Source organism: Pseudomonas fluorescens (genome assembly GCF_902497625.1).
Taxonomy (GTDB): Bacteria; Pseudomonadota; Gammaproteobacteria; order Pseudomonadales; family Pseudomonadaceae; genus Aquipseudomonas; species Aquipseudomonas fluorescens_BQ.
Genome location: NZ_CABVGX010000046.1, coordinates 1 through 47,125, shown reverse-complemented (window position 1 = coordinate 47,125; position 47,125 = coordinate 1). Strand labels below are relative to the sequence as shown.

Below are 47,125 nucleotides of genomic sequence, written 5' to 3'. Positions count from 1 at the left end.
CCTGTGGGGGCGGGCTTGCTCGCGAAAGCGGTGTGCCAGGCAACATCAATGGCGACTGATATGCCGCTTTCGCGAGCAAGCCCGCTCCCACATTAAAAATGTATCGGCCGTGAATCGTGGGACACAAAAAAAACCGGCCGAAGCCGGTTTTGTAATTTCTGCGCAGTCAGAACGAAGCGTTCTGCAGACCGTCCAGATAACGCTCGGCGTCCAGTGCCGCCATGCAGCCGGCGCCGGCCGAGGTGATCGCCTGGCGGTAGACGTGATCCGCTACGTCACCGGCGGCGAAGATGCCGTCGATGTTGGTGGCGGTAGCGTTGCCTTCACGGCCGCCATGCACCACCAGGTAACCGTCTTTCATGGTCAGCTGGCCTGCGAACAACGAAGTGTTCGGGGTGTGGCCGATGGCAATGAACACGCCGTCGACTTTCAGCTCGTCGAAGCTGCCATCGTTGTTCTTCAGACGGGCACCTGTAACGCCCATGTTGTCGCCCAGGACTTCGTCGAGGGTGGCGTTAAGCTTGAGGATGATCTTGCCCTCGGCAACGCGAGCGTGCAGCTTGTCGATCAGAATCTTCTCGGCACGGAACGTTTCGCGACGGTGGACCAGGGTCACGGTGCTGGCGATGTTGGCCAGGTACAGCGCCTCTTCGACAGCAGTGTTGCCGCCACCGACCACAGCCACTGGCTTGTTGCGGTAGAAGAAACCGTCGCAGGTCGCGCAGGCCGAAACGCCTTTGCCCATGAACGCCTCTTCCGACGGCAGGCCAAGATAGCGAGCGCTGGCGCCGGTGGCGATGATCAGCGCGTCGCAGGTGTAAGTCGCGCTGTCGCCGGTCAGGCTGTAAGGCTTGGAAGCGAAGTCCACCGCGTTGATGTGATCAAAGACGATCTCGGTTTCAAAACGTTCAGCGTGCTCTTTCATACGCTCCATCAATGCCGGGCCGGTCAGACCGTGGACATCGCCCGGCCAGTTGTCGACTTCGGTGGTGGTGGTCAGTTGACCGCCGGCCTGCATGCCGGTGATCAGCAGCGGCTTGAGATTGGCACGGGCCGCGTAGACAGCAGCGCTGTAACCGGCAGGGCCGGAACCGAGAATAATCACTCGCGAATGACGGACTTCAGACATGACCTGCTCCTGTTGACCGGCCCGAAACATCTGGCGCGGAACGCCGGGTTGGCCGGCGTGAATAAAAAAGGACCGTTGAAAGCACTTGGGGAAGGCTTGAACTCGACAGTCCTGTAAAAGAATGGGTGCAGCGTATCGAGGGGGCGAAGATTAAGGAAATACCGAATAACAATCCAGCTCATAGGCGGTCTCTATTCGGTTACCGCAAATATATAGACGCCTTTGTTACCGTTGATGTCGATGCTGCCGCTGTGCTTTCGCCCGTGTGGCAAAGCCGGTAAGGTCGGCGCGTTTCCCTTCGCTCGGAGCACGATATGCCTGCACCCGTACTGTCTGGCCCGCAATATTTGCGCGAAGGACTCAAGCTGGTCCTCAGTCCCAGCCTGCGTTTATTCGTCCTGCTGCCACTGGTAATCAACCTGTTGCTGTTCGTCGGATTGATTTACCTGGCTGGCCATCAGTTCAGCCTGTGGGTCGATACCCTGATGCCGTCGCTGCCTGAATGGCTAAGCTTCCTCAGCTATGTGCTGTGGCCAATATTCGTGGTGCTGGTGGTCTTCATGGTGTTTTTTACGTTCACTATGCTCGCCAACATCATCGCCGCGCCCTTCAACGGCTTCCTTGCCGAGAAAGTCGAGGTAGTGGTGCGCGGCACCGACGACTTCCCGGCCTTCAGCTGGGGCGAATTGATCGCAATGATCCCACGGACGCTGTCGAGGGAGATGCGCAAACTCGGCTACTTCCTGCCGCGCGCCATTGGCCTGTTCATTCTCTCGTTCATACCGGTGGTCAACATTATCGCCGCGCCGCTGTGGTTGCTGTTCGGTGTGTGGATGATGGCGATCCAGTACATCGACTACCCGGCGGATAACCACAAACTGGGCTGGAACGAGATGCTCGCCTGGCTGCGCGAAAAGCGCTGGCAGAGCATGAGTTTCGGCGGCAGCGTTTATCTGGTGTTGCTGATTCCGGTGGTGAATATTCTGATGATGCCGGCGGCCGTGGCGGGGGCGACGCTATTTTGGGTGCGTGAGCGCGGTGCGGAAAACCTGGTGACGCAGCGATGAGCCGTCACAAACGCGTCATATGACTGTCACAACGACGCAATGGCCTCAGCCGACACTGAGGTCATGACGACAGCTCTGCATATCACCCTGATCACCGAAACCTTTCCTCCCGAAATCAATGGAGTGGCCAACACCCTTGGTCGCTTGTGCGACGGTTTGCGCGCGCGCGGGCATCAAGTGGAGCTGGTGCGACCTCGGCAGGGCTGCGACTCGCCGTCTGGCAGCGGTGAAGATTTGCTGTTGTGCCGGGGCTGGCCACTGCCGGGCTATCCGGGCCTGCAATGGGGTCAGTCGTCGATGCACAAATTGTTGCGGCGCTGGCAGCGTCATCGGCCGGACGTGTTGTACATCGCCACCGAAGGTCCGTTGGGACTGTCCGCGTTACGCGCCGCACGGCGCCTGGGGATTTGCGTAGTCAGCGGTTTTCATACCAATTTCCAGCAGTACACCAGCCAATATGGACTGGGGATGCTCTCGCGCTTGCTGACGCATTATTTGCGCTGGTTCCACAATCGCTCGACTTTGACGCTGGTACCGAGTGTCAGCCAGCGGCTGGAACTGGAGCGGCGGCATTTCGAGCGCCTGGCATTGTTGTCTCGCGGGGTGGACAGCCAGCTTTTCAATCCGGTCAAACGCCTGCAGTCGCTACGCGAGCAATGGGGTCTGGCAGAGGACGACATTGCCGTCATCCATGTAGGACGCCTGGCGCCGGAGAAGAATCTCGCTTTGCTCAAACCTTGCTTCGAGCGCCTGCAATGCGCCTATCCACAACGCCATCTGAAGCTGATCGTGGTCGGTGACGGACCGCAGCGGGCCGCGTTGCAGCAGCAATTACCGGACGCGATTTTCTGCGGAGCTCAGCGCGGCGAAGCGTTGGCCAGCCACTATGCCTCGGGGGATGTTTTCGTGTTCCCGAGCCTGACTGAAACCTTCGGCAATGTGGTGCTCGAGGCATTGGCTTCGGGGCTGGGCGTGGTGGCTTACGATCAGGCGGCTGCGGCACAGCATATCCGCCACGGCTACAACGGCGTGCTGGCGATGCCGGGGGATGAAGAAGCGTTTTGTGAGGCGGCGGTCTGGCTGCTGGAAGAGCGTGAAACCCTGCGTTGCGTGCGCCTGAATGCGCGCCAGCACGCAAGCCGTCAGGGCTGGGCGACGATTATCGAGCAGTTCGAGGGGCAGTTGCGCGGGGCTTGTGTGGGGGAAATGGTGGTGCCTAACGCACCGACCAGTCCCTGAATATTTGGTGGCATGGATGCCGCCTTCGCGAGCAAGCCCGCCCCCACATTTAACCGAGATCTTTCAGATGAATCGGGTCGAATGTGGGAGCGGGCTTGCTCGCGAAGGCGTCAATGAAAACGCCGCTTATACCAGCGTCATCAACGCCTCACGGCTGAACGGCAGAATGTCGCCTTCACGGCCGTCACGCACTTTCTGCGCCCAATCCGGATCGACCAGCAGCGCGCGCCCTACCGCCACCAGGTCGAACTCGTCATTGTTCAGGCGCTCCAGGAGTTTTTCCAGGCTGGCCGGCTGCGCGATCTTGTCTGTGTTGACCATGAACTGCAGGAATTCGCCATCCAGACCGACGCTGCCGACGGTGATGGTTGGCTTGCCGGTCAGTTTTCGCGTCCAGCCTGCGAGGTTCAATTGCGAACCGTCGAACTCCGGTTCCCAGAAACGCCGCGTCGAACAGTGGAAAATGTCCACGCCGGCGTCGGACAACGGCTTGAGGAATTCACCCAGAGCCTCCGGCGTTTGCACCAGACGCGCGGTGTAGTCCTGTTGTTTCCACTGCGAGAAACGCAAGATGATCGGGAAATCTTCACCGACCGCCGCACGCACGGCCTGAATCAATTCAATGGCGAAGCGCGAGCGGTTCGCCAGGCTGCCACCGTACTCGTCCGTGCGCTGGTTGCTACCTTCCCAAAAAAACTGATCGACCAGGTAACCGTGGGCACCGTGGATTTCGACGCCGTCCATGCCGATACTTTGCGCATCCTTCGCGGCCTGGGCGAAGGCGGCTATGACGTCCTGAATATCCTGCCGGGTCATGCCGTGAACCACGACCTGACCGTCCTTGAGCTTTTCTGACGGACCGTAGGCCGGAACGCTGGCGTCCGGTTCCGTACCGATGCGTCGCACACTGCCGACGTGCCACAGTTGCGGAACAATCCTGCCGCCCTCGGCATGCACGGCGTCGACGACTTTTTTCCAGCCCGCCAGCGCCGCTTCACCGTAAAAGTGCGGCACGTTCGGATAACCATTTGAAGCCTTGTGGTCAACCGTGGTGCCCTCGGTGATGATCAACCCCACGCCCGCTGCAGCACGGCGACGGTAGTACTCAATCACTTTCGAATTGGGCACGCCGCCCGGCGAAAACGAACGAGTCATCGGTGCCATGACCACGCGAGTCGGCAGTTCCAGATTGCCAAGGTGAAAAGGTTTGAACAGGGCTTTTACGGGCATGGCGACGCTCCACGAAGAATGACTTTATGACGACGATAATATGGACGCAGACAAGCTTTTAACAGCACTATTGATTTAAGTGATTAAGAGCCAGAAACGAAAAGATCGCAGCCTTCGGCAGTTTCTACATGGAAGATGAACACCTGTAGGAACGGCCGAAGGCTGCGATCTTTTGATCTATCTGATTCAGCTCAGCGCTTTTTCAATCGCCTGAATGACCGAGGCGTCATCAGGCGCCGTGCGTGGCGAGAACCGCGCGAGCACGCGACCATCCTTGCCCAGCAGGAATTTTTCGAAGTTCCAGGTGATGTCGCCCGGGAATTCCGCGCCCTCGCCTGCCAACAGGCGGTACAACTGATGACGGTCGTGTCCGTTGACGTCCAGTTTGCTGGACAACGGAAAGGTCACGCCATAGTTCAGACTGCAAAAATCCTGGATCTCCTGCTCGGAGCCCGGTTCCTGCCCGGCAAACTGATTGCACGGCAGGCCCAGTACGCTGAAACCCTGGTCTTTGTATTGCTGGTAAAGATTTTCCAGCGCCGCGTACTGTGGGGTCAGGCCACATTTGGAAGCAACGTTGACCACCAGCACGACGCACCCTTTGAGAGGCGCAAGAGGCAACTCCTGACCATCCAGGGCCTTCAGTTTAAGGTCGTGAAAAGCACTCATGACGAACTCCCAATTCCCGTGTTCTTCTCGAAACTGCCACTGGGTGATTTCACCAGGGACAGCCGCGGACTAAAAAGGCGCCCCGCGGGCGCCTCTCCAGTTCTCGAAAGCTTAGCGCAGAAATCAGTGGTGATGGCCACCTTCGCCATGGACGTGACCATGGGCGACTTCTTCCTGGCTGGCGTCACGGATCTCGATGATCTTGACCTGGAAATTCAGGCGCTGACCGGCCAACGGGTGGTTGCCGTCGACGGTGACATCGTCGCCGTCCAGATCGCGGATGGTCACGATCTGCATCTGACCGTCCGGCGCGGAAGCGTGGAACTGCATGCCCACTTCCAGCTCGTCAACGCCTTCGAACATGCTGCGGCTCAAGGTGCTGACCAGTTCGGCCGCGTATTCGCCGTAAGCGTCTTCAGGTTCAACGGCTACGGTCAGCTCGTCGCCGACTGCTTTGCCTTCCAGGGCTTTTTCCAGGCCCGGAATAATGTTGCCTGCGCCTTGCAGGTAGACCAGCGGCGCGCCGCCGGCGGAGCTGTCGATGACCTCACCAGCGTCGTTGGTCAGGGTATAGTCGATGGAGACAGCCTTATTGGCGGCGATCAGCATGGGGCGAGACCTTTTGCAGAAGAATATAGAAAGACCAAGTTTAGCGAAGCAATCGTCCGAAAGCGAACACAACCCGGACAGACGGAACGCGGCGCCAGGCCCGACGGTCACAGGCTTTCATCAGGACGAGGATGGCCACTGGGTCGCCGAGCTGTCCTGCGGCCATACACAGCACCTGCGTCACCGCCCACCATGGCAATCGCGCGCCTGGGTGCTCGACCCGGCGCAACGCCTTGAAAAAATAGGTCAGCCCTTTGCGTGCGGTTGGTGCGCACAAGGCTCGGTTAGCGCTAACCTTGGCGACTGAATTGCGGTAGACGGTCAGTCATAGGCCGTCACCATTGCCATGCTCCTTTAGAGAATCCGCATGCAAACTTTTTTTATCGCGCCCACCGATTTTGGTGTGGGCCTGACCTCAATCAGCCTCGGGCTGGTGCGCACCCTCGAGCGGGCCGGTCTCAAGGTCGGCTTTTTCAAACCCATCGCGCAACCCCATCCGGGTGACACCGGGCCTGAGCGTTCCACCGAACTGGTGGCACGCACCCACGGCCTGAAACCGCCTCAGCCGCTGGGCCTGGCACATGTCGAGCGCATGCTCGGCGACGGCCAGCTTGACGAATTGCTCGAAGAGATCATCACCCTGTATCAGCAAGCCGCCATCGGCAAAGACGTGCTTATTGTTGAGGGCATGGTGCCGACTCGCAGTGCCAGCTACGCGGCGCGGGTCAATCTGCATTTGGCCAAAAGCCTCGATGCTGACGTGATCCTGGTCTCCGCGCCGGAGAACGAAGTATTGGCCGAGCTTTCCGGGCGCGTCGAGTTACAGGCACAGCTGTTCGGCGGCCCGAAAGACCCGAAAGTCCTCGGCGTGATCCTGAACAAGGTGAAGACCGAAGAGAGCATGGAAGCGTTTGCTGCGCGCCTGAAGGAGCATTCGTCCTTGCTGCGCAGCGGCGATTTCAAGCTGCTCGGCTGCATCCCGTTCCAGCCGGAGCTCAACGCGCCGCGCACCCGCGACGTTGCCGACCTGATGGGCGCGCAAATCCTCAATGCCGGCGACTACGAAACCCGCCGAATGAGCAAAATCATCATTTGCGCGCGCACCATGCGTAACACTGTGGAGTTGCTCAAGCCCGGCGTGCTGGTGGTGACGCCAGGCGATCGCGACGACATCATCCTCGCCGTCAGCCTAGCCGCCATGAACGGCGTGCCGCTGGCCGGCCTGTTGCTCACCAGCGACACCCTGCCCGATCCGCGCATCATGGACCTTTGCCGTGGCGCGCTGCAGGCAGGTCTGCCGGTGCTGTCGGTAAGCACCGGCTCGTACGACACCGCCAACCAGCTGAACGGGTTGAACAAGGAAATCCCGATCGACGATCGCGAGCGTGCGGAGATCATCACCGATTTCGTCGCCAGTCATCTCGACGCCAACTGGCTGCACCAGCGTTGTGGGACGCCACGGGAAATGCGCTTGTCTCCGGCCGTGTTCCGCTATCAACTGATTCAGCGCGCGCAAGCCGCCAACAAGCGCATCGTGTTGCCCGAAGGCAGCGAGCCGTTGACCGTGCAGGCAGCGGCGATCTGCCAGGCACGCGGCATTGCCCGCTGCGTGTTGCTGGCCAAACCGGCGGACGTCGAAGCCGTGGCACGCGCGCACGATATCGAACTGCCGCCGGGGTTGGAGATTCTTGATCCGGACCTGATCCGTGAGCGCTACGTCGAGCCGATGGTTGCTCTGCGTAAATCGAAAAGCCTCAACGCGCCGATGGCCGAACAGCAACTGGAAGACACAGTGGTGATCGGCACCATGATGCTGGCGCTGGATGAAGTCGATGGCCTGGTCTCCGGCGTTATTCATTCCACTGCGAACACCATTCGCCCGGCCCTGCAGCTGATTAAAACTGCGCCGGGCTGCACGCTGGTCTCGTCGGTGTTCTTCATGCTGTTTGCGGAAGAAGTGCTGGTTTATGGCGATTGCGTGATGAACCCGCACCCAAGCGCCAGCGAACTGGCCGAGATCGCCCTGCAGAGCGCCGACTCGGCCGCCGCATTCGGCATCACCCCGCGTGTGGCAATGATCAGCTATTCGAGCGGCGAATCAGCCAGCGGTGAAGAAGTCGAGAAGGTCCGCGAAGCAACGTTACTGGCACACGAACAGCAGCATTCGCTGCTGATTGACGGCCCGTTGCAGTACGACGCTGCAGCCAACGAAAGCGTTGCCCGACAGTTGGCGCCGAACAGCCCGGTCGCCGGGCGCGCCACGGTGTTTGTGTTCCCCGACCTCAATACCGGCAACACTACGCACAAAGCCGTGCAGCGCAGTGCCGATTGCGTCAGCCTCGGCCCGATGCTGCAGGGCCTGCGCAAACCGGTGAACGACCTGCCGCGGGGCGCGCAGGTCGATGACATCGTGTACACCATCGCGTTGACCGCGATCCAAGCTGCCAACCGACCTATGGATCTTTAAATGCTGGATTTTCTACCTGCACCCGTACGCGGCGTGATCGCCTCGCTGTTGTTGGCACTGAACACGATTTTGCTTTGCTCGATTCTGTTCTGCGTGGCGATTTTCAAGGCGCTGCCCTTCGCCATTACGCAACGTTTCACGCTTTGGCTGATGAGTCATATCCATGAAGCCTGGATCAGCAACAACAAGGCCTGGATGAATCTGGTCTGCCGCACGCGCTGGCACCTCAGCGGTCTGGACGGGCTGGACTATCGGCATTCGTACCTGATCACCAGCAACCATCAGAGCTGGGTCGACATCATGGTATTGCAGTACGTGCTCAATCGTCGTATCCAGCCGCTGAAATTCTTCCTCAAGCAAGAGCTGATCTGGGTCCCGGTCATCGGCCTGGCGTGGTGGGCGCTGGGATTTCCGTTCATGAAGCGTTATTCCAAAGCTTACCTGGAGAAGCACCCGGAGAAGAAAGGCAAAGACCTGGCAACCACGCGCAAGACCTGCGCGAAGTTCCGCAACACCTCGGTGGGGATCTTTAATTTCGTCGAAGGCACGCGTTTCACTGAAGGCAAACACGCGCAGCAGCAATCACCGTTCAAGTATCTGCTGAAACCCAAGGCCGGCGGCATTGCCTTTGTGCTGGATGCGATGGGTGAACAACTGGAATCGATCGTCAACGTGACGATTCATTATCCGGGCGGCCGTCCAGGCTATTGGGATCTGCTCTGCGGCAACGTCAAGGACGTGGTGGTGCATTTTCAAGAGCTGAAGATTCCGCCCCAGTTCATTGGCAAGAATTACGATCAGGACGGCGAGTATCGCCTGCAGTTTCAGGGGTGGATCAATCAGTTGTGGGAAGACAAGGATGCGTTGCTGGGGCAGATGCACCGTGAGTATCCTGGCAAGTAACAAGGTGTCAGTGCCGGCCCCATCGCGAGCAGGCTCGCTCCCACAGTTGATCTTCAGTGCACGCTGACCTTGTGGGAGCGAGCCTGCTCGCGAAGGCGATCTCAAGGACACAAAAAACCCGCCGATGATCACTCATAGGCGGGTTTCTCTTGCAGCTTGAAGCTAACGGCTTACCGCTGCTCCTATCCTAGATCGCGCCACGCTGACGCAGCAGATCCAGCACTTGCTTGACGCTTTCTTCCAGTGACAGCGACTGGGTGTCGATCACCAGATCGGCATTCAGCGGCACGTCGTACGGGAAGGACTCGCCCGGGATGTTATCCCCTGCGGCCGCGTACAGACCTTGCGGGTCACGTTCGGCACAGACCGCCGGCGAGGCCTGCACGTAGACCGTCAGCAAGCGTTCCTTGCCGATCAGGTCCTTGGCTTGCTCGCGCCCTTCGGCACTCGGCGCAACGAACGCTGCCAGCGTCAGCAGCCCCGCTTCGTTGAACTGACGTGCGACGTGCGCGGCACGACGCCAGTTCTCGGTGCGCCCTGCGCGATCCTGCGGCAGCCCCTTGTTGAGGTCGTGACGAAGGTTCTGGCCATCAAGCACGAATACCGCACGGCCCAGGTCGAACAGTTTGCGCTCAACGGCGTACGCCAGCGTGCTTTTACCCGCGCCCGACAAACCGCTGAACAGCACGGTAGCCGGTTGCTGGCCGAAGCGTTGTGCACGCTCTTCGGTCGCCACGTGGGCCAGTTTGCCGTGGTGCGTGCTGGTGCCATGGCTCAAAGGCTGAGCGATGATCATGCCGGCGGCGACGGTACCATTGGTCAAGCGGTCGATGACGATGAACGAACCGGTGGTGCGGTTGCTTGCGTAACCGTCCAACGCGATGGCGGCGTCGAGGCTGATCTTGACCCGACCGATCTCGTTCAGCTGCAACGAGCTGGCCGGGCCTTCTTCAAGGGTGTTCACGTCGACGCGGTTGACGATGCTGGTGATCGAACCCGGCACGTAGGACGTGGCGCGTTTGATGTCGTATTTCTTGCCCGGCAACATCGGTTCCTCGGCCATCCACACCAGCATGGCGTCGAAGGCGTCGGTCACTTGCGGCAGGTTGTCGGCATGCACCAGCAAGTCGCCGCGAGAGATGTCGATTTCGTCTTCCATGGTCAGCGTCACTGCCTGACCCGGGCCTGCGTGCTCCAGTTCACCTTCGAAGGTGACAATGGATTTCACGCGGCTGCTTTTGCCCGACGGCAGCACCACAACTTCGTCGCCCTTGTGCACCACGCCGCTGGCCAAAGTACCGGCAAAACCACGGAAGTTCAGGTTCGGACGGTTGACGTACTGCACCGGGAAACGCAAATCGGTGTAATTGCGGTCGCTGGCGATCTCGACGGTCTCGAGGATTTCCATCAGCGACTGGCCGGTGTACCACGGCGAGCGCTCGGATTTGTTCACCACGTTGTCGCCCTTCAGCGCCGACATCGGCACGAAGGCCATGGTGGTCGGCTTGAACGCGATGCCTTCGGCGAACTTCAGGTAATCGGCCTTGATCGACTCGAAAACGCTTTCGTCGAAGCCGTTGAGGTCCATCTTGTTGATGGCGACCACGATGTGTTTGATGCCGAGCAACGAGGCTATAAAGCTGTGACGACGGGTCTGGGTCTGCACGCCGTAACGGGCATCGACCAGAATGATCGCCAGGTCACAGGTAGACGCACCAGTGGCCATGTTGCGGGTGTACTGCTCATGGCCCGGGGTGTCGGCGATGATGAATTTGCGTTTGGCGGTGGAGAAATAGCGGTACGCGACATCAATGGTGATGCCCTGCTCACGCTCGGCCTGCAGGCCGTCGACCAGCAACGCCAGGTCGATGTCTTCGCCGGTGGTGCCGACTTTTTTCGAGTCGCGCGTGATGGCTTCCAGGTGATCTTCGTAGATCATCTTGGAGTCGTGCAGCAGGCGCCCGATCAGGGTGCTCTTGCCGTCGTCGACGTTGCCACAGGTCAGAAAGCGCAGCATTTCCTTGCGTTCGTGCTGGCCCAGGTAGGCGAGGATGTCCTCGCTGATCAAATCAGATACGTGACTCATTGCATTCGAGCTCCAAGCTGTAAGCTTCAAGCGGCAAGCTTGTCGGCGTACAGCTACTCAGAAATTTTGTTGATCAAGCCGCTTAGCATTCTTGAAAGCTCGCGGGTTTCTGTAATCCAATCGTCAGCCAAAGAGTCAGCGATGTAGGCAATTTCACAGCCTATGAGGATCTGAGTTCGTAACTCACCACACGAGGCTTTTGCTACCCAAAGAAAATGTGCTTTTTCCTTGGCGCCGCAACGCTCCATCCCTTCAGCAATATTGGAAGGTACCGACAGTGCGGAGCGAGTAATTTGATCCTTGAAGCCAAAGTCCCCACATCCAGCAAACTCCCGATAGATTTTCACCGCTAAACACTTGCTTCTCTGCCAGACAATCAGCTTCTCGAAATCCATTGCGAGTCATCCGATAACGGCCCGCAGCAACCGGCCACAAGCACCAAACCACAACGTTACGCATACCGCCCTTAACTTGCAGCTTGCCGCTTGTAACTCAAAGCTTAGAAATACCCCTGCCGTTTCTTTTCTTCCATCGAGCCTGCGCCATCGTGGTCGATGACCCGGCCCTGGCGTTCGGAAGTTCGCGTCAGGAGCATTTCCTGAATGATGTCGGTCAGGCTGGTGGCCTCGGACTCGACCGCACCGGTCAGCGGGTAGTCACCCAACGTACGGAAACGGACTTTCTTCTTGACGATGCGCGCCTTGTCTTCGTCGCTCAGGTGATTGAGCAGGCGTTCGTCGTCGATCATGATCCAGGTGCCGTTCATCTCGATGACGTCGCGCTCGGCGGCGAAATACAGCGGCACGATCGGGATGCCTTCGAGGTAGATGTACTGCCAGATGTCCAGTTCGGTCCAGTTCGACAACGGGAACACACGAATGGATTCGCCCTTGTTGACGTTGCCGTTGTAGACGTTCCACAGTTCCGGGCGCTGGTTTTTCGGGTCCCAGCGGTGCTTGGTGTCGCGGAAGGAATACACGCGCTCTTTGGCGCGGGATTTCTCTTCGTCGCGACGCGCGCCACCGAATGCGGCGTCAAAACCGTGCTTGTCGAGGGCTTGCTTGAGGCCTTCGGTTTTCATGATGTCGGTGTGTTTGGCACTGCCGTGGGTCAGCGGGTTGATGCCCTGCGCGACGCCATCGGGGTTCACGTGCACGATCAGATCAAGGCCAAGCTCTTGGACCATGCGATCGCGGAATGCGTACATTTCCTGGAACTTCCACCGGGTGTCGACGTGCATCACCGGGAACGGCAGCTTGCCCGGGAAGAATGCCTTGCGCGCAAGGTGCAGCATCACGGCGGAATCTTTGCCGACGGAGTACAGCATCACCGGGTTATCGAACTCGGCGGCGACCTCGCGGATGATGTGGATGCTTTCGGCCTCCAGCTGTTTCAGATGCGTCAGTTTGTCGACCATGGCTACTCACGAAAACGATCTTGTGGACGGCCAGCGGGCCGTGTTCGAGCGAGGAATCCTAGCACAGCGACCTCTTCTAATCAGGGCGCTGGCTAGATCGAAAGGGTATATGAATATACCCATGTGGGAGCGAGCCTGCTCGCGATGACGGTGTGTCAGGCACCCGCAATATTGAATGAGTTGCAGCCTTCGCGAGCAGGCTCGCTCCCACAGTTCAATTGTGGTGTTTAGAGGATATCCGCACGAATCAGATCGGATTCGGGCAATCGATGAAGATGTGCTCGAGCGCAAAACGCCGCGCAAGGTAATCACCCAGCGCCTGCACACCGTAACGCTCGGTGGCGTGGTGACCGGCGGCGATGAAGCTGATGTCGTTCTCCCGCGCACTGTGAAACGTCTGCTCGGAGGCCTCGCCGCTGAGGTACAGATCGACTCCGGCCAGCACTGCCTGATCGATGTAGCCCTGGCCGCCACCGGTGCACCAGCCCACTCGGCGGATCATGTCGCTGCCTTCTATCAGCAATGGCTCGCGGCCCATGACTTCCTGGACCCGCCGGGCGAAATCCCGCGGGGTCATCGGTTCGTTCAACGACCCGACCAGGCCGACCACTTTCAGATTGTCCGGATCGAGCGGGCCTTCGACCGTAATGTCGAGCTGACGCGCCAGCTGCACGTTGTTTCCGACTTCAGGATGCAGATCCAGCGGCAGGTGATAAGCCAGCAGGCTGATGTCATGCTTGAGCAAGGTCTTCAGCCGGCGCTGCTTCATGCCGGTGATGCACGGGTTCTCGCCTTTCCAGAAATAACCGTGATGCACCAGCACCAGATCGGCCTGCGCTTCGACCGCGGCATCGAGCAACGCCTGGCTCGCCGTCACACCGCTGACGATGCGCATCACCTGCGGCCGGCCTTCGACCTGTAGCCCGTTAGGGCAATAATCGGCAATCCTTGCACTGTTCAAGTAACGGTCGGCTTCTTCGACCAGGGTGCTCAGAGCGACGGCCATAAAAGACTCCTAAATATCCCCATCAGAGGCGCGCGCGGCCTCGTATAATGCGCGACATTATGGGCGGTCTCATTCCGCCTGCAACCTTCCAGGACGTGCTTAATGCTCAAGGCGCTGCGTTTTTCCGGCTGGCCGCTGTTGGCCGGCGTGCTTATCGCTCTGTTGATTATCCAGCGTTACCCAGAGTGGGTCGGGCTTCCAAGCCTCGACGTCAACCTTCAGCAAGCGCCGCAAACCACCACGATGCAACAGGGTCCGGTGTCCTATGCCGACGCAGTGACCACGGCCGCGCCGTCGGTGGTGAATCTGTACACCACCAAAGTCATCAACAAGCCGAATCATCCGCTTTTCGAGGACCCGCAGTTCCGTCGTTTCTTCGGCGACAACTCGCCCAAGCAGAAGCGCATGGAATCGAGCCTCGGCTCCGGCGTGATCATGAGTCCCGAAGGTTATTTATTGACCAACAACCACGTCACCAGCGGCGCAGATCAAATCGTCGTTGCGCTGAAAGACGGACGCGAAACCCTTGCCCGGGTGATCGGCAGCGACCCGGAAACCGACCTCGCCGTTCTGAAGATCGATCTGAAAAACCTGCCGTCGATCACGGTTGGCCGCTCGGACAACATCCGTATTGGCGATGTTGCCCTGGCGATCGGCAACCCGTTCGGCGTCGGCCAGACTGTGACCATGGGCATCATCAGTGCCACAGGCCGTAATCAGTTGGGCCTGAACAACTACGAAGATTTCATCCAGACCGATGCCGCGATCAACCCCGGCAACTCCGGCGGTGCGTTGGTGGATGCCAACGGCAATCTGACCGGTATCAACACGGCGATCTTCTCCAAGTCAGGCGGTTCGCAGGGCATCGGTTTTGCGATCCCGGTCAAACTGGCGATGGAAGTGATGAAGTCGATCATCGAGCACGGCCAAGTGATCCGCGGCTGGTTGGGCATTGAAGTACAGCCCTTGACTCAGGAACTGGCCGAATCGTTTGGTTTGTCGGGACGACCCGGCATTGTAGTCGCGGGGATCTTCCGTGACGGCCCGGCGCAGAAGGCCGGCCTGCAGTTGGGTGATGTGATCCTTGCGATTGATGGTGAACCGGCTGGCGATGGTCGTCGCTCGATGAACCAGGTGGCGCGGATCAAGCCAACCGACAAGGTCACCCTACAGGTCATGCGTAACGGCAAGGAAATCAAGCTGACGGCTGAAATCGGCCTGCGTCCACCACCGGCGCCCGTCAAGGAAAAACCGGAAGAGTAAGCACAGCGCACTAATACAAGACATTCTCATCGGTCATGTTATATTGTTTCAATATCACTATTGGAACAACATAACATGTCGTCTCGAAAAAGGGCTTCACTCGCGGCTCTCGCCCTTGGCCTGCTGGCAGAACCGGTCTTCGCCGACGGATCCGCCCCTCTCGAACTGGACGCTATCAGCGTCACGTCCGATTACGAATCGCCCACCGGCCCGGTCAAGGGCTACCGCGCGACACGATCGTCCAGCGCGACCAAAACCGACACCGCCATTCGCGACATCCCGCAATCGATCAGCGTGATCCCGGCCAGCGTGCTCAAGGATCTGGGCAGTACCAGCGTCGAGCGCGCCCTGGAATTTGCCGGCGGCGTGTCGAAGCAGAACAATTTCGGCGGGTTGACCCTGTACGAATACAGCGTGCGCGGCTTCACCACGTCCGAGTTCTACAAGGACGGTTTCAGCGCCAATCGCGGCTACCCGACCACGCCGGACGCCGCCAACATCGAGCGCATTGAAGTGCTCAAAGGCCCCGCTGCCAGCCTGTACGGCCGAGGCGACCCCGGCGGCACGGTAAACATCGTCAGCAAAAAACCGCAGCCTGACGCATTCACGACGCTGCAGACCAGTGCCGGCAGCTGGGACCGTTACCGCACCGCGCTGGACGTCAACACGCCGCTGGACGAGGACGGCAACGTACTGTCGCGCGTCAATCTGGCAGTCGAGGACAATCACAGCTTTCGCGATCACGTGGACAGTCAGCGGGTATTCGTCGCGCCCTCCTTCAGCTGGCAACTGAACCCGGACACTCACCTGCTGGTGGAAAGCGAGTTCGTGCGCCACAGCTCGACATTCGATCGCGGTGTCGTGGCGCCGAACAACACCTGGAGCGGGGTCTCGCGCTCGACGTTCCTCGGCGAGCCCAATGACGGCGACATCGATAACCACAACAACATGCTGCAGGCGGCGCTGGAGCATCACCTCAACGACGCCTGGAAACTGCGCCTGGCCAGCCATTACAAAGAAGGCAAACTCTGGGGATTCGCTTCCGAAGCGCGCCCGCTGAATGCCGACGGCCACACCGTCAACCGCCGTTACCGCGAGCGTGACAGCGATTGGCACGACAGCATCACTCAACTCGAATTGCGCGGCTTGTTCGAGCTTGGCAGTTGGCAGCACGAACTGTTGATCGGCACGGAATACGAGAACTATCGAAAAAATGAACGGGTCACGACCATAGCCGGCAGCACCTACCCGATCGACATTTACCGACCGGTCTACGGCCAGCCGAAACCGAACGGCGCACGATCGGGCAGCGACTATTTGGAACACGTCGAGAGCCAGGCGCTGAACCTGCAGGACCAGATTGTCTTCACCGACAAACTGCGCGGCATGGTCGGTGCGCGCTTCGAACATTTCGAGCAGAGCATCGACGACCACACCCGTGGCGCCAGCACTCGGCAAACGCACGACGCGCTCACGCAACGAGTCGGTTTGCTCTATCAACTGACGCCGCAAGTCGGTGTATTTGCCAACGCGTCCACCTCGTTCAAACCCAATAACGGCCTCGATGCTTCTGGCAAGTCTTTCAATCCGGAAGAAGGCGTGGGGTATGAAGTCGGGATCAAGAGTGAGCTGTTCGACGAGCGCTTGAGCAGCACCCTCGCCGCTTTTCATATCGAAAAGGAAAACGTGCTGGCGCTCGACCCGGGCACGGACACCAGCCGCGCGATGGGCAAGGCGCGCAGTCAGGGTTTCGACCTGCAAGTCACCGGGCAGTTGACTGACGCGGTGCGAGTGATTGGCGCCCTTGCCTACATCGACGCAGAAGTCACCGCGGGCGACAAGGCTATTCCTGCCGGCAGCCGGATTCTCGGCGTGGCAAAACGCAGCGGCAGCCTGCTCGGGGTTTACGAATTTCAGGACGGCCACTTGCGCGGCTCGGATGTCGGCGCGGCATTCACCTACGTGGGTGATCGCTCCGGCGAATCGGGCGGTGAATTCGAGCTGCCGGCCTATCACACCGTCGACCTGCTCGCACATTACAAAGCCAGCGAAAACGTCACCGTGGGTCTGAACCTGAACAATCTTTTCGACGAGAAATACTTCGAGCGCGCTTACAGCAATTACTGGGTCAACCCCGGCGAACCGCGCAATTTCACTGTCAGCCTGACACTCAATCTGTAAAAGGACGCCTCCATGCAACTACTCAAACCTTTCGCGCTGCTCGGCCTGCTGGTGGCTACCCAGGCGTCGGCCCATGGTTTATGGACCGAACAACGCCGCGGCAACGTTGAAGTGATCTACGGCCACGGCGCGGAAGACAACGCGTTCAAACCCATGAAAGTCAGCGGTGCCTGGGCGTATGACAGCGCAGGCCGAATGATTCCGGTGACCGTGCTGCGGCTGGTTGACCATGCCCGCCTGCAGCCATTGAAAGCTCCGGCGGTGATGGCTGTGGCGCTGGATAACGGCATGTGGTCGCAGACGGCCGACAAGAAGTGGATCAACCAAGGGCGCAGCAAAGTGCCGGGGGCGATTGAGTCGACTCAGACGTTCAAATACAGTCTGGCGATTTATCAACCGGGGGCGAAGTTGCCGAAACTTGCTCAGATGAAACTGCTGATTCTGCCGGAAGTTGACCCGCTGACAGTCGGGCCGGGCAAGTCTTTGCCGGTGCGGGTGCTGCTGGACGGTGAACCGATGGCTGGGGTGAAGTTGATCGGCGATTACCGCAGCGCGCCGGGTACGGTCAGCACCGAGACGGACGCTGACGGCCGGGCGCAGGTGTTGGTGCGCAATGAAGGGTTGAATGTGATTGCGGCGCAGGTGGAAGTGCCGGTGAAGGACAGTGCCGATGTGAACAGCCGCGGGCTATTCACATCGTTGACCTTTCTGGGCGAGCCGCATCACGAATAGGTCTGGACAACACTGACCCTGTGGGAGCGAGCCTGCTCGCGATGAGGCCAGCCCTGTCAATAGTGGAACGAATGGCCGGACCGCTATCGCGAGAAAACTCGCTCCCACAGTTTCAGCGGCGACTTACAGGTCGCCAAGGCCATCGATCAGCGCCTGATTTTGTTCAGGCGTGCCGATACTGATCCGCAAAAACTGTGCAATCCGCTCCTGCTTGAAGTGGCGGACGATCACACCCTGCTCACGCAATTTCGTCGCCAGGCCTGCTGCGTCATGCTGCGGATGGCGGGCGAAAATGAAGTTTGCTGCCGAAGGCAGCACCTCAAAGCCTTTGGCCTGCAACTGTGAGATCACCCATTCACGGTTTTCGATCACCAGACGACACGTCTTGTCGAAGTATTCACGATCCTCGAACGCCGCTGCAGCGCCGACGTTGGCCATGCGATCCAGGGGATACGAGTTGAAGCTGTTCTTGATCCGCTCCAGCGCCTCGATCAGATCCGGATGCCCGACCGCCAGGCCAACCCTTAGGCCAGCCAGTGAACGGGATTTGGACAGCGTCTGCGTCACGAGCAAATTCGGATAACGATCGACCAGACTGATCGCTGTCTCGCCACCAAAATCGATGTAAGCCTCGTCCACCACGACTACCGAATCCGTATTGGCCTTAAGGATTTGCTCGACCGCATCCAGTGCCAGCAGGCAACCGGTCGGCGCGTTCGGGTTGGGGAAAATAATCCCGCCGTTAGGCTTGGCATAATCCGCCGGGTTGATCTGAAACTGCTCATCGAGCGGCACCGCATCGAAATCGATGCCGTACAACCCGCAGTAAACCGGATAGAAGCTGTAACTGATGTCCGGAAACAACAGGGGTTTATCGTGCTGCAACAAGCCGTGAAAAATGTGCGCCAGGACTTCGTCCGAACCGTTGCCGAGGAACACCTGATTGCCCTGAACGCCGTAGTACCTGGCAACGGCTTGCTTGAGCACATCACTGTTCGGGTCGGGGTACAGGCGCAGGTTGTCGTTAAGCTCGGTCTGCATCGCCGCCAACGCTTTCGGAGATGGGCCATACGGGTTTTCGTTGGTATTGAGCTTTACCAGTTTCGTCAGTTTCGGCTGCTCGCCGGGCACGTAAGGCACCAGATCCTTGACGAACGGGCTCCAGAATTTACTCATGCTCAGTTCCCCTTCTGCTCGTCAACGATGCGGTATTCGGCACTGCGGGCGTGGGCGGTCAGCGACTCGCCACGGGCCAGCACGGAAGCGGTCTTGCCCAGTTCGGACGCGCCCTGCTCCGAGCAGAAAATGATCGACGAGCGCTTCTGGAAATCGTACACACCCAGTGGCGACGAGAAGCGCGCGGTGCCAGAGGTCGGCAGCACGTGGTTCGGCCCTGCGCAATAATCGCCCAGCGCTTCGGAAGTGTGACGGCCCATGAAGATCGCCCCGGCATGGCGAATCTGCGGCAACCAGGCTTGCGGATCTGCGACTGACAACTCCAGGTGCTCAGGCGCGATACGGTTGGCCACTTCGATGGCTTGTTCCATGTCGCGAACCAGGATCAATGCGCCACGGCCATTGATCGAGTTTTCGATGATTTCTGCGCGCTCCATAGTCGGCAGCAGCTTGGCGATGCTCGCCGCGACCTTATCGAGGAACTCGGCATCCGGGCTGACCAGAATCGCCTGAGCGTCTTCGTCGTGTTCGGCCTGGGAAAACAGGTCCATGGCGATCCAGTCCGGATCGGTGTGACCATCACACACCACCAGAATCTCCGACGGGCCGGCAATCATGTCGATGCCGACCTGGCCGAACACGTGGCGCTTGGCAGTGGCGACATAGATGTTCCCCGGCCCGACCACTTTGTCCACCTTCGGCACGCTTTCGGTACCGTAAGCCAGCGCGGCGACCGCTTGCGCGCCACCAATGGTGAACACGCGGTCGACACCGGCAATGCACGCGGCGGCGAGCACCAGTTCATTGAGTTCTCCGCGCGGCGTCGGAACGACCATGACCACTTCGGTCACCCCGGCAACCTTCGCCGGAATCGCGTTCATCAGTACCGAAGACGGGTACGACGCTTTACCGCCGGGCACATAGAGGCCGGCGCGATCCAGCGGCGTGACCTTCTGGCCCAGCACCGTGCCGTCGGCCTCGGTGTAGCTCCAGGAGTCCTGCTTCTGTTTTTCGTGATAGCTACGCACCCGCGCTGCGGCTTTTTCCAGGGCTTCGCGCTGCGGTACGGTGATTCGCGTAAGTGCCAGTTCCAGGCGCTCGCGCGGCAGGATCAAGTCGGCCATGGAGGCCACGTCCAGCCCGTCGAACTGCCGGGTGTAGTCCACCAGCGCCGCATCACCGCGCTCGCGCACGGCCTTGATGATGTCCAGCACTCGCTGGTTGACCGAGTCGTCAGACACGCTTTCCCAGCTCAACAGATGATCCAGATGATGGGCGAAATCCGGGTCAGCAGCGTTGAGTCGGCGAATTGCAGTCGGTGCGGTCATAGCGAGAGCCTCATAGGAATGGCAAAAACTCAGGCGCCCGAAGCTAACATTCGATCCGCTTGGGCACCTGAGAATTCTGGCTATGAGGCGGATAGACGGCGCGACTCGAAGTCGCGCAGGTGAATCAGCCGCGGTGTCGAGACTCCACTGCCTTGCGCAGGGTGTCGATCAACGCCTGGATACGGGCGTGCTGCATTTTCATCGAAGCTTTGTTGACGATCAGGCGGGAGCTGATGTCGGCGATAAAGTCCTGGGGTTCCAGGCCATTGGCACGCAAGGTATTGCCGGTGTCGACCACGTCGATGATCTTGTCGGCCAGACCGATCAACGGCGCCAGCTCCATCGATCCATACAGTTTGATGATGTCGACCTGACGGCCCTGTTCAGCGTAATAGCGCTTGGCAACGTTGACGAACTTGGTGGCCACGCGCAGCCGGCCCTTGGGCTCGACATCACCGACACGGCCAGCGGTCATCAGCTTGCACAGGGCAATACGCAGGTCCAGCGGCTCGTACAGGCCCTGGCCGCCGTATTCCATCAACACGTCCTTACCGGCGACGCCCAGGTCAGCGGCCCCATGCTCGACGTAGGTCGGCACATCGGTGGCGCGCACGATCAGCAGGCGTACGTCGTCCTGGGTCGTAGGAATGATCAGCTTGCGGCTCTTGTCCGGATTCTCGGTCGGCACGATGCCCGCTTCAGCCAGAAGCGGCAGGGTGTCGTCAAGGATGCGGCCCTTGGACAGTGCGATGGTCAACATGGGAAACGTCAGTCCTTCATCAGGCTATTGCTGTCGGGTCGCAAACGGCGCCAGACATAGATCGAGGCTGTTACAACCGCGATTTGAAACAAATTCAGCAGGGACTTACTGGTAACGCTTGATAACAGAAAACACCTTCATGTGGCGAGCGGGCTGACCGCGCAGGGCTGCACAAGCAGTCCCTTTTTTGGGGTCGCTACGCAACCCGACGCGGGCAAGCCCGCTCGCCACAATGATGGTGTTCGCAGTCCCGGGACTAGCCCGGTACGCGGCGGATCTTGGCGCCGAGCATCTGCAGTTTCTCTTCGATGCACTCGTAACCACGGTCAATGTGGTAGATGCGGTCGATCAGGGTGTCGCCTTCGGCGATCAATGCCGAGATTACCAGGCTGGCCGAAGCCCGCAGGTCGGTGGCCATGACTGGCGCGCCCTTGAGCTTCTCGGTACCGGTGACGATGGCAGTGTTGCCTTCGACCTGGATCTTGGCGCCCATGCGGTGCAGTTCGTAAACGTGCATGAAGCGGTTTTCGAAGATTGTCTCGATCACCGCACCGGTGCCTTCGGCAATGGCGTTGAGGGAGATGAACTGCGCCTGCATGTCGGTCGGGAACGCCGGGTACGGAGCCGTGCGCACGTTGACGGCTTTCGGCCGCTTGCCGTGCATGTTCAGCTCGATCCAGTCTTCACCCGAAGTGATCTCGGCGCCGGCTTCACGGAGTTTTTCCAGAACGGCTTCGAGAATCGTCGGATCGGTGTCCTTGACTTTCACACGGCCGCCGGTGACGGCAGCAGCAACCAGGTAGGTACCGGTTTCGATACGGTCAGGCATTACTTTGTAGGTGGTCGGGTGCAGACGCTCAACGCCATCAATGGTGATGGTGTCGGTGCCGGCGCCGCTGATCTTCGCGCCCATGGCGATCAGGAAGTTCGCCAAATCGATGACTTCAGGCTCGCGCGCGGCGTTAGCCAGAACGCTGCGACCTTTGGCCAGAGCGGCAGCCATCATGATGTTTTCGGTACCGGTCACACTCACGGTGTCGAAGAAGAAGTGCGCACCACGCAAGCCGCCTTCTGGCGCCTTCGCCTTGATGTAGCCGCCTTCAACGTCGATGACGGCACCCATGGCCTCAAGGCCACGGATGTGCAGGTCAACCGGACGCGAACCAATCGCGCAGCCGCCAGGCAGGGCGACTTCGGCTTCACCGAAACGGGCAACCATCGGGCCCAGTACCAGGATCGACGCACGCATGGTTTTCACCAGTTCGTACGGGGCGATCAGAGTCTTGATGGTGCGCGGGTCGATTTCGACGCTGAGCTTCTCGTCGATCACCGGCTCGATGCCCATGCGACCAAACAGCTCGATCATGGTGGTGATGTCGTGCAAGTGCGGCAGGTTGGCAACCGTCACCGGACCATCGCACAGCAAAGTAGCCGCCAGAATCGGCAGGGCAGAGTTCTTTGCCCCGGAAATGCGGATCTCGCCATCAAGACGAGCGCCACCGGTAATAATCAATTTATCCATAAGAATCTCGACGCCCTTGGGCTCAGGTGCGCTCGGCCCAGGCCGCGCTGCTGAAAAATTTCATAGTGACCGCGTGGATGCTGCCATCGGTGATCCACGGGTTCAAATGGGCATAGACCTGCTGCTGACGCTTCACCGGGCTCAACGCCGCCAGTTCATCGCTAATCACGTTCAGCTGGAAATTGCAGCCTTCGCCTTCAACTTCCACCTGCACGTGTGAAAGAGATTCGGACAGCTTTCCTTCAAGGAAGCTCTTTACTTCGGTGGCCTGCATGCTCAACCTCAATCGGCGCCCTGTGCGCGCGGGTCGGACATCATACAAAAAAGCCCCGCGCCTGCGAACCCCGCGATGCAGGACTCTGACGGGGGGCTTTTTTACCAGATGCTATTAGGGATGCGCCAACAGCTCGGTCAGCTCGCTGACCTGAGCGATTTCACGCATGTCTTCGGGCATTGCACGAATGGTCAGGGCCTTGCCGGCAGCCTGCGCATCGCGCATGAAACATAGCAACAACGACAAGCCCACGCTGCTGGATTTCAGCACCGCCGAGCAATCGACCACCAAGGCCGGCGCCTTGCTCGACTTGATCAGCGCCTGACCTTGCTTGCGCAAGCCGGGGCCGGTGCGATAGTCCAGCATGCCGCTGAGCAACAGCTCCCCGGATTCGCTCATGCGAATGGCCGACACACTCATTGCGCTTGCTTCTCGGTGGCTTCCTTGGCTTTGGCGACTTCCCCGGCCCAACCATTGATGGTCTTGTCCAGGTCGTTGCCATTGCGCTGCATCGCGTCAGCGAACTGATCGCGGAACAGCTTGCCTATGTTGATGCCATTGATGATGACGTTGCGCAGCTTCCACTCGCCGTTGATTTTTTCGAGCGTGTAGGACACAGGATAAACCGCACCGTTGGTGCCCTTGACGGTCATGCCAACGCTGGTCCGGTTGCCTGACTCATCTTTGGCCGGGTCAACGACGATCCCCTGATTGTTGTACTCAAGCAAAGCGTTGCCATAGAACTGAAACAGCCCGCGCTTGAAGTTTTCTTCAAAGGTTTTCATCTGCGCAGGCGTGGCCTTGCGCGAATATTTGACCGTCATGATGCTTTTGGAAATACCCTCGGCATCCACGACAGGACCAACGATGGTGTTCAGCGCCGTATAAAAGTCGTGCGGGTCCTGCTTGTACTTTTCTTTATTGGCGGACAAGTCAGCCAGCAACCGGTTAGTCGTGTCCTGAACCAGGTCGTGTGCCGAAGGCGCCGCCACAGCGTTAGCCATCAACGGCATTGCCGCGAGTAATACCAACAGGCCACGTCGCAGGGTAGAGATCATTCAAAAGCTCCTCATTTGGCGTCTTTGCTAACGGTATTGAGCAGAAATTTACCGATCAGGTCCTCGAGCACCAGAGACGATTGGGTGTCATGAATGGTCGAACCCTCCTTGAGCAAGGCTTCCTCACCACCCACGCTGATGCCGATGTACTTCTCGCCCAACAGGCCAGCGGTGAGAATAGATGCAGTGGAGTCATTCGGCAGGTTATCAACGCGCTTCTCCAGCTGCATGGTCACTCGACCGGTGAAACTGTCGCGGTCCAGATCGATCGCCGTGACCTTGCCGATGGTCACACCGGCCATGGTCACTTTAGCTCTGACCGTCAAACCGGCGATATTGTCGAAATAGGCATAAAGTTTATAAGTATCGGTGGTCGCGCTCGGTGACAGGCCACTTACCCGCAACGCCAGCAACAGCAAAGCCAGGATGCCAGCCAGCAAGAAAAGGCCGACACCGATTTCCAGGGTGCGGTTTTGCATCAGAAATCTCCAAACATCAAGGCGGTCAGAATAAAATCCAGGCCGAGTACAGCCAAAGAGGCGTACACCACGGTCTTGGTAGTGGCACGACTGATCCCCTCGGAGGTGGGCTCGCAGTCATAGCCTTGGAATACGGCGATCCAGGTCACGACGAAGGCGAAAACGACACTTTTGATGATGCCGTTAAGCACGTCGTCGGTGAACGTCACGCTATTCTGCATGTTGGACCAGTAAGAACCCTCATAGACTCCCAGCCAGTCAACGGCCACCCACGAACCGCCCCAGATCCCGACCACGCTGAAAATCATCGCCAGCACCGGCAGGGAAATGAAGCCGGCCCACAGGCGTGGGGCAATGATGTACTTGAGCGGGTCGACACCAATCATTTCCAGACTGGACAGTTGCTCAGTGGATTTCATGTTGCCGATTTCTGCGGTCAGGGCGGAACCCGCGCGACCGGCGAACAGCAGCGCGGTGACCACCGGGCCCAATTCACGCAGCAGGGTCAGGGCAACCATCTGCCCGACCGCCTGTTCCGAACCGTAGCTGGACAGAATGTTGAAGCCTTGCAGTGCCAGCACCATACCGATGAACACCCCGGAGACCACAATGATCACCAGGGACATCACGCCCACCGAATGCAGCTGCTTGATCAGCAGCCCGAAACCACCACCGATGCCGCCGCGACCTAACAAGGCGTGAAACAGAAAGATTGCCGAACGGCCGAATACTGCCAACACGTCGATGCCGCCGTGGCCGAAGCGACGTACGCGTTCAATCAGTGAAATCTTGCGCATCAACGCTTCCCCAGAAGATCTGCGCGGTAATCCGTCGCTGGAAAGTGGTACGCGACCGGACCATCGGGCTCGCCTGTCATGAACTGGCGAATCCTTGGTTCCTGCGAATTCATCAGTTCCTCGGGCGTGCCCTGCCCCAACACCTGACCTTCGCCCACGACATAGATGTAGTCGGCGATGCTCGCTGTTTCGGCCAGATCGTGGGAAACCACAATACTGGTGATGCCCAACGCATCGTTGAGCAGGCGGATCAGGCGCACCAGCACGCCCATGGCGATCGGGTCCTGCCCCACGAAAGGTTCGTCGTACATGAGAATCTGCGGATCGAGCGCAATCGCGCGCGCCAGCGCTACACGCCGCTTCATGCCCCCGGACAGTTCGTCAGGCATCAGATCGATTGCGCCGCGCAAGCCTACGGCCTGCAGTTTGAGCAGAACAATGTCACGAATCATTTCTTCCGGCAGTTGGGTATGCACGCGCAGCGGAAAGGCGACGTTCTCGAACACATCGAGATCGGTGAACAGCGCACCGCTCTGGAACAACACACCCATGTGCTTGCGCGCATCGAACAGATCGCTGCGAGACAGTTTGGGCAGGTTCTGGCCGTTCACCCAGACTTCGCCCTTGGTCGGCCTTAACTGGGCGCCCATCAAGCGCAGCAATGTGGTCTTGCCACATCCGGAAGGCCCCATGATGCCGGTGACCTTTCCGCGCGGTATACGGATATCGACGTTATTGAAAATGCTGCGCGCACCGCGCTTGAAGGTCAGTCCCTTCAGCTCGACCGCGTAGGCGTTATCGGCACTCATCTAAACTCCTTGCGATGCAGCCTCTCACTCGGACGCCTGACTTTCTGGCGAAAGCACATAGCTACCCGGGCGGGCCGAACTGGCGGCGAACTATATCACCGCAACGGTCAAGCCCCCAAGGCCTACGCCGGCCTTCTTCGGTCACATGACAGGCCTAAAGGTTCATACGAAAGTATTAACGGGCACAAGGAATGACAAAGCCTGACGAACTTGCGTGAGGCTTTTGCTGAATGCCGCTATAATCGCCGCCTTTTCATCAGGCTATACGATTTCAGACATGAGCCAATCCAGCGACCTGATTCAGTCAGCTCAACGCACCATCCGTCTCGAAATGGAAGCCGTCCAAGGCTTGTTACCCCAAATCGACGCAGATTTCGTACGCGCTTGCGAAATGATTCTGGCGAGTAAAGGCCGCGTGGTCGTGGTCGGTATGGGCAAGTCAGGTCACGTCGGCAACAAGATCGCTGCGACCCTGGCCAGCACCGGCACCACGGCTTTTTTCGTGCACCCCGCTGAAGCCAGCCACGGCGACATGGGCATGATCACTCGCGATGACATCATCCTGGCCCTGTCGAACTCAGGCTCCACCAATGAAATCGTCACCCTGCTGCCGTTGATCAAGCGTCTGGGCATCCAGTTGATCAGCATGACCGGCAACCCCGATTCTCCGTTATCCAGGGCTGCCGAAGTCAACCTCAACGTCCACGTCGAACACGAGGCCTGTCCGTTGAACCTGGCGCCTACGTCTTCGACGACTGCCGCGCTAGTGATGGGTGACGCTCTGGCGGTGGCATTGCTAGAAGCCCGCGGTTTTACTGCTGAAGACTTCGCTTTTTCGCATCCCGGCGGAGCGCTCGGTCGCCGCCTGTTGCTGAAAGTTGAAAACGTCATGCACGCCGGGCAGGAACTGCCGCAAGTCCAGCGCGGCACGCTGCTCAAGGACGCGCTGATGGAAATGACCCGCAAAGGTCTGGGCATGACCGTGATTCTGGAAAGCGATGGCACACTCGCCGGGATTTTCACTGACGGCGATTTGCGTCGCACCCTGGACCGCAGCATCGACATTCACAGTGTCACCATCGATCAGGTCATGACCGCGCATGGCAAGACCGCCCGTGCCGACATGCTCGCCGCCGAGGCCTTGAAGATCATGGAAGACCATAAAATCAACGCACTGGTGGTGGTTGATGGCGACGATCATCCGGTCGGCGCCTTGAACATGCACGACTTGCTGCGTGCGGGAGTAATGTAATGAGCGCAGACCTGCTGCAGCGTGGCAAACAGATCAAACTGGCGGTATTCGACGTCGACGGCGTTCTGACAGACGGTCGCTTGTACTTCCTCGAAGACGGCAGCGAATTCAAGACCTTCAACACGCTCGACGGCCAAGGCATCAAGATGTTGATGGCAGCCGGCGTGCAGACCGCTATCATCAGTGGGCGCAAGACTCCGGTGGTCGAGCGACGCGCGAAGAATCTCGGTATTCCCCATCTGTATCAGGGTCGGGAAGACAAACTGGTGGTTCTGGACGAGCTGCTCGCCGAACTCAACCTGAGCTATGAACAGGTCGCCTACCTCGGTGACGACCTGCCGGATTTGCCAGTGATCCGCCGCGTTGGCCTGGGCATGGCAGTGGCCAGCGCCGCCAGTTTTGTGCGTGACAATGCCCACGGCATTACCCAGGCCCGTGGTGGCGAAGGTGCCGCTCGCGAATTCTGCGAATTGATCCTGCGCGCCCAGGGCCGCCTCGATGCGGCCAACGCCGCATACCTGTGAGCCAACTATGCTGAGCAAGAAATTTCGCAATACCCTGATGTTCAGTTGCATTGCCGCTATTTTTGCCGCGGTCGGCTACTGGAACATCAGCCCGGAACGCTTCCTCGACAAGCCAGTGGCCAAGGTCGATGAAACCGAAATCGACTATTACGCGATCAACGCTCACAGCGTTCAGTACCTTCCGGACGGCAAGCTGCAATACGAAATGACTTCCGACAAGGTCGAGCACTTGAAAGCGACCGAAGTGACGCTGCTGACCAACCCGGACCTGAACCTGTATCGCGGAACGCAGTTCCCGTGGCACGTTCAAAGCGAGCGTGGCGAGGTCAACCCGGACGGCACCCAGGTCGAGCTGATCGACTCGGTAAGAATTACCCGGTTTGACGAAAAGGACCGCAAGACCCTGATTACTTCCACTCGCATGACCGTGTTCCCGCAGCGGCAATATGCGGAGACCGCTCAACCCGTTAGAATCGACGGCGCTGGTGGTGTCTCGACTGGTAACGGAATGAAAGCGTATTTGAAAGAAAGCAGGATACACCTGCTATCGAACGTAAGAGGACAGTATGAGGCTCGTTAAAACTCTCCCTATTTTGCTCGGTCTGAGCGCAGCACTGGGAAGCGTGAGCGCCTGGGCTCTGCCGAATGATCAAGAGCAGCCTATCCGCATCCAGGCGGACGATGCCCAACTGGACGACAAGAACGGCGTCGCCACCTATAAAGGTGACGTGATCATTACCCAGGGCTCGATGAAGGTCACCGGTAATACCGTGACCATCACCCGCACCCAGGCCGGTGATATTGACGTGGTGACTTCGGTCGGCAACCTCGCTTACTTCGAGCAATTGCAAACCGCCGGGGACACCAAGCCTGTTCAGGGATACGGGGTCACCATCCAGTATCATGCCTCGCAAGATCGCGTCGTGCTGATCGACCGCGCGAAGGTGATCGACAAGGATGGCAACGTCACCCAAGGCGAGAAGATCGTCTACGACACCAACAAAAAGCTCGCCAGCGCCGGTCGCGCTACGGGCAGCAAGGTCACCGAGTCGCGTCCGCGCATTGATATGGTGATCCAGCCGAAGAAGAAAACCGAAGAGCAGAAGGCCCCTTAATGGCAACTCTGAAAGCTCAGCATCTGGCCAAGAGCTACAAGAGCCGCCAGGTCGTGCGCGACGTCAGCCTGTCTATCGAAAGCGGGCAGATCGTGGGCTTGCTTGGTCCTAACGGCGCCGGCAAAACCACCTGCTTTTACATGATCGTCGGCCTGGTGCAGGCCGATCAGGGTCGCGTACTGATCGATGACCTGGATGTCAGCCATCAGCCTATGCATGGCCGTGCGAAGGCGGGCATCGGCTATCTTCCACAGGAAGCGTCGATCTTCCGCAAACTCTCGGTGGCCGATAACATCATGGCAATCCTCGAGACCCGCAAAGAGCTCGACAAGACCGCCCGCCGCAAGGAGCTGGAAAGCCTGCTGCAGGAATTCCACATCAGCCACATTCGCGACAACCTCGGCATGAGTCTCTCCGGCGGCGAACGCCGTCGCGTGGAAATTGCCCGCGCGCTGGCCACCAACCCGAAATTCATCCTCCTCGACGAACCCTTCGCCGGCGTGGATCCGATTTCGGTCGGCGATATCAAGCAGATCATTCATCACCTCAAAGCCAAGGGCATTGGTGTGCTGATCACCGACCACAACGTACGGGAAACCCTGGATATCTGCGAGACGGCTTACATTGTCAACGATGGCCAACTGATCGCTGAAGGTGACTCCGCCACTATCCTGGCCAACGAACTGGTCAAGGAAGTGTACCTGGGCCACGAGTTCCGCCTGTAAGCCCTGAGGTGTCTGGCTAGTCGTCCGAGCGCCTGAAGCATCAAGCACCTCTGTGTGTTTTATTGTTAATGCGCTCTAGGCAAACACTTCAGTTTCAGGCATATAATTTGCTTAAGTTTGGCGCTTCGGCGCCCTGTAGTGGATGGCGCATGCGCGCCGGCGAATAAGGTGTTTAGCCCCTGCCATGAAACCATCGCTAGTCTTGAGAATGGGCCAGCAGCTGACGATGACACCGCAGCTGCAACAGGCCATCCGCCTGCTCCAATTGTCGACCCTGGACCTGCAACAGGAAATCCAGGAGGCCCTGGAGTCCAATCCGATGCTCGAACGCCAGGAAGAAGGCGACGACTTCGACAACGCCGATCCGTTGGCCGACAAAGTCGAGCAACCGCCCAATACCGATGTTTCAGAACCCTCCTACCAGGAAACCGCCCCGACGGTGGACAACCTCGAGGAAGGCGATTGGAACGAGCGCATCCCCAACGAACTCCCGGTCGACACTGCCTGGGAAGACGTTTACCAGACCAGCGCCAGCAGCCTGCCAAGCAATGACGACGACGAGTGGGATTTCACCACACGCACTTCCGCCGGCGAGAGCCTGCAGAGCCATTTGCTGTGGCAATTGAACCTGGCGCCGATGTCCGACACTGATCGCCTGATCGCCGTAACCCTGATCGACTGCATCAACAATCAGGGTTACCTCGACGAAACCCTCGATGAAATTCTCGAGGCCTTCGATCCCGAACTGGACATCGAACTCGACGAGATCGAGGCCGTCCTGCACCGCATCCAGCAATTCGAACCGGCCGGTATCGGCGCTCGCAATCTCAGCGAATGCCTGCTGTTGCAATTGCGTCAGTTGCCAGCCAAGACCCTTTGGCTGACCGAAGCCAAGCGCCTGGTCAGCGATTACATCGACATGCTCGGCAGCCGCGATTACAGCCAGCTGATGCGTCGGATGAAGCTCAAGGAAGACGAACTGCGCCAGGTCATCGAACTGGTGCAGAGCCTCAATCCGCGCCCGGGTTCGCAGATCGAATCCAGCGAAGCCGAATACGTTGTACCGGACGTGATCGTGCGCAAGGACAATGAACGCTGGCTGGTGGAGCTGAATCAGGAATCGGTGCCACGGTTGCGAGTCAACGCCCAATACGCCGGGTTCGTCCGTCGCGCTGACACCAGCGCCGACAACACCTTCATGCGCAATCAGCTGCAGGAGGCCCGCTGGTTCATCAAGAGCCTGCAAAGCCGCAATGAAACGCTGATGAAAGTTGCCACCCAGATCGTCGAGCATCAACGCGGTTTTCTGGAATACGGCGACGAAGCCATGAAGCCGTTGGTACTGCACGACATCGCTGAAGCGGTGGGCATGCACGAATCGACGATTTCCCGGGTGACCACCCAGAAATTCATGCATACCCCTCGGGGTATTTATGAACTGAAATACTTTTTCTCCAGCCATGTCAGTACCTCCGAAGGCGGTGAATGCTCGTCCACGGCGATCCGCGCGATCATCAAAAAACTGGTTGCGGCGGAAAATCAGAAAAAGCCGTTGAGTGACAGCAAGATCGCTGGTTTACTGGAGGCACAAGGCATTCAGGTGGCTCGCCGCACCGTCGCCAAGTACCGCGAGTCTCTCGGGATCGCGCCTTCGAGCGAACGCAAGCGGTTGATGTAGAGCCACGTTACAGCGTTCCAGTGGCAGGCAACCCAGCCTGCCGCTTTATGCACTGGCAACGAAGGAGAAGCTGTATGCAAGTCAACATCAGTGGACACCAACTGGAAGTGACCGAACCTCTTCGCACCTACATCGGCGAAAAACTCGAACGGTTAGAGAGGCATTTCGACAAGATCACCAACGTGCAGGTCACGATGACGGTCGAAAAGCTCAAGCAGAAAATCGAAGCCACGCTGCATATTCCCGGCAATGAAGTGGTCGCCAACGCGGAACATACCGACATGTACGCGGCGATCGACGCCTTGACCGACAAGCTCGATAAACAACTCAAAAAGCATAAGGAAAAGACCCAGAGCCTCCTCCAGGGCGCGACCGGTCGTTAACACTCCCTACCCATGATCCGACTTGAAAGCATCCTGACCCCCGGCCGTTCCCTCGTGAACGTGCCGGGCGGCAGCAAAAAGAAAGCCCTCGAACAAATTGCCAACCTTATCCATAAAGAAGTCCCGGATCTGGAGATGCAAGATGTCTTCGAGGCTCTGATTGCCCGTGAAAAACTCGGTTCGACCGGTTTTGGCAACGGCATCGCCATTCCTCACTGCCGCCTGAAAGGCTGTACCTCGCCTGTCAGCGCCCTGATGCACCTCGACGCCCCCATAGATTTCGATGCCATTGACGGCGCTCCGGTCGACCTGCTGTTTGTGTTGCTGGTCCCGCAAGCTGCCACCGATGCGCATCTGGAACTGTTGCGCCAGATCGCCAGCATGCTGGACCGCAAGGAAGTGCGTGAAAAACTGCGCAGCGCTCCGAGCAACGAAGCCTTGTATCAGGTTGTCCTGGACGAGCAAAACGGACACTAATCATGCGCATGATCATTGTCAGCGGCCGCTCCGGCTCAGGTAAAAGTACCGCGCTCGCCGTTCTCGAAGACAGCGGCTACTACTGCATCGACAACCTCCCTGCGGGGTTGCTGCCGGAACTGGCCGAACGTGCCTTGATTCACACCGAACTGGCGCAGCCGCTGGTTGCAGTGTCCATTGATGCGCGGAATCTACCGAGTCATTTGTCGCGGTTCCCGGAACTGCTCGAAGAAGTCCGCAGCCGTCACATCCAGTGTGATGTCCTGTACCTGGACGCTGATGAAGAGACCTTGCTCAAGCGCTTCTCTGAAACCCGTCGACGCCATCCCCTGAGCAGCGCCGATCGCTCGCTCGCCGAAGCGATCAGTGATGAGACCAATCTGCTTGGGCCGATTGCCGACCTTGCTGATCTGAAGGTCAACACCACTAATCTCAACTTGTACCAGCTGCGCGATACCATCAAGCTTCGCTTGTTGAACCAGCCTGAGCCTGGCACTGCGTTTCTGGTGGAATCCTTTGGCTTCAAACGCGGCATGCCGGTAGACGCAGATCTGGTCTTCGATGTGCGTTGCCTGCCCAATCCCTACTGGAAGCCGGAACTGCGCGAGCATTCAGGGCTGGAAAAACAGGTGGCTGATTACCTGGCGGCGCAACCGGACGTCGAGGAGATGTTTCAGGACATCTCCACGTATCTGCTCAAATGGCTGCCGCGGTTTGCCGCCAGCAATCGCGCATACGTGACCATCGCCATCGGCTGCACCGGCGGTCACCACCGCTCCGTCTACCTGACCGAACGTCTGGGTCAAGTTCTGCAACAAACCCTGAAGAACGTCCAGGTCCGCCACCGCGACCTCAGCTAAAGGATTCACATCGCGATGCCTGCTCTGGAAATCGAAATTATCAACAAGCTGGGCCTGCATGCTCGCGCTTCTGCCAAATTTGTCGGGATTGCCGGGCAGTTCAAGGATTGCACCATTCGGGTGGGTCGTACGCCTGAGTCCACCGTAGATGGCAAAAGCATCATGGCCATGATGATGCTGGCTGCTGGCAAAGGCACCAAAATCCATTTGAGTACCGAGGGCGAGCAAGCCGACGAGGCGCTGCAAGCCCTGGTGAATTTGATCAATAATTACTTTGACGAAGGTGAATAAAAAGATCGCAGCCTCGGTTCCCTCGACAGCTCCTACAAGAAGCGGCGCAGGTCCGGTAGGAGCTGCCGAGGGAACCGAGGCTGCGATCTCTTGATCTGTCGACCCGGCAGGTCAACCCAACGCTGTATCCATCACCATCATCAAGCAAAACCCCACCAGCAACCCCAGGCTGGCCAGCTTGTCATGACCATTGCGCCGCGATTCGGGAATGACCTCATGGGTGACCACCAGCAACATGGCGCCCGCCGCCAACGCCAAACCCAGCGGCAACAGTAATTGCGCCAGGCTCACCAGCCACGCGCATAACAGCGCAAATACCGGTTCGACCAGGCCGGACGCCGCACCGATCAAAAACGCTTTGACCCGCGACATCCCTGCCCCAGCCAACACCAGCGCGATCACCAATCCCTCTGGCACATCCTGCAGCGCAATGCCCATCGCCAGGCTATCGGCATCGGCCATGCCTCCCCCCGCCGACACGCCGACTGCCATGCCTTCAGGGATGTTATGGGCGATGATCGCGAATACGAACAGCCAGATGTGCGGTGGAATCAGCGGATGCTCGACGGTACCGACGAGCATTTCCGGCGACGTGCCGGACACCTTGCGATCCACCAGAAACAGCCCGAACGCACCCAGCATGATGCCAAAACTGATCAGGCCACTGGCCGTCCAGGGTGTCAGGCCGAGATTCTCTGCAGCAGTGATGCCCGGAACAATCAGCGAAAAGGCCGTCGCCGCGAGCATTACGCCAGCGCCGAAACCGAGTAGCGTATCGCTGAGCGCTTGGGGCATCTGCCGAATGACTAACACCGGTACGGCGCCGAGGGCGGTGCCCAATGCGCAAATTGCCCCGCCTTGCAGTGCCCGCATCAACTTCGGCTCCAGGTCCAGCCAGGCCAAACCCTGGGCCCCCAGCAACGTCAAACCCGCAAGCAGCAACAGCGATCCCAACGCATAGCGAAACATCCGCCCACTTCCGATCGCCAGCGTTTCAGTGCCCATAATCAGCCTTGGATATTTTTATAGGAGACTTAAACCAGTGCTGCCTGATAGCGCGCAGCAACCGCCGGCCAGTTGATCACGTTGTAAAAGGCGCTGATGTACTCCGGACGACGATTTTGGTAGCGCAGGTAATAGGCGTGCTCCCACACGTCCAGCCCGAGGATCGGTATGTTGCCGTTCATCAACGGACTGTCCTGATTGCCGCTGCTTTCGACAATCAAGGTTTTCTGCGGCGTTACGCTAAGCCAGGCCCAGCCGCTGCCGAACCGGCTCAAAGCGGCTTTGGTGAAGGCCTCCTTGAAACTGTCGAAACCGCCCAGTTGCTCATCTATCGAATTCGCCAGATCACCCTCCGGCTTGCCTCCGCCATGCGGGGTCATAACCTCCCAGAACAACGAATGGTTAGCGTGCCCGCCGCCCTGATTGATCACCGCTGCGCGAAGTTTCTCGGGCAGTTGTTGGACACTGGACACCAGTTTGTCGATTGACCATTCAGCAAACTCGGTGCCTTCAACAGCGGCGTTGAGGTTGTTAATGTAGGTCTGGTGGTGTTTGGTGTAATGGATCTCCATGGTCTGCGCATCAATGTGCGGTTCCAGGGCATCGTAGGCGTAGGGCAAGGCAGGCAAGGTAAAAGCCATTTCAGTGGACTCCTTGATGGATTGGCACCGGCGGCAACACAGCGCCGATATGCAGCAGTCGATGAGTGCGCGGATACTCGCCGTGTTCGCTGATGAAATTCAGCAGTTCGACGTAGGTTTTGCTGCTTTGACGCAGAGCCGCTTCGCGCAGCGCCGGCGAGAGTCGCGGGTCTTGCATGGTCTGCAACAACCGTTGGTGAATCGCGCACAGGTATTCGGCGCTCTCCTCCGGCTGGTTCAGACGCAGATGCAGGTCTGCGAGGTTGTGATGAGAAATCACGCAAGCGGCCACCGCTTCATCGGCGTCCGCCCAGCGTTCGAACAGCACCTGAGCCAAGGCCAGCGCCTGCAGGTACGCCTCGCGGGCATCGACCAGCTCGCCCAGCATGAAACAACGGTTTGCCCTTTCGATCGTGCGTTTCCAATGCTCCATGATGAACCTCCAAAGCGTTTGCGTTGATGACGATGATCTGCGCATCACGTTCTGTTAAATCGCCGACCGATCCAGGCTCGCTCGATAATGAGATTTATTATTATATGATAATGAGAACCAAAACAACCCTGCAGAAGGTCCGACGATGTTCTCTGTAGGAGCCCATGCAGCCGCCAACACCGGTTGTAGGCCACATAAAAAAGGCGCGCCACCCGATCGGATGGCGCGCCTTTTTGTGCAGCAGTCGGGGATTAGCTGCCCGCGACGGTCATCCGCTCGATCAACACCGAGCCTGTGCGGATATTGCTGCGCAGTTCCAGATCATTACCCACCGCAACAATTTGCTTGAACATGTCACGCATGTTGCCAGCAATTGTCACTTCCTGGACTGCAAACTGGATCTCGCCATTCTCGACCCAGTAACCCGCCGCGCCACGCGAATAATCGCCAGTTACCATGTTTAAGCCCTGCCCCATCAACTCCGTGACCAGCAGCCCACGCCCCATGCGCCGTAGCAATGCGGCCTGATCTTCATCACCATGGGTGACGAACAGGTTGTGCACGCCGCCAGCGTTGGCGGTGCTCGGCATGCCGAGTTTGCGACCGGAATAGGTGCCGAGTATGTAGGAGACCAATTCGCCCTTTTCGACAAAGGGTTTGGCATACGTGGCCAGGCCATCGCCGTCGAATGCCGAGCTGCCCATCGCGCGCATCAAGTGTGGGCGCTCGTCGATGGTCAACCACTCGGGAAACAGTTTTTGCCCCAGCGTACCTTCGAGAAACGATGACTTGCGATACAGGCTCCCGCCGGACACTGCCGACAGGAAACTACCGAACAAACCGCCCGCCAGTTCCGCCGAAAACAGCACTGGTACTTCGCAGGTCGGCACCGGACGTGCGCCCAGGCGGCTTGCTGCACGCTGCGCTGCACGCTGACCAATGCTCACCGGGTCGGCCAGCAAAGTGCCCTGGCGACTCACGTCATACCAGTAATCCCGCTGCATCTGCCCGTCGGCCTCAGCGATCATCACGCAGCTCAGGCTGTGCCGAGTCGACGCGTAACCGCCGACAAAACCATGGCTGTTGCCGTACACGCGGCACCCCTGATGAGTGCTGAGGCTGGTGCCGTCGGCATTCTTGATGCGGCTGTCGGCATCGAAGGCGGCTGCTTCGCAGAGCAGGGCTTTCTCGATGGCTTGCTCGGGGGTGATGTCCCATTGGTGGAACAGATCGAAGTCCGGCAGATCCCTGGCCATCAGCGCGGCATCGGCGAGACCCGATGCTTCGTCTTCGGACGTGTGTTTGGCAATGGCCAGCGCGGCAGCAACGGTTTCGCGAATGGCGTCGGGACCGGTGGCAGACGTGCTGGCCGAACCTTTGCGCTGACCCACGTACAAGGTGATGCCGAAGCCCTGATCGCGATTGAATTCAACGGTTTCGACTTCGCGCTGGCGCACGGTCGTGGACAGGCCCTGCTCCAGCGACACTGCCACTTCACAGGCACTGGCACCCTGGCGCTTGGCTTCAGCGATGATCTGCTCGACTTGTTCCTGCAGTGCCGGCAACGCTTGTGGGCCGACGCTTTCAACTGCACTCATGCTGTTCTCCACTCAAATTCTGCTTTCGGTGATGGCCTTCGAGCGACCGGGCCGGACAAGCGGCCCCCGACTGGTTATCATGGCGGCGTTTCTTTGCGGACGGCCACCATGGTTGATTCTTACGACGACTCCCTCGATACGGGAGAAAAAAGCAAATCCCAGGTCAAACGCGAGCTGCATGCTCTGGTTGACCTCGGCGAACGCCTTACAACGCTCAAGCCTGACTTGCTGGCAAAACTGCCGTTGACCGACGCTTTGCGCCGGGCACTGGGCGATGCCTCCAAGCACACCGCGAATATCGCGCGTAAACGGCACCTCATGTTCATCGGCAAACTGATGCGCGATCAGGACACTGACGCCATTTTGACCCTGCTCGATCAACTCGATGCCTCCACCCGGCAGTACAACGAACGTTTCCATGGCCTGGAACGCTGGCGCGATCGCTTGATCGCGGGCGACGATGCGGTCCTGGAGAAGTTCGTGCTCGACTACCCGGAGGCTGATCGTCAGCAGTTGCGCTCCCTGATCCGTCAGGCCCAGCACGAACTGGCGACCAACAAACCGCCTGCCTCGAGCCGTAAAATCTTCAAATACATCCGTGAGCTGGACGAGACTCAACGCGGTTTGCGCTGAGTCATGCCCGGTCCCCGTAGGAGCTGCCGAAGGCTGCGATCTTTTGACTTTAGATTCTTGAAATCTAAAGCAGGATCAAAAGATCGCAGCCTGCGGCAGCTCCTACAAGGGTGTTTATCTCCTTACGATCCTGTGCCACCCACCGTAATCGCATCAATCTTCAGCGTTGGCTGGCCGACACCCACCGGCACCGACTGCCCGTCTTTACCGCACGTGCCCACGCCGCTGTCCAGCGACAGGTCATTACCGACCATCGACACCTTGCTCATCGCTTCCGGCCCGTTGCCGATCAACGTCGCACCTTTGACCGGGGCAGTAATCCTGCCGTCTTCGATCAGATACGCCTCGCTGGTGGAGAACACGAACTTGCCGCTGGTGATGTCCACCTGACCGCCACCGAGGTTGGCGCAATAGATACCCTTCTTCACCGAAGCAATGATTTCGGCCGGGTCACTTTCGCCGGCAAGCATGTAAGTGTTGGTCATGCGCGGCATCGGCAGGTGCGCATAGGATTCGCGGCGACCGTTGCCGGTGCGGGCAACGCCCATCAGGCGGGCATTGAGCTTGTCCTGCATGTAGCCCTTGAGCACGCCGTTTTCGATCAGCGTGGTGCACTCGGTCGGCGTGCCTTCATCATCGACGCTCAAGGATCCGCGGCGGCCAGTCAGAGTGCCGTCGTCGACAATCGTGCACAACTTGGACGCAACCATCTCGCCCATGCGGCCGCTGTACGCTGAGCTGCCCTTGCGGTTGAAATCACCCTCCAGCCCGTGGCCGACCGCTTCATGCAGTAATACGCCCGACCAGCCGGAGCCCAGCACCACTGGCAACGTGCCGGCCGGCGCGGGAATGGCTTCGAGATTGACCAGCGCCTGGCGCAACGCTTCACGGGCATAACCCATGGCGCGGTCGTCACTGAGGAAATAGCGGTAATCGGTGCGACCGCCACCGCCATGACCGCCGCGCTCGCGACGACCATTCTGCTCGACGATCACGCTGACGTTGAAGCGCACCAGCGGCCGCACATCTGCTGCCAGGCCGCCGTCGGTGGAGGCCACAAGAATGCGCTCCCAAACCCCGGCCATGCTCACGGTGACCTGCTGAATACGCGGGTCCAGCGCACGCGTGGCCACGTCGATGCGTTTCAGCAGTTCGACTTTCTCGGCGCGGGTCATCACTTCCAGCGGGTTGTCCGGCCCGTACAACTGGGCGACATCCTGTGTGGTAAACGCTTGGACCGTACCGTTCTGCCCGGCACGGGATATCGAACGGGCCGCACGAGCGGCCGCACCGAGGGCTTCGAGCGTGATTGCATTGCTGTACGCGAAACCGGTCTTTTCACCGGACTGCGCACGCACGCCGACGCCCTGATCGAGGTTGAAACTGCCTTCCTTGACGATGCCGTCTTCCAGCGCCCAGGACTCGGAAATCTGCCCCTGGAAATACAGGTCGGCCGCATCGATGCCTGGACCTGCCAGGTCGCCGAGCACCCCTTGCAGGCTCTCGATCGTTACGCCGCCGGGCGCCAGGAGGTGTTCACTGACAGAGGACAACAACTCGCTCATATGTTTTACGCCTTAAATTCGTCGTTCCGGGCAGGCCGCTGTGCGCCCTGCGAGAAAAAGCGCCGGTGACTGGACACCGGCATCCGCGCCCTGATGGACGCCTGTTCGCTGCTATCGCGTTCGGCCAGCAGCACGGCCTCGCCTTGATCCTGTTGCGCCAGCACTCGCCCCCACGGGTCGATGATTGCGGCATGTCCAAATGTTTCCCGCGGCCCCGGATGGGTGCCACCCTGGGCGGCCGCGAGCACATAGCATTGTGTTTCGATGGCCCGTGCGCGGATCAGCACATCCCAATGTGCAGCGCCGGTCACGGCAGTAAAGGCCGACGGCGCGGTAATCAACTCGGCACCGGCGGCACGCAATTCGCTGTACAGCTCAGGGAAGCGCAGGTCGTAACACACTGTCAGGCCAACCCGACCGACGGGCGTATCCGCCACGACCACGCCAGCGCCGAACGCATAGTCATCGGACTCGCGATAACGTCCCCGCGAGTCTGCCACGTCGACATCGAACAGATGCAGCTTGTCGTAACGCGCAACTATTTCACCGTGATCGTTGATCAGCAATGAGCAGGCATGCACTTTGGCCGTCGGCTGATCCACCGGCGGCAACGGCAAAGTACCCGCCACTATCCATAACTTGAGGTCGCGGGCGGTCTGTTTCAACCATGGCAGGATGGGTCCTTGACCAGCGGCTTCGGCGCGACCGATGTCAGCGACATCCCGACGGCCCATGGCGGCGAAGTTTTCCGGCAGCACGGCCAGCGTCGCGCCACCGGCGGCGGCCTGTTCGAGCAGATGACGAGCCCGGGCCAGATTGGCCGGGACATCACTCTGGCTGACCATTTGAATCACCGCAAAAGCCATGGGCTCTCCTTACTCGAAGTCTGCATGCCAACCTGTAGCAGCTGGCGAAGCCTGCATGCCAACCTGTAGCAGCTGGCGAAGCCTGCGTCCGGCTGCGCAGCAGCCGTAAAATCAGACACCACGACCTATCGAACGCTTCGTGTAATCAGGATTCACGACTGCTGCGCAGCCGGACGCAGGCTTCGCCAGCTGCTACATGATCGCGTCGTGCCTGGAGCCATGCTACTCCATCGGCTCGCTTCAGAAAGGTTTGTCAAAGGTAATCTTCGGCTCTTTCCACGGGCCTTTGACGGTGTACTTCACGCTGGCGAAACGCGAAACGCGATCACCTATCAGCTTGTCGATCAGGAACAACGCGCCGCCGATGGCGGGTGCTCCGACGATCAGTGCGGCGATCGGCAGGTTATTGGTCACCGGCAGCGTCACCAGCAATTTCGCATCGACCCGATCGGCAACCAGATCCAGCGTTCCGTCAAGCTCGACATTGCTCGACGGCCCGGTCATCCGGATCGGTTCTCTTGTCACGTAAACGCCGTTGGTGCCGACCAGCAGCCCTTTGACCCGGTCGTAGCTCAAACCCTTGCCAAACAAATCAGAGAAGTCCAGACGCAAGCGGCGCCCGATGGAGTTGAAGTTCAGCAGCCCGAATACCCGCAACGCTTGCGCACCGCCCTCGACTTCAATGAACTGTCCCTTGTTCAGGGACGCGTCCAGCGTGCCGGAAAAACGCTTGGTGGCTACCCAGGCTGGAGAACCGGGCCAACGTCCGTCGACGTCCATATGAAAGTCTTCGCTGGTCACACTGGGAGCGAACCCCCACCCCTTAAGCACGTCGGCGAGGTTTTTGCCGCTGATGCGGCCCTTGTACCAACTGCTGGTCGAACCGGGCACACCTTCCCAGCCACCGCTGCCTTGCAGCAGCATCCCTTTGAGTCCCAGATCGAGCGTATTAAGGGCTATGCCCCGCTCGGTCGGACGAACTTTCAGGGACCAGCCGCCCACCAGATCCTGCCCTTGGAACAGCTGATTGATGATGATATCCAGCGCCGGGATTTTAGTCGGATCGACAGCGGCCAGCGGGTCGGGCGAGTTTTCATCGGCAAGAACGGTCGGATCAGGCGCTGGCAATTTTATGTACTGCAGATTGATCGCGATCGGCGTGGCTTTCGCATCGGGAATGTTCGCGCTGCCCTTGGCCTGCTGACTGTCGAGCTGCAAAGCCCAAGCCGCGGGTTTACGGTTCAATTGCACCGAGGCCTGATCGAGGGTGGTGCCGATGCCGCTGAGCTTGCCGACCTTGAAATCGGCGCTGCTGAGCAATTGCCTGGCGTTGCTGCCGGGATCCTGGCCCGCGTATTTATCCACCAGCTCTTTCCACGGCCCTACATCCAGTTCCGCCAACTCGCCGCGCACACGCAGCCCTTTGGCACCGGGCAGTACCGCATTACCGGCACCGAGAAACAACTCGCCGCGCCCGTCGGCAAAATTGCCGCCAGGCGCCGCGAAGGTGAAATCAGCCAGGTCACCGTAATCAACCCAATAGCGACGCTCCGCACCTTGCAGCGTCATCCGGAACGTGGTGTTACGTCCGACTTGCGCCGCCATACCGAATGGCGCTGGCAGATCGACCGCCACCCCGAGCAGACTGGAATTGACCATCAATTGGCTGTCGGCGCCATCCAGATCGAGTTGTAGCTGATACGGAATCACGCCGGACACCGGCAGCGGCTGGGTGACACTCAGCCAGTCAGTGAGCTTTTTCACTTCAACTTCGCCCGAGGCGGCGACCCGAGTCTTGAGCTTGTCAGGGCTGCCATCGGCAAATATCTGCGCGGTCACCGGCTTATCGAAGGCCTGTGCCGTGATGTTCTGGCCGCTTAGACCCTTGGCGCTGTCGAAACGGAAATCGCCTTTGAGCTGCGTCAACTCCAACACCGGCTCGGCGAGTTTCAGGCGCGCTTTGGCTGTCTTGAAATCGACCAGAATCTTCGGCTCTTCACCCTTTTCCAACGGGATATCCAGCTTCAGCTTGCCGCGCAGATCACCCTCACCTTCCCAGCCGGCGAAAGTTTCGGCGGTGCCAATTGGCGCTTCCTGAAGAATTTTCAGGCCATCGCCCAAGCCGCCAGCAAAGGCGCCGTCGAGGAACAAGTGAGTTTTCTGACCGGCCGCAACGTGAGGAATATTGACGTAAACATCGCTGACCTGAGTGTCGAGCAGCTGCCCTTTGCTGGCCAGAATGCGCACACCGCTGTCTTCGATGAACACGTCGCCGCTGACTTTTTTGACGTGAGGCCAGCCCGGCTGAAATGCGAGCTCGGCATCGTGAACCTTGAAGAACAGACTGATGCTGCGCGCGGTGTCAGCAGCGCCAGCATTGAGCGAACCTTGATACTGGAAGAACCCCTCGTCCACTGCACCTTTGACAATCGCCGTGCGCAGCCACTCGTCCAGCGCCGGGCTCAAGACCTCAGGCAAGTATTTGGCGGTGTACTTGCCGTCGCCCTCGAGCAGCCCGACCCGCAGGTCCATGTAGTCTTCCTGGCTGTGGTCGAAATGCAGTCGTATCAGGAAGTCACCGGCAATTTTGCCTTCCTCGCCAAGCACCTTCAGGTACGGCGCAATCAGGGTGAAGCCTTGCTTGTCGAGTTTCCAGGTCAGCCGTGCGTTGGCTTGAATGTATTGCCATGGCTTGGCGAAGATCGGGTCCAGGTGCAGGACAAAGTTCTTGCTGTCCATGCGCAACTCGCCCTGGCCAAGGTCACCGCTGATGCTGCCACTGACATTACGTGCTGCTGGCGCGCCGTGATACGCATCGAAGCCGACGTTATCCAGGTTGGCCGCGAAGGCGAATTTACTGTCATCGGTGGCATTGGGGCGGAAATCGAGCAGCACGTTGTGCAAACCGCCAGTGACCTTCAACCGCTCGACGGCTTTGCTGACGCCTTCCGGCAGCGGTCCCAACGCATTGAGCAAAGGCGTGATCGGTGTCAGGTCGAGGCGATCTGCCTGCAGATGCCAGAGCTCTTCAGCCTTGTCGGTCGCGGCGGTTTGCGTGAGTTGCAGGTGTGATTCCCAGCGCGTCTCCCCCAGGTTCATGGCGAGAGAATCGAACGTCGCGACGACGCCCTGAGCGTTGCGCTGGAAATAACCGTTGAGCGCAAGATTGTTGATCTGGATAGGTTTGCGCTCGGCGTACGCGCCCTTTAGTTGCGGCGCGTTCAGCCGAACTGCGCCGCTCTGCAGCGCACCCTTGTTCCAGTTGAACCAGAGCTCGCCACCGGCCTTGATCTCGGAGAAATTCCACTGCTGGGTCACGCGCTCGGGCAGCCACTTCGACCAGTCGCTTTGCGGCAGGCTCAGGTACCCGTCGGCTTCACCGTCCTTCCACTGACTGGCGCGAATTCGTGTGCGCAAACTCATGGCCATCGGCTGGCCGTCAGGCAGGGTCAGCCGCGCATCGAGGCGCTGGCGGCTGGCGCCGGTTTTCAGGCTGACGCCGACATAAGTCAGGGTCAGGGGTGGATGATCCAATGGTTGCAACGTGACCTGGCTGTCGAGCACCGACAAACGCTGAACCATCTGCATACGGTTGAGCAGTTGTTCCGGATCGAGTGGTTGATCCTGCTGCACCGGCAAACCTTCCAGCGCCCACTTGCCATCTTCGCCTTCCTTGAGGCTGATCTTTAGGCCACTTAATTCCAGATGGGCAATTCGGACCTCGCGCGCCAGCAAGCTGGCCCACAGATCGGGCACCGCGCGCACCTGATCCAGACGCAAGGCATTGGCGCCTTCGCCCACCATCACGTCGTGGGCGAGCAGGATCGGCGCAAACCCGCGCCAGTTACCTTCCAGCTCGCCGATGTGCATGGGCATGCCCAAGGCCACGGCGGCTTTGCTTTCGACTTCGGCCCGGTATTCGGCCACCAGCGGTGTCAGTTCCCGACCGAGACTGACGTACAACGCCATCAAGACCAAAACCAACGCGCACAGGCCCAGACCCCAACGGGTCAGCGCGGCCAGAATGCGTGTCAGACGCTCCATGTCAGTTGGCTCCCATGGCGAAAACAAAGCAAAAAGCTGAGGCCAGCTGTTCTAGTAAGGTTGAAGCACAGCGATTCAGAGCAACACCACGTCGTATTGTTCCTGCGAATACATGGTTTCCACCTGGAACCGAATGGTGCGGCCGATAAAGCCCTCCAGTTCGGCAACATTGCCTGACTCCTCATCAAGCAAGCGGTCGACGACTTTCTGGTTCGCCAATACACGATAGCCCTCAGCCTGATAAGCGCGGGCTTCGCGGAGAATTTCGCGAAAGATTTCGTAGCAAACGGTTTCCGGAGTTTTCAGTTTGCCGCGCCCTTGACAACTGCTGCACGGCTCGCAGAGCACTTGTTCGAGACTCTCACGCGTGCGCTTGCGGGTCATCTGCACCAGACCCAACTCGGTGATGCCGATGATGTTGGTCTTGGCGTGATCGCGCTCCAGCTGCTTCTCGAGCGTGCGCAACACTTGCCGCTGGTGCTCTTCATCTTCCATGTCGATGAAGTCGATGATGATGATCCCGCCCAGGTTGCGCAGGCGCAGCTGGCGGGCGATGGCTGTCGCAGCTTCCAGGTTGGTCTTGAAGATGGTTTCTTCGAGATTGCGATGGCCAACAAATGCGCCGGTATTGACGTCGATGGTGCTCATGGCTTCCGCCGGATCGACTACCAGGTAACCGCCTGACTTCAACGGGACTTTGCGCTCCAGGGCTTTCTGGATTTCATCTTCGACGCCATACAGATCGAATATTGGTCGCTCGCCCGGATAATGCTCAAGACGGTCGGCGATTTCCGGCATCAGTTCGGCAACGAACTGCGTGGTCTTCTGAAAGGTTTCCCGGGAATCGATGCGAATTTTCTCGATCTTCGGGCTGACCAGATCCCGCAAGGTGCGCAGCGCCAGACCGAGATCTTCATAAATGACACTCGGCGCGCCGATGGTCTTGATTTGCTCGTTGATCTGATCCCACAGGCGGCGCAGATAGCGGATGTCCATGAGAATTTCATCGGCACCGGCACCTTCGGCGGCCGTGCGCAGGATGAAGCCGCCCGCTTCCTTGATGCCTTCTTTGGCGACGCAATCGGTGACGACTTGCTTGAGTCGGTCGCGCTCGCCTTCGTCTTCGATCTTCAGGGAAATACCGACGTGGGCAGTGCGTGGCATGTACACCAGGTAACGCGAAGGGATCGACAGTTGCGTGGTCAGGCGTGCGCCCTTGGAGCCGATCGGGTCTTTGGTGACCTGCACGACCAGGCTCTGACCTTCGTGGACCAGCGCGCTGATGCTCTCCACTGCCGGGCCTTCGCGCAAGGAGATTTCAGAGGCATGGATGAATGCGGCACGGTCCAGCCCGATGTCGATGAACGCGGCCTGCATGCCGGGCAAAACCCTCACCACCTTGCCTTTGTAGATGTTGCCGACGATCCCGCGCTTTTGCGTGCGCTCGACATGAACCTCTTGCAGAACACCGTTTTCAACCACCGCCACGCGCGATTCCATCGGCGTGATGTTGATCAGGATCTCTTCACTCATGGCAGGGTCTCGTTCAGGCGTATTCACGATTATGGCCGCATCTTGTCAGTACGACGCTCAGCGCGCGTTAAGGGTTTGCCAACAGGGTATGCCGAAATGGCCCACCAATTCTGCGGTTTCGCACAATGGCAGGCCTACCACGGCGGAATAACTGCCATTGAGGCTGGCGACAAACACCGCGCCAAGCCCTTGAATGCCATATCCGCCGGCTTTGTCCCGTGGCTCGCCGCTGGCCCAGTAGGCCGCCGCCTCATCGCGATCAATGGCGCGAAATCGCACCAGACTGCGCACCACGCGCGACTCACAGCGGTCGCCTTCCAGCACGGCGATGGCCGTCAACACCTCATGCTGCTGGCCCGCCAGCAGCATGAGCATGGCGCATGCCTGGGCTTCGTCCACCGGTTTGCCAAGAATCTTGCCGTCGAGCACCACGGCTGTGTCGGCGCCCAAAACACAAAAATCATCGGCAGACACAATCGCGCGGCGGCCGGCTTCGGCCTTGCCACGCGCCAGGCGTTCGACGTAGGCCGACGGGGTTTCGTGATTCATTGGGGTTTCATCAATGTCTGCGCTGATGACGGAAAACGGCACACCGATCTGCGTGAGCAGTTCGCGCCGACGCGGTGAGCCTGAGGCGAGATACAGCTGTTTCATCAAGACATCTCCCTGTTTAGTGCTCTGGCTCACAAGTACCGATCCTTCTTTGGCGTATTGCAAGGCAGGGCACCGGCAAATGCCTGTGCGAATCAGTTGATTCTGTAGCGCCGACGCAGACCGCGCAAACCGTAGCTGACCCAAGGCCAGAGCAAGGCGCTGACCAGCGCCGGCAGTACCAGCGCCAACGTTGGCTGGCGGTTGCCGGTCAGGGCGCTGAGCCACAATTGAGCAAGCTGGGCGAGACCGAAGATCACCAGGATCACCAGACTCTGTTGCCACATCGGGAACATGCGCAAGCGCTGTTGCAGCGACAACACCAGGAAAGTGATGAGCGTGAGGATCAAAGCGTTCTGACCGAGCAAAGTCCCGTACAGCACGTCTTCAGCCAGGCCCAGGCACCACGCGGTGGCCATCCCGACCTTCTGCGGCAGCGCCAGCGCCCAGAATGCCAGCAGCAAGGCCAGCCAGAGTGGGCGCAGGATTTCCATGAATTGCGGCAATGGCGAAACGCTGAGCAGCAGCCCGATGGCGAATGTCAGCCAGACCATCCAGCCGTTTCGGGAGGCAGTTGCACCGACCATTATTCTCTTCCCCCAGGGTTGGCTGGCGTGGAGGCCGGCGGCCTGGCAGCCGGTCTCACCGCT

Annotated in this window: 47 protein-coding genes; 19 read left to right on the top strand and 28 right to left on the bottom strand. The window is 59.1% G+C overall.

What is annotated here, in order from left to right:
- Nucleotides 1-166: 166 nt before the first annotated feature.
- Nucleotides 167-1,129 carry a thioredoxin-disulfide reductase gene (gene trxB / locus F8N12_RS22475; RefSeq protein ID WP_150580498.1) on the bottom strand — a complete coding sequence of 321 codons (963 nt, stop codon included), beginning with the start codon at nt 1,127-1,129 and terminating at the stop codon, nt 167-169.
- 314 nt (nt 1,130-1,443) lie between these two features.
- Between trxB and cysZ the strand changes: the two genes are divergently transcribed.
- Together cysZ and F8N12_RS22460 are read left to right on the top strand one after the other, a co-directional pair.
- The gene (gene cysZ / locus F8N12_RS22465; protein ID WP_150582351.1) at nt 1,444-2,196 is read left to right on the top strand and encodes a sulfate transporter CysZ; all 753 of its coding nucleotides are present in this window, start codon (nt 1,444-1,446) and stop codon (nt 2,194-2,196) included.
- Nucleotides 2,197-2,235: 39 nt separating this feature from the next.
- Nucleotides 2,236-3,435, top strand: coding sequence for a glycosyltransferase family 4 protein (locus F8N12_RS22460; protein ID WP_150582350.1), 1,200 nt, complete (start codon nt 2,236-2,238; stop codon nt 3,433-3,435).
- Nucleotides 3,436-3,561: 126 nt separating this feature from the next.
- Here F8N12_RS22460 and F8N12_RS22455 read toward each other — a convergent pair whose 3' ends face one another.
- From F8N12_RS22455 to F8N12_RS22445, 3 genes are all read right to left on the bottom strand, one after another.
- Complete coding sequence (locus tag F8N12_RS22455; protein WP_150582349.1) at nt 3,562-4,665, bottom strand: NADH:flavin oxidoreductase; 1,104 nt, start codon at nt 4,663-4,665, stop codon at nt 3,562-3,564.
- A gap of 186 nt (nt 4,666-4,851) precedes the next feature.
- Nucleotides 4,852-5,334 carry a glutathione peroxidase gene (locus tag F8N12_RS22450; protein WP_150582348.1) on the bottom strand — a complete coding sequence of 161 codons (483 nt, stop codon included), beginning with the start codon at nt 5,332-5,334 and terminating at the stop codon, nt 4,852-4,854.
- Between the two features lie 123 nt (nt 5,335-5,457).
- Nucleotides 5,458-5,943: an FKBP-type peptidyl-prolyl cis-trans isomerase gene (locus F8N12_RS22445; RefSeq protein ID WP_150582347.1), complete on the bottom strand. Its 486-nt coding sequence runs from the start codon at nt 5,941-5,943 to the stop codon at nt 5,458-5,460.
- On the opposite strand from F8N12_RS22445, the gene F8N12_RS22440 reads away from it, so the two are divergent.
- Genes F8N12_RS22440 through F8N12_RS22430 form a run of 3 tightly spaced genes read left to right on the top strand, consistent with a single transcriptional unit; the run spans nt 5,912 to nt 9,313 of the window.
- Entirely contained in the window at nt 5,912-6,250 is a 339-nt protein-coding gene (locus F8N12_RS22440) for a DUF3565 domain-containing protein (RefSeq protein ID WP_150582346.1), read from the top strand. The two genes, F8N12_RS22445 and F8N12_RS22440, sit on opposite strands and share 32 nt — an antisense overlap.
- A 60-nt stretch (nt 6,251-6,310) precedes the next feature.
- The gene (pta, locus tag F8N12_RS22435; protein ID WP_150582345.1) at nt 6,311-8,410 is read left to right on the top strand and encodes a phosphate acetyltransferase; all 2,100 of its coding nucleotides are present in this window, start codon (nt 6,311-6,313) and stop codon (nt 8,408-8,410) included.
- Nucleotides 8,411-9,313, top strand: a complete 903-nt coding sequence (locus F8N12_RS22430; protein WP_150582344.1) for an acyltransferase — start codon at nt 8,411-8,413, stop codon at nt 9,311-9,313.
- Nucleotides 9,314-9,500: 187 nt separating this feature from the next.
- On the opposite strand, the gene cysN is transcribed toward F8N12_RS22430, so the two are convergent.
- The 4 genes from cysN to F8N12_RS22405 all read right to left on the bottom strand — a co-directional run bounded on the left by cysN (nt 9,501) and on the right by F8N12_RS22405 (nt 13,822).
- Nucleotides 9,501-11,399 carry a sulfate adenylyltransferase subunit CysN gene (cysN, locus tag F8N12_RS22425; RefSeq protein ID WP_150582343.1) on the bottom strand — a complete coding sequence of 633 codons (1,899 nt, stop codon included), beginning with the start codon at nt 11,397-11,399 and terminating at the stop codon, nt 9,501-9,503.
- Between the two features lie 53 nt (nt 11,400-11,452).
- On the bottom strand, nt 11,453-11,794 hold the full coding sequence (locus tag F8N12_RS22420; protein WP_150582342.1) for a four helix bundle protein: 342 nt from the start codon (nt 11,792-11,794) through the stop codon (nt 11,453-11,455).
- Nucleotides 11,795-11,898: 104 nt separating this feature from the next.
- Entirely contained in the window at nt 11,899-12,816 is a 918-nt protein-coding gene (gene cysD, locus F8N12_RS22415) for a sulfate adenylyltransferase subunit CysD (RefSeq protein ID WP_150582341.1), read from the bottom strand.
- 247 nt (nt 12,817-13,063) lie between these two features.
- Nucleotides 13,064-13,822: a Nif3-like dinuclear metal center hexameric protein gene (locus F8N12_RS22405; RefSeq protein ID WP_150582339.1), complete on the bottom strand. Its 759-nt coding sequence runs from the start codon at nt 13,820-13,822 to the stop codon at nt 13,064-13,066.
- A 102-nt stretch (nt 13,823-13,924) separates the two neighbouring features.
- Between F8N12_RS22405 and algW the strand changes: the two genes are divergently transcribed.
- From algW to F8N12_RS22390, 3 genes are all read left to right on the top strand, one after another.
- On the top strand, nt 13,925-15,085 hold the full coding sequence (algW, locus tag F8N12_RS22400; RefSeq protein ID WP_150582338.1) for a Do family serine endopeptidase AlgW: 1,161 nt from the start codon (nt 13,925-13,927) through the stop codon (nt 15,083-15,085).
- 75 nt (nt 15,086-15,160) lie between these two features.
- Nucleotides 15,161-17,266 (top strand): TonB-dependent siderophore receptor, encoded by a 2,106-nt coding sequence (locus F8N12_RS22395; RefSeq protein ID WP_150582337.1) that lies wholly within the window; start codon nt 15,161-15,163, stop codon nt 17,264-17,266.
- A gap of 12 nt (nt 17,267-17,278) precedes the next feature.
- A complete protein-coding gene (locus tag F8N12_RS22390; protein ID WP_150582336.1) occupies nt 17,279-17,998 on the top strand; it encodes a DUF4198 domain-containing protein in 720 nt (239 codons plus the stop codon).
- Between the two features lie 123 nt (nt 17,999-18,121).
- Here F8N12_RS22390 and hisC read toward each other — a convergent pair whose 3' ends face one another.
- The 10 genes from hisC to F8N12_RS22340 form a co-directional block, all read right to left on the bottom strand.
- The gene (hisC, locus tag F8N12_RS22385) at nt 18,122-19,174 is read right to left on the bottom strand and encodes a histidinol-phosphate transaminase (RefSeq protein WP_150582335.1); all 1,053 of its coding nucleotides are present in this window, start codon (nt 19,172-19,174) and stop codon (nt 18,122-18,124) included.
- Nucleotides 19,175-19,176: 2 nt separating this feature from the next.
- Nucleotides 19,177-20,502: a histidinol dehydrogenase gene (hisD, locus tag F8N12_RS22380; RefSeq protein ID WP_150582334.1), complete on the bottom strand. Its 1,326-nt coding sequence runs from the start codon at nt 20,500-20,502 to the stop codon at nt 19,177-19,179.
- Between the two features lie 124 nt (nt 20,503-20,626).
- Nucleotides 20,627-21,262 (bottom strand): ATP phosphoribosyltransferase, encoded by a 636-nt coding sequence (gene hisG, locus F8N12_RS22375; protein ID WP_003188599.1) that lies wholly within the window; start codon nt 21,260-21,262, stop codon nt 20,627-20,629.
- Nucleotides 21,263-21,518: 256 nt separating this feature from the next.
- The gene (gene murA, locus F8N12_RS22370) at nt 21,519-22,784 is read right to left on the bottom strand and encodes a UDP-N-acetylglucosamine 1-carboxyvinyltransferase (RefSeq protein WP_028623787.1); all 1,266 of its coding nucleotides are present in this window, start codon (nt 22,782-22,784) and stop codon (nt 21,519-21,521) included.
- 22 nt (nt 22,785-22,806) lie between these two features.
- The gene (locus F8N12_RS22365; RefSeq protein WP_150582333.1) at nt 22,807-23,058 is read right to left on the bottom strand and encodes a BolA family protein; all 252 of its coding nucleotides are present in this window, start codon (nt 23,056-23,058) and stop codon (nt 22,807-22,809) included.
- Nucleotides 23,059-23,172: 114 nt separating this feature from the next.
- Nucleotides 23,173-23,478, bottom strand: a complete 306-nt coding sequence (locus tag F8N12_RS22360) for a lipid asymmetry maintenance protein MlaB (protein WP_150582332.1) — start codon at nt 23,476-23,478, stop codon at nt 23,173-23,175.
- Entirely contained in the window at nt 23,475-24,116 is a 642-nt protein-coding gene (locus tag F8N12_RS22355; RefSeq protein WP_150582331.1) for a phospholipid-binding protein MlaC, read from the bottom strand. Before F8N12_RS22355 ends, F8N12_RS22360 begins: the two co-directional genes overlap by 4 nt.
- An 11-nt stretch (nt 24,117-24,127) precedes the next feature.
- Complete coding sequence (mlaD, locus tag F8N12_RS22350) at nt 24,128-24,595, bottom strand: outer membrane lipid asymmetry maintenance protein MlaD (protein WP_028623784.1); 468 nt, start codon at nt 24,593-24,595, stop codon at nt 24,128-24,130.
- Nucleotides 24,595-25,392, bottom strand: coding sequence for a lipid asymmetry maintenance ABC transporter permease subunit MlaE (gene mlaE, locus F8N12_RS22345; protein WP_150582330.1), 798 nt, complete (start codon nt 25,390-25,392; stop codon nt 24,595-24,597). The genes mlaD and mlaE overlap by 1 nt, the downstream gene beginning before the upstream one ends.
- On the bottom strand, nt 25,392-26,201 hold the full coding sequence (locus tag F8N12_RS22340; RefSeq protein WP_150582329.1) for an ATP-binding cassette domain-containing protein: 810 nt from the start codon (nt 26,199-26,201) through the stop codon (nt 25,392-25,394). Before F8N12_RS22340 ends, mlaE begins: the two co-directional genes overlap by 1 nt.
- Before the next feature lie 277 nt (nt 26,202-26,478).
- Between F8N12_RS22340 and F8N12_RS22335 the strand changes: the two genes are divergently transcribed.
- From F8N12_RS22335 to F8N12_RS22290, 10 genes are all read left to right on the top strand, one after another.
- On the top strand, nt 26,479-27,453 hold the full coding sequence (locus F8N12_RS22335) for a KpsF/GutQ family sugar-phosphate isomerase (RefSeq protein WP_150582328.1): 975 nt from the start codon (nt 26,479-26,481) through the stop codon (nt 27,451-27,453).
- Nucleotides 27,453-27,977 carry a KdsC family phosphatase gene (locus F8N12_RS22330; RefSeq protein ID WP_150582327.1) on the top strand — a complete coding sequence of 175 codons (525 nt, stop codon included), beginning with the start codon at nt 27,453-27,455 and terminating at the stop codon, nt 27,975-27,977. The genes F8N12_RS22335 and F8N12_RS22330 overlap by 1 nt, the downstream gene beginning before the upstream one ends.
- A 7-nt stretch (nt 27,978-27,984) precedes the next feature.
- Nucleotides 27,985-28,557, top strand: coding sequence for an LPS export ABC transporter periplasmic protein LptC (lptC, locus tag F8N12_RS22325; RefSeq protein ID WP_150582326.1), 573 nt, complete (start codon nt 27,985-27,987; stop codon nt 28,555-28,557).
- A complete protein-coding gene (lptA, locus tag F8N12_RS22320) occupies nt 28,544-29,092 on the top strand; it encodes a lipopolysaccharide transport periplasmic protein LptA (protein ID WP_150582325.1) in 549 nt (182 codons plus the stop codon). The genes lptC and lptA overlap by 14 nt, the downstream gene beginning before the upstream one ends.
- The gene (lptB, locus tag F8N12_RS22315) at nt 29,092-29,817 is read left to right on the top strand and encodes an LPS export ABC transporter ATP-binding protein (protein ID WP_150582324.1); all 726 of its coding nucleotides are present in this window, start codon (nt 29,092-29,094) and stop codon (nt 29,815-29,817) included. Before lptA ends, lptB begins: the two co-directional genes overlap by 1 nt.
- Nucleotides 29,818-30,001: 184 nt before the next feature.
- Entirely contained in the window at nt 30,002-31,495 is a 1,494-nt protein-coding gene (locus F8N12_RS22310) for an RNA polymerase factor sigma-54 (RefSeq protein ID WP_150582323.1), read from the top strand.
- Between the two features lie 74 nt (nt 31,496-31,569).
- The gene (hpf, locus tag F8N12_RS22305) at nt 31,570-31,878 is read left to right on the top strand and encodes a ribosome hibernation-promoting factor, HPF/YfiA family (RefSeq protein WP_007941242.1); all 309 of its coding nucleotides are present in this window, start codon (nt 31,570-31,572) and stop codon (nt 31,876-31,878) included.
- 12 nt (nt 31,879-31,890) lie between these two features.
- Nucleotides 31,891-32,355 (top strand): PTS IIA-like nitrogen regulatory protein PtsN, encoded by a 465-nt coding sequence (ptsN, locus tag F8N12_RS22300; RefSeq protein WP_150582322.1) that lies wholly within the window; start codon nt 31,891-31,893, stop codon nt 32,353-32,355.
- A gap of 2 nt (nt 32,356-32,357) precedes the next feature.
- Entirely contained in the window at nt 32,358-33,215 is an 858-nt protein-coding gene (gene rapZ, locus F8N12_RS22295) for an RNase adapter RapZ (RefSeq protein WP_150582321.1), read from the top strand.
- A gap of 15 nt (nt 33,216-33,230) precedes the next feature.
- The gene (locus tag F8N12_RS22290) at nt 33,231-33,506 is read left to right on the top strand and encodes an HPr family phosphocarrier protein (protein WP_150582320.1); all 276 of its coding nucleotides are present in this window, start codon (nt 33,231-33,233) and stop codon (nt 33,504-33,506) included.
- A 111-nt stretch (nt 33,507-33,617) separates the two neighbouring features.
- Here F8N12_RS22290 and F8N12_RS22285 read toward each other — a convergent pair whose 3' ends face one another.
- The 4 genes from F8N12_RS22285 to pmbA all read right to left on the bottom strand — a co-directional run bounded on the left by F8N12_RS22285 (nt 33,618) and on the right by pmbA (nt 37,183).
- Entirely contained in the window at nt 33,618-34,511 is an 894-nt protein-coding gene (locus tag F8N12_RS22285; protein ID WP_150582319.1) for a ZIP family metal transporter, read from the bottom strand.
- A gap of 29 nt (nt 34,512-34,540) precedes the next feature.
- Entirely contained in the window at nt 34,541-35,152 is a 612-nt protein-coding gene (locus tag F8N12_RS22280; RefSeq protein WP_150582318.1) for a superoxide dismutase, read from the bottom strand.
- Between the two features lies 1 nt (nt 35,153).
- Nucleotides 35,154-35,585 carry a hypothetical protein gene (locus tag F8N12_RS22275; protein WP_150582317.1) on the bottom strand — a complete coding sequence of 144 codons (432 nt, stop codon included), beginning with the start codon at nt 35,583-35,585 and terminating at the stop codon, nt 35,154-35,156.
- A 251-nt stretch (nt 35,586-35,836) separates the two neighbouring features.
- Nucleotides 35,837-37,183, bottom strand: coding sequence for a metalloprotease PmbA (gene pmbA / locus F8N12_RS22270; protein WP_150582316.1), 1,347 nt, complete (start codon nt 37,181-37,183; stop codon nt 35,837-35,839).
- 108 nt (nt 37,184-37,291) lie between these two features.
- Between pmbA and yjgA the strand changes: the two genes are divergently transcribed.
- The gene (gene yjgA, locus F8N12_RS22265) at nt 37,292-37,816 is read left to right on the top strand and encodes a ribosome biogenesis factor YjgA (protein ID WP_150582315.1); all 525 of its coding nucleotides are present in this window, start codon (nt 37,292-37,294) and stop codon (nt 37,814-37,816) included.
- Between the two features lie 122 nt (nt 37,817-37,938).
- Here yjgA and tldD read toward each other — a convergent pair whose 3' ends face one another.
- The 6 genes from tldD to mreD all read right to left on the bottom strand — a co-directional run bounded on the left by tldD (nt 37,939) and on the right by mreD (nt 47,062).
- A complete protein-coding gene (tldD, locus tag F8N12_RS22260) occupies nt 37,939-39,381 on the bottom strand; it encodes a metalloprotease TldD (protein ID WP_150582314.1) in 1,443 nt (480 codons plus the stop codon).
- Nucleotides 39,382-39,386: 5 nt separating this feature from the next.
- The gene (locus F8N12_RS22255; RefSeq protein WP_150582313.1) at nt 39,387-40,247 is read right to left on the bottom strand and encodes a carbon-nitrogen hydrolase family protein; all 861 of its coding nucleotides are present in this window, start codon (nt 40,245-40,247) and stop codon (nt 39,387-39,389) included.
- A gap of 240 nt (nt 40,248-40,487) precedes the next feature.
- Complete coding sequence (locus F8N12_RS22250; RefSeq protein ID WP_150582312.1) at nt 40,488-44,291, bottom strand: YhdP family protein; 3,804 nt, start codon at nt 44,289-44,291, stop codon at nt 40,488-40,490.
- Between the two features lie 75 nt (nt 44,292-44,366).
- Nucleotides 44,367-45,824 (bottom strand): ribonuclease G, encoded by a 1,458-nt coding sequence (rng, locus tag F8N12_RS22245; RefSeq protein WP_150582311.1) that lies wholly within the window; start codon nt 45,822-45,824, stop codon nt 44,367-44,369.
- A 57-nt stretch (nt 45,825-45,881) separates the two neighbouring features.
- Nucleotides 45,882-46,478, bottom strand: coding sequence for a Maf family protein (locus F8N12_RS22240; RefSeq protein ID WP_150582310.1), 597 nt, complete (start codon nt 46,476-46,478; stop codon nt 45,882-45,884).
- Between the two features lie 92 nt (nt 46,479-46,570).
- On the bottom strand, nt 46,571-47,062 hold the full coding sequence (gene mreD, locus F8N12_RS22235) for a rod shape-determining protein MreD (protein ID WP_150582309.1): 492 nt from the start codon (nt 47,060-47,062) through the stop codon (nt 46,571-46,573).
- Between the last annotated feature and the right edge of the window lie 63 nt (nt 47,063-47,125).

Excerpts from the sequence above, each read along its gene's own strand:
- rapZ (WP_150582321.1), top strand. The coding sequence starts at position 32,358 with ATGCGCATGATCATTGTCAGCGGCCGCTCCGGCTCAGGTAAAAGTACC.
- F8N12_RS22430 (WP_150582344.1), top strand. The coding sequence starts at position 8,411 with ATGCTGGATTTTCTACCTGCACCCGTACGCGGCGTGATCGCCTCGCTG.
- lptC (WP_150582326.1), top strand. The coding sequence starts at position 27,985 with ATGCTGAGCAAGAAATTTCGCAATACCCTGATGTTCAGTTGCATTGCC.
- F8N12_RS22255 (WP_150582313.1), bottom strand. The coding sequence starts at position 40,247 with ATGGCTTTTGCGGTGATTCAAATGGTCAGCCAGAGTGATGTCCCGGCC.
- F8N12_RS22340 (WP_150582329.1), bottom strand. The coding sequence starts at position 26,201 with ATGAGTGCCGATAACGCCTACGCGGTCGAGCTGAAGGGACTGACCTTC.
- F8N12_RS22450 (WP_150582348.1), bottom strand. The coding sequence starts at position 5,334 with ATGAGTGCTTTTCACGACCTTAAACTGAAGGCCCTGGATGGTCAGGAG.
- mlaE (WP_150582330.1), bottom strand. The coding sequence starts at position 25,392 with ATGCGCAAGATTTCACTGATTGAACGCGTACGTCGCTTCGGCCACGGC.
- F8N12_RS22335 (WP_150582328.1), top strand. The coding sequence starts at position 26,479 with ATGAGCCAATCCAGCGACCTGATTCAGTCAGCTCAACGCACCATCCGT.
- mreD (WP_150582309.1), bottom strand. The coding sequence starts at position 47,062 with ATGGTCGGTGCAACTGCCTCCCGAAACGGCTGGATGGTCTGGCTGACA.
- lptB (WP_150582324.1), top strand. The coding sequence starts at position 29,092 with ATGGCAACTCTGAAAGCTCAGCATCTGGCCAAGAGCTACAAGAGCCGC.
- tldD (WP_150582314.1), bottom strand. The coding sequence starts at position 39,381 with ATGAGCGAGTTGTTGTCCTCTGTCAGTGAACACCTCCTGGCGCCCGGC.
- rng (WP_150582311.1), bottom strand. The coding sequence starts at position 45,824 with ATGAGTGAAGAGATCCTGATCAACATCACGCCGATGGAATCGCGCGTG.
- F8N12_RS22280 (WP_150582318.1), bottom strand. The coding sequence starts at position 35,152 with ATGGCTTTTACCTTGCCTGCCTTGCCCTACGCCTACGATGCCCTGGAA.
- F8N12_RS22420 (WP_150582342.1), bottom strand. The coding sequence starts at position 11,794 with ATGGATTTCGAGAAGCTGATTGTCTGGCAGAGAAGCAAGTGTTTAGCG.
- F8N12_RS22360 (WP_150582332.1), bottom strand. The coding sequence starts at position 23,478 with ATGAGTGTGTCGGCCATTCGCATGAGCGAATCCGGGGAGCTGTTGCTC.
- mlaD (WP_028623784.1), bottom strand. The coding sequence starts at position 24,595 with ATGCAAAACCGCACCCTGGAAATCGGTGTCGGCCTTTTCTTGCTGGCT.
- hisC (WP_150582335.1), bottom strand. The coding sequence starts at position 19,174 with ATGAGTAAATTCTGGAGCCCGTTCGTCAAGGATCTGGTGCCTTACGTG.
- F8N12_RS22290 (WP_150582320.1), top strand. The coding sequence starts at position 33,231 with ATGCCTGCTCTGGAAATCGAAATTATCAACAAGCTGGGCCTGCATGCT.
- algW (WP_150582338.1), top strand. The coding sequence starts at position 13,925 with ATGCTCAAGGCGCTGCGTTTTTCCGGCTGGCCGCTGTTGGCCGGCGTG.
- F8N12_RS22275 (WP_150582317.1), bottom strand. The coding sequence starts at position 35,585 with ATGGAGCATTGGAAACGCACGATCGAAAGGGCAAACCGTTGTTTCATG.
- F8N12_RS22330 (WP_150582327.1), top strand. The coding sequence starts at position 27,453 with ATGAGCGCAGACCTGCTGCAGCGTGGCAAACAGATCAAACTGGCGGTA.
- F8N12_RS22285 (WP_150582319.1), bottom strand. The coding sequence starts at position 34,511 with ATGGGCACTGAAACGCTGGCGATCGGAAGTGGGCGGATGTTTCGCTAT.
- hisG (WP_003188599.1), bottom strand. The coding sequence starts at position 21,262 with ATGTTGACCATCGCACTGTCCAAGGGCCGCATCCTTGACGACACCCTG.
- murA (WP_028623787.1), bottom strand. The coding sequence starts at position 22,784 with ATGGATAAATTGATTATTACCGGTGGCGCTCGTCTTGATGGCGAGATC.
- hisD (WP_150582334.1), bottom strand. The coding sequence starts at position 20,502 with ATGACCGCACCGACTGCAATTCGCCGACTCAACGCTGCTGACCCGGAT.
- ptsN (WP_150582322.1), top strand. The coding sequence starts at position 31,891 with ATGATCCGACTTGAAAGCATCCTGACCCCCGGCCGTTCCCTCGTGAAC.
- cysZ (WP_150582351.1), top strand. The coding sequence starts at position 1,444 with ATGCCTGCACCCGTACTGTCTGGCCCGCAATATTTGCGCGAAGGACTC.
- yjgA (WP_150582315.1), top strand. The coding sequence starts at position 37,292 with ATGGTTGATTCTTACGACGACTCCCTCGATACGGGAGAAAAAAGCAAA.
- F8N12_RS22460 (WP_150582350.1), top strand. The coding sequence starts at position 2,236 with ATGGCCTCAGCCGACACTGAGGTCATGACGACAGCTCTGCATATCACC.
- cysN (WP_150582343.1), bottom strand. The coding sequence starts at position 11,399 with ATGAGTCACGTATCTGATTTGATCAGCGAGGACATCCTCGCCTACCTG.
- cysD (WP_150582341.1), bottom strand. The coding sequence starts at position 12,816 with ATGGTCGACAAACTGACGCATCTGAAACAGCTGGAGGCCGAAAGCATC.
- F8N12_RS22405 (WP_150582339.1), bottom strand. The coding sequence starts at position 13,822 with ATGGCCGTCGCTCTGAGCACCCTGGTCGAAGAAGCCGACCGTTACTTG.
- F8N12_RS22445 (WP_150582347.1), bottom strand. The coding sequence starts at position 5,943 with ATGCTGATCGCCGCCAATAAGGCTGTCTCCATCGACTATACCCTGACC.
- pmbA (WP_150582316.1), bottom strand. The coding sequence starts at position 37,183 with ATGAGTGCAGTTGAAAGCGTCGGCCCACAAGCGTTGCCGGCACTGCAG.
- trxB (WP_150580498.1), bottom strand. The coding sequence starts at position 1,129 with ATGTCTGAAGTCCGTCATTCGCGAGTGATTATTCTCGGTTCCGGCCCT.
- F8N12_RS22440 (WP_150582346.1), top strand. The coding sequence starts at position 5,912 with ATGGAGACAGCCTTATTGGCGGCGATCAGCATGGGGCGAGACCTTTTG.
- F8N12_RS22455 (WP_150582349.1), bottom strand. The coding sequence starts at position 4,665 with ATGCCCGTAAAAGCCCTGTTCAAACCTTTTCACCTTGGCAATCTGGAA.
- F8N12_RS22250 (WP_150582312.1), bottom strand. The coding sequence starts at position 44,291 with ATGGAGCGTCTGACACGCATTCTGGCCGCGCTGACCCGTTGGGGTCTG.
- pta (WP_150582345.1), top strand. The coding sequence starts at position 6,311 with ATGCAAACTTTTTTTATCGCGCCCACCGATTTTGGTGTGGGCCTGACC.
- F8N12_RS22390 (WP_150582336.1), top strand. The coding sequence starts at position 17,279 with ATGCAACTACTCAAACCTTTCGCGCTGCTCGGCCTGCTGGTGGCTACC.
- F8N12_RS22395 (WP_150582337.1), top strand. The coding sequence starts at position 15,161 with ATGTCGTCTCGAAAAAGGGCTTCACTCGCGGCTCTCGCCCTTGGCCTG.
- hpf (WP_007941242.1), top strand. The coding sequence starts at position 31,570 with ATGCAAGTCAACATCAGTGGACACCAACTGGAAGTGACCGAACCTCTT.
- lptA (WP_150582325.1), top strand. The coding sequence starts at position 28,544 with ATGAGGCTCGTTAAAACTCTCCCTATTTTGCTCGGTCTGAGCGCAGCA.
- F8N12_RS22240 (WP_150582310.1), bottom strand. The coding sequence starts at position 46,478 with ATGAAACAGCTGTATCTCGCCTCAGGCTCACCGCGTCGGCGCGAACTG.
- F8N12_RS22310 (WP_150582323.1), top strand. The coding sequence starts at position 30,002 with ATGAAACCATCGCTAGTCTTGAGAATGGGCCAGCAGCTGACGATGACA.
- F8N12_RS22365 (WP_150582333.1), bottom strand. The coding sequence starts at position 23,058 with ATGCAGGCCACCGAAGTAAAGAGCTTCCTTGAAGGAAAGCTGTCCGAA.
- F8N12_RS22355 (WP_150582331.1), bottom strand. The coding sequence starts at position 24,116 with ATGATCTCTACCCTGCGACGTGGCCTGTTGGTATTACTCGCGGCAATG.